At 50.3% G+C, this 55556-nt stretch carries 67 protein-coding genes and 1 pseudogene (1 of these 68 running past the window's edge); 19 read left to right on the top strand and 49 right to left on the bottom strand.

Going from position 1 to position 55556, the window contains the following annotated elements; all coding sequences use genetic code 11:
- The 41 genes from BZK42_RS09790 to BZK42_RS09990 all read right to left on the bottom strand — a co-directional run.
- Positions 1-557 (bottom strand): phage tail protein (locus BZK42_RS09790; RefSeq protein WP_249025135.1); only part of this gene is annotated, 557 nt, incomplete at its 3' end.
- The gene (locus BZK42_RS09795; protein WP_080859067.1) at positions 557-1237 is read right to left on the bottom strand and encodes a baseplate wedge 1 family protein; all 681 of its coding nucleotides are present in this window, start codon (positions 1235-1237) and stop codon (positions 557-559) included. The genes BZK42_RS09795 and BZK42_RS09790, both read right to left, overlap by 1 nt.
- On the bottom strand, positions 1234-2433 hold the full coding sequence (locus tag BZK42_RS09800) for a baseplate J/gp47 family protein (RefSeq protein ID WP_080859068.1): 1200 nt from the start codon (positions 2431-2433) through the stop codon (positions 1234-1236). The genes BZK42_RS09795 and BZK42_RS09800 overlap by 4 nt, the downstream gene beginning before the upstream one ends.
- On the bottom strand, positions 2434-2787 hold the full coding sequence (locus tag BZK42_RS09805; RefSeq protein ID WP_003826334.1) for a contractile injection system sheath initiator: 354 nt from the start codon (positions 2785-2787) through the stop codon (positions 2434-2436).
- Entirely contained in the window at positions 2787-3539 is a 753-nt protein-coding gene (locus BZK42_RS09810; RefSeq protein WP_080859069.1) for a Gp138 family membrane-puncturing spike protein, read from the bottom strand. The genes BZK42_RS09805 and BZK42_RS09810 overlap by 1 nt, the downstream gene beginning before the upstream one ends.
- Positions 3540-3603: 64 nt before the next feature.
- Positions 3604-4032, bottom strand: coding sequence for a hypothetical protein (locus tag BZK42_RS09815; protein ID WP_080859070.1), 429 nt, complete (start codon positions 4030-4032; stop codon positions 3604-3606).
- On the bottom strand, positions 4032-4763 hold the full coding sequence (locus BZK42_RS09820) for a hypothetical protein (protein WP_049043293.1): 732 nt from the start codon (positions 4761-4763) through the stop codon (positions 4032-4034). The genes BZK42_RS09815 and BZK42_RS09820 overlap by 1 nt, the downstream gene beginning before the upstream one ends.
- Positions 4764-4912: 149 nt before the next feature.
- Positions 4913-5245, bottom strand: coding sequence for a hypothetical protein (locus BZK42_RS09825; RefSeq protein WP_049043292.1), 333 nt, complete (start codon positions 5243-5245; stop codon positions 4913-4915).
- Complete coding sequence (locus BZK42_RS09830; protein ID WP_080859071.1) at positions 5245-6309, bottom strand: hypothetical protein; 1065 nt, start codon at positions 6307-6309, stop codon at positions 5245-5247. Before BZK42_RS09830 ends, BZK42_RS09825 begins: the two co-directional genes overlap by 1 nt.
- Before the next feature lie 2 nt (positions 6310-6311).
- The gene (locus BZK42_RS09835) at positions 6312-6614 is read right to left on the bottom strand and encodes a phage baseplate plug family protein (RefSeq protein ID WP_049043290.1); all 303 of its coding nucleotides are present in this window, start codon (positions 6612-6614) and stop codon (positions 6312-6314) included.
- Positions 6614-7201 carry a phage baseplate protein gene (locus tag BZK42_RS09840; RefSeq protein WP_049043289.1) on the bottom strand — a complete coding sequence of 196 codons (588 nt, stop codon included), beginning with the start codon at positions 7199-7201 and terminating at the stop codon, positions 6614-6616. The genes BZK42_RS09835 and BZK42_RS09840 overlap by 1 nt, the downstream gene beginning before the upstream one ends.
- Positions 7201-9183 carry a lytic transglycosylase gene (locus BZK42_RS09845; protein WP_080859072.1) on the bottom strand — a complete coding sequence of 661 codons (1983 nt, stop codon included), beginning with the start codon at positions 9181-9183 and terminating at the stop codon, positions 7201-7203. Before BZK42_RS09845 ends, BZK42_RS09840 begins: the two co-directional genes overlap by 1 nt.
- A complete protein-coding gene (locus BZK42_RS29250; RefSeq protein ID WP_023229521.1) occupies positions 9173-9337 on the bottom strand; it encodes a DUF6889 family protein in 165 nt (54 codons plus the stop codon). Before BZK42_RS29250 ends, BZK42_RS09845 begins: the two co-directional genes overlap by 11 nt.
- Positions 9338-9360: 23 nt before the next feature.
- Positions 9361-9813: a phage tail assembly chaperone gene (locus tag BZK42_RS09855; protein WP_080859073.1), complete on the bottom strand. Its 453-nt coding sequence runs from the start codon at positions 9811-9813 to the stop codon at positions 9361-9363.
- Between the two features lie 3 nt (positions 9814-9816).
- Complete coding sequence (locus BZK42_RS09860) at positions 9817-10257, bottom strand: DUF3277 family protein (protein ID WP_080859074.1); 441 nt, start codon at positions 10255-10257, stop codon at positions 9817-9819.
- 11 nt (positions 10258-10268) lie between these two features.
- Complete coding sequence (locus tag BZK42_RS09865; RefSeq protein ID WP_080859075.1) at positions 10269-11414, bottom strand: DUF3383 family protein; 1146 nt, start codon at positions 11412-11414, stop codon at positions 10269-10271.
- 3 nt (positions 11415-11417) lie between these two features.
- The gene (locus tag BZK42_RS09870; protein ID WP_080859076.1) at positions 11418-11963 is read right to left on the bottom strand and encodes a phage neck terminator protein; all 546 of its coding nucleotides are present in this window, start codon (positions 11961-11963) and stop codon (positions 11418-11420) included.
- The gene (locus tag BZK42_RS09875) at positions 11956-12360 is read right to left on the bottom strand and encodes a hypothetical protein (protein WP_048236532.1); all 405 of its coding nucleotides are present in this window, start codon (positions 12358-12360) and stop codon (positions 11956-11958) included. The genes BZK42_RS09870 and BZK42_RS09875 overlap by 8 nt, the downstream gene beginning before the upstream one ends.
- Positions 12360-12866: a hypothetical protein gene (locus BZK42_RS09880; protein ID WP_080859077.1), complete on the bottom strand. Its 507-nt coding sequence runs from the start codon at positions 12864-12866 to the stop codon at positions 12360-12362. The genes BZK42_RS09875 and BZK42_RS09880 overlap by 1 nt, the downstream gene beginning before the upstream one ends.
- Positions 12863-13273, bottom strand: coding sequence for a DUF4054 domain-containing protein (locus BZK42_RS09885; protein WP_044702729.1), 411 nt, complete (start codon positions 13271-13273; stop codon positions 12863-12865). The genes BZK42_RS09880 and BZK42_RS09885 overlap by 4 nt, the downstream gene beginning before the upstream one ends.
- On the bottom strand, positions 13245-13652 hold the full coding sequence (locus BZK42_RS09890) for an STY1053 family phage-associated protein (protein ID WP_044702727.1): 408 nt from the start codon (positions 13650-13652) through the stop codon (positions 13245-13247). Before BZK42_RS09890 ends, BZK42_RS09885 begins: the two co-directional genes overlap by 29 nt.
- Positions 13653-13696: 44 nt before the next feature.
- Positions 13697-14644 carry a DUF2184 domain-containing protein gene (locus tag BZK42_RS09895; protein WP_080859078.1) on the bottom strand — a complete coding sequence of 316 codons (948 nt, stop codon included), beginning with the start codon at positions 14642-14644 and terminating at the stop codon, positions 13697-13699.
- A gap of 11 nt (positions 14645-14655) precedes the next feature.
- On the bottom strand, positions 14656-15159 hold the full coding sequence (locus BZK42_RS09900; protein WP_080859079.1) for a structural cement protein Gp24: 504 nt from the start codon (positions 15157-15159) through the stop codon (positions 14656-14658).
- Between the two features lie 11 nt (positions 15160-15170).
- The gene (locus tag BZK42_RS09905; RefSeq protein WP_080859080.1) at positions 15171-16436 is read right to left on the bottom strand and encodes a DUF2213 domain-containing protein; all 1266 of its coding nucleotides are present in this window, start codon (positions 16434-16436) and stop codon (positions 15171-15173) included.
- A gap of 261 nt (positions 16437-16697) precedes the next feature.
- A complete protein-coding gene (locus tag BZK42_RS09910; RefSeq protein WP_080859081.1) occupies positions 16698-17231 on the bottom strand; it encodes a phage head morphogenesis protein in 534 nt (177 codons plus the stop codon).
- Positions 17232-17301: 70 nt separating this feature from the next.
- The gene (locus tag BZK42_RS09915; RefSeq protein ID WP_080859082.1) at positions 17302-18771 is read right to left on the bottom strand and encodes a DUF1073 domain-containing protein; all 1470 of its coding nucleotides are present in this window, start codon (positions 18769-18771) and stop codon (positions 17302-17304) included.
- A 1-nt stretch (position 18772) separates the two neighbouring features.
- Positions 18773-20389 (bottom strand): terminase large subunit, encoded by a 1617-nt coding sequence (locus BZK42_RS09920; RefSeq protein WP_080859083.1) that lies wholly within the window; start codon positions 20387-20389, stop codon positions 18773-18775.
- Between the two features lie 198 nt (positions 20390-20587).
- Positions 20588-21190, bottom strand: a complete 603-nt coding sequence (locus BZK42_RS09925; RefSeq protein WP_080859084.1) for a hypothetical protein — start codon at positions 21188-21190, stop codon at positions 20588-20590.
- Positions 21191-21436: 246 nt separating this feature from the next.
- Positions 21437-22441, bottom strand: a complete 1005-nt coding sequence (locus BZK42_RS09930) for a tyrosine-type recombinase/integrase (protein WP_080859085.1) — start codon at positions 22439-22441, stop codon at positions 21437-21439.
- 99 nt (positions 22442-22540) lie between these two features.
- Complete coding sequence (locus BZK42_RS09935) at positions 22541-22723, bottom strand: hypothetical protein (RefSeq protein WP_080859086.1); 183 nt, start codon at positions 22721-22723, stop codon at positions 22541-22543.
- Between the two features lie 123 nt (positions 22724-22846).
- Positions 22847-23383 carry a hypothetical protein gene (locus tag BZK42_RS09940; RefSeq protein WP_143329699.1) on the bottom strand — a complete coding sequence of 179 codons (537 nt, stop codon included), beginning with the start codon at positions 23381-23383 and terminating at the stop codon, positions 22847-22849.
- Complete coding sequence (locus BZK42_RS09945) at positions 23383-23832, bottom strand: lysozyme (RefSeq protein ID WP_080859087.1); 450 nt, start codon at positions 23830-23832, stop codon at positions 23383-23385. The genes BZK42_RS09940 and BZK42_RS09945 overlap by 1 nt, the downstream gene beginning before the upstream one ends.
- On the bottom strand, positions 23816-24139 hold the full coding sequence (locus tag BZK42_RS09950; RefSeq protein ID WP_080859088.1) for a phage holin, lambda family: 324 nt from the start codon (positions 24137-24139) through the stop codon (positions 23816-23818). The genes BZK42_RS09945 and BZK42_RS09950 overlap by 17 nt, the downstream gene beginning before the upstream one ends.
- Before the next feature lie 84 nt (positions 24140-24223).
- A complete protein-coding gene (locus tag BZK42_RS09955) occupies positions 24224-24772 on the bottom strand; it encodes a hypothetical protein (protein ID WP_080859089.1) in 549 nt (182 codons plus the stop codon).
- 234 nt (positions 24773-25006) lie between these two features.
- Positions 25007-25519 carry a hypothetical protein gene (locus BZK42_RS09960; protein WP_080859090.1) on the bottom strand — a complete coding sequence of 171 codons (513 nt, stop codon included), beginning with the start codon at positions 25517-25519 and terminating at the stop codon, positions 25007-25009.
- Positions 25520-25719: 200 nt separating this feature from the next.
- Positions 25720-26523, bottom strand: coding sequence for an antitermination protein (locus BZK42_RS09965; RefSeq protein ID WP_080859091.1), 804 nt, complete (start codon positions 26521-26523; stop codon positions 25720-25722).
- The gene (locus BZK42_RS09970; protein ID WP_080859092.1) at positions 26520-27380 is read right to left on the bottom strand and encodes a helix-turn-helix domain containing protein; all 861 of its coding nucleotides are present in this window, start codon (positions 27378-27380) and stop codon (positions 26520-26522) included. The genes BZK42_RS09965 and BZK42_RS09970 overlap by 4 nt, the downstream gene beginning before the upstream one ends.
- On the bottom strand, positions 27380-28348 hold the full coding sequence (locus BZK42_RS09975; protein ID WP_080859093.1) for a toprim domain-containing protein: 969 nt from the start codon (positions 28346-28348) through the stop codon (positions 27380-27382). Before BZK42_RS09975 ends, BZK42_RS09970 begins: the two co-directional genes overlap by 1 nt.
- Positions 28345-29961, bottom strand: coding sequence for a DEAD/DEAH box helicase (locus tag BZK42_RS09980; RefSeq protein ID WP_080859094.1), 1617 nt, complete (start codon positions 29959-29961; stop codon positions 28345-28347). Before BZK42_RS09980 ends, BZK42_RS09975 begins: the two co-directional genes overlap by 4 nt.
- Positions 29962-30388: 427 nt before the next feature.
- Positions 30389-30691, bottom strand: a complete 303-nt coding sequence (locus tag BZK42_RS09985) for a hypothetical protein (RefSeq protein ID WP_080859095.1) — start codon at positions 30689-30691, stop codon at positions 30389-30391.
- Positions 30663-30887 carry a helix-turn-helix transcriptional regulator gene (locus tag BZK42_RS09990; RefSeq protein WP_080859096.1) on the bottom strand — a complete coding sequence of 75 codons (225 nt, stop codon included), beginning with the start codon at positions 30885-30887 and terminating at the stop codon, positions 30663-30665. Before BZK42_RS09990 ends, BZK42_RS09985 begins: the two co-directional genes overlap by 29 nt.
- Before the next feature lie 98 nt (positions 30888-30985).
- Between BZK42_RS09990 and BZK42_RS09995 the strand changes: the two genes are divergently transcribed.
- The 17 genes and pseudogenes from BZK42_RS09995 (at position 30986) to BZK42_RS10080 (ending at position 42800) form a co-directional block, all read left to right on the top strand.
- Entirely contained in the window at positions 30986-31654 is a 669-nt protein-coding gene (locus BZK42_RS09995; protein ID WP_048214552.1) for a LexA family protein, read from the top strand.
- 170 nt (positions 31655-31824) lie between these two features.
- Complete coding sequence (locus BZK42_RS10000; RefSeq protein ID WP_080859097.1) at positions 31825-32040, top strand: hypothetical protein; 216 nt, start codon at positions 31825-31827, stop codon at positions 32038-32040.
- On the top strand, positions 32037-32255 hold the full coding sequence (locus BZK42_RS10005; protein ID WP_048214553.1) for a hypothetical protein: 219 nt from the start codon (positions 32037-32039) through the stop codon (positions 32253-32255). Before BZK42_RS10000 ends, BZK42_RS10005 begins: the two co-directional genes overlap by 4 nt.
- 60 nt (positions 32256-32315) lie before the next feature.
- Entirely contained in the window at positions 32316-32702 is a 387-nt protein-coding gene (locus tag BZK42_RS10010; protein WP_080859098.1) for a S24 family peptidase, read from the top strand.
- A 291-nt stretch (positions 32703-32993) separates the two neighbouring features.
- Complete coding sequence (locus BZK42_RS10020) at positions 32994-33356, top strand: hypothetical protein (RefSeq protein ID WP_080859100.1); 363 nt, start codon at positions 32994-32996, stop codon at positions 33354-33356.
- A complete protein-coding gene (locus BZK42_RS10025) occupies positions 33349-33561 on the top strand; it encodes a hypothetical protein (protein WP_080859101.1) in 213 nt (70 codons plus the stop codon). Before BZK42_RS10020 ends, BZK42_RS10025 begins: the two co-directional genes overlap by 8 nt.
- Positions 33533-33754 carry a ParE family toxin-like protein gene (locus BZK42_RS29660; RefSeq protein ID WP_080859102.1) on the top strand — a complete coding sequence of 74 codons (222 nt, stop codon included), beginning with the start codon at positions 33533-33535 and terminating at the stop codon, positions 33752-33754. The genes BZK42_RS10025 and BZK42_RS29660 overlap by 29 nt, the downstream gene beginning before the upstream one ends.
- Positions 33751-33975 carry a hypothetical protein gene (locus BZK42_RS10035; protein WP_080859103.1) on the top strand — a complete coding sequence of 75 codons (225 nt, stop codon included), beginning with the start codon at positions 33751-33753 and terminating at the stop codon, positions 33973-33975. Before BZK42_RS29660 ends, BZK42_RS10035 begins: the two co-directional genes overlap by 4 nt.
- A 103-nt stretch (positions 33976-34078) precedes the next feature.
- Complete coding sequence (locus tag BZK42_RS10040) at positions 34079-34501, top strand: hypothetical protein (RefSeq protein WP_143329694.1); 423 nt, start codon at positions 34079-34081, stop codon at positions 34499-34501.
- Positions 34498-34806, top strand: coding sequence for a hypothetical protein (locus tag BZK42_RS10045; RefSeq protein WP_080859233.1), 309 nt, complete (start codon positions 34498-34500; stop codon positions 34804-34806). The genes BZK42_RS10040 and BZK42_RS10045 overlap by 4 nt, the downstream gene beginning before the upstream one ends.
- The gene (locus BZK42_RS29260; RefSeq protein WP_000050710.1) at positions 34796-35005 is read left to right on the top strand and encodes a hypothetical protein; all 210 of its coding nucleotides are present in this window, start codon (positions 34796-34798) and stop codon (positions 35003-35005) included. Before BZK42_RS10045 ends, BZK42_RS29260 begins: the two co-directional genes overlap by 11 nt.
- The gene (locus BZK42_RS10055; RefSeq protein WP_080859105.1) at positions 34960-36132 is read left to right on the top strand and encodes an Arm DNA-binding domain-containing protein; all 1173 of its coding nucleotides are present in this window, start codon (positions 34960-34962) and stop codon (positions 36130-36132) included. Before BZK42_RS29260 ends, BZK42_RS10055 begins: the two co-directional genes overlap by 46 nt.
- Before the next feature lie 360 nt (positions 36133-36492).
- Positions 36493-36680: pseudogene (locus tag BZK42_RS10060) on the top strand (transposase); the annotation flags it as partial.
- A 301-nt stretch (positions 36681-36981) separates the two neighbouring features.
- Positions 36982-37338 (top strand): hypothetical protein, encoded by a 357-nt coding sequence (locus BZK42_RS10065; RefSeq protein ID WP_080859106.1) that lies wholly within the window; start codon positions 36982-36984, stop codon positions 37336-37338.
- 314 nt (positions 37339-37652) lie between these two features.
- The gene (locus BZK42_RS10070; protein ID WP_080859107.1) at positions 37653-38219 is read left to right on the top strand and encodes a Slp family lipoprotein; all 567 of its coding nucleotides are present in this window, start codon (positions 37653-37655) and stop codon (positions 38217-38219) included.
- A gap of 278 nt (positions 38220-38497) precedes the next feature.
- Complete coding sequence (locus BZK42_RS10075) at positions 38498-39655, top strand: efflux RND transporter periplasmic adaptor subunit (RefSeq protein WP_080859108.1); 1158 nt, start codon at positions 38498-38500, stop codon at positions 39653-39655.
- Positions 39656-39683: 28 nt separating this feature from the next.
- Positions 39684-42800, top strand: coding sequence for an efflux RND transporter permease subunit (locus BZK42_RS10080; protein ID WP_049040330.1), 3117 nt, complete (start codon positions 39684-39686; stop codon positions 42798-42800).
- Positions 42801-43161: 361 nt separating this feature from the next.
- On the opposite strand, the gene BZK42_RS10085 is transcribed toward BZK42_RS10080, so the two are convergent.
- Positions 43162-43509 carry an HdeA/HdeB family chaperone gene (locus BZK42_RS10085; protein ID WP_016157253.1) on the bottom strand — a complete coding sequence of 116 codons (348 nt, stop codon included), beginning with the start codon at positions 43507-43509 and terminating at the stop codon, positions 43162-43164.
- Positions 43509-44105: a DUF308 domain-containing protein gene (locus BZK42_RS10090; protein ID WP_047358942.1), complete on the bottom strand. Its 597-nt coding sequence runs from the start codon at positions 44103-44105 to the stop codon at positions 43509-43511. The genes BZK42_RS10085 and BZK42_RS10090 overlap by 1 nt, the downstream gene beginning before the upstream one ends.
- 280 nt (positions 44106-44385) lie before the next feature.
- Between BZK42_RS10090 and BZK42_RS10095 the strand changes: the two genes are divergently transcribed.
- Positions 44386-45012, top strand: coding sequence for a YfdX family protein (locus BZK42_RS10095; protein WP_016154099.1), 627 nt, complete (start codon positions 44386-44388; stop codon positions 45010-45012).
- A gap of 74 nt (positions 45013-45086) precedes the next feature.
- Here BZK42_RS10095 and BZK42_RS10100 read toward each other — a convergent pair whose 3' ends face one another.
- The 6 genes from BZK42_RS10100 to dpaL all read right to left on the bottom strand — a co-directional run bounded on the left by BZK42_RS10100 (position 45087) and on the right by dpaL (position 54878).
- Complete coding sequence (locus BZK42_RS10100) at positions 45087-48329, bottom strand: ATP-binding protein (protein ID WP_080859109.1); 3243 nt, start codon at positions 48327-48329, stop codon at positions 45087-45089.
- 4 nt (positions 48330-48333) lie between these two features.
- On the bottom strand, positions 48334-48948 hold the full coding sequence (gene evgA, locus BZK42_RS10105; RefSeq protein WP_016157256.1) for an acid-sensing system DNA-binding response regulator EvgA: 615 nt from the start codon (positions 48946-48948) through the stop codon (positions 48334-48336).
- A 469-nt stretch (positions 48949-49417) separates the two neighbouring features.
- Entirely contained in the window at positions 49418-50704 is a 1287-nt protein-coding gene (locus BZK42_RS10110) for an MFS transporter (RefSeq protein ID WP_047358943.1), read from the bottom strand.
- A 78-nt stretch (positions 50705-50782) separates the two neighbouring features.
- The gene (locus BZK42_RS10115; RefSeq protein WP_080859110.1) at positions 50783-52375 is read right to left on the bottom strand and encodes an N-acyl-D-amino-acid deacylase family protein; all 1593 of its coding nucleotides are present in this window, start codon (positions 52373-52375) and stop codon (positions 50783-50785) included.
- Positions 52376-52442: 67 nt separating this feature from the next.
- Positions 52443-53627, bottom strand: a complete 1185-nt coding sequence (locus BZK42_RS10120; protein WP_047499508.1) for a YgeY family selenium metabolism-linked hydrolase — start codon at positions 53625-53627, stop codon at positions 52443-52445.
- A 36-nt stretch (positions 53628-53663) separates the two neighbouring features.
- On the bottom strand, positions 53664-54878 hold the full coding sequence (dpaL, locus tag BZK42_RS10125) for a diaminopropionate ammonia-lyase (protein WP_428839380.1): 1215 nt from the start codon (positions 54876-54878) through the stop codon (positions 53664-53666).
- A gap of 376 nt (positions 54879-55254) precedes the next feature.
- On the opposite strand from dpaL, the gene BZK42_RS10130 reads away from it, so the two are divergent.
- On the top strand, positions 55255-55556 hold the start of the coding sequence (locus BZK42_RS10130) for a sigma-54 interaction domain-containing protein (protein WP_080859111.1). 1447 nt of this gene lie beyond the right edge of the window; only the first 302 of its 1749 coding nucleotides appear in the window; it begins with the start codon at positions 55255-55257; the stop codon falls past the right edge of the window.

The following is a 55556-nucleotide window of genomic DNA, read 5'->3' on the forward strand; positions in this document are numbered from 1 at the left end:
ACACTGATACCCCACTGGATTATCAGGCTTCGCTTAGTACCATCAATAATTATGGGCAGAGTTGCATACCCGTTAGATCCAAGTCTTCCACTGCCAACCCCTGCTTTTGCTATTTCTCCCAGACCAAGGTATGTGAGAATGTCAGCGATAGTGCTTTTCCCGATAATATCCCGGCCGACAGAAGTTAAATCAGTCTGTGATGCTGTATCAGTTCCAGTGAAATACGGGAGTTTATTTGCACCGGTTGCGAGCCCAGCCAATGCCGTCAGCGTGGCGTCAAGCGCCTGGAAATCCTTCCCAAAAGCGGTCCCCATTTTGGAGATAAACCCGTTCAGGTCACCATCATCAAGCACGTCCAGCCCGCTTTTGTTAGCGGTGTACTGCGCCAACGCTGCCGCTATAAAGCTGGCCTGTCGAATGGCTTTGTTTACCTGCGCTGATTTTGCTGGCCCGCTAATAAAGCCGGACAAAAGCGCCGGTAGTGCTTCCCAGTCAGCCTGAGACATCACGTTAGCATTCGCTGCTGTCGCGAACGGTTTAAAGTTGTTTGTTGCCATTAGAGTATTGTCCCCCATGCTCCAACATCGAACCCGCCGATGTATTCGTTATCCATATCAAACCCAAAGAATTTAGAGCCCTCGGATGGTGCTTCTACCGAAGGCGTTTCAACATCACCGGCCCATACGCCAGCTGCTTTAACAGTGAGATAGCCCTGTTTAATAGCGGCAATCAGTTCGAGTGACACATCAGAAATATCAGTCTCGGGGAATACCCAGACCGATATCGTCATGTCCTGGTTGTCGACGATCTGCATCTTCAGGCCAGAGCCTGCGGTAGCAGCGTCAAGGATGGGAGGCAGAGAGTCGTTCCGACCATCCCATTTGTTGATAGCGATTTTCGCTTTCAGAATGATGCGGTACGTCTCATCACTCAGCGTCGTATAGCCAGAATCAGGATCATATGGCCCTTGCCAGATGCCCTGATCATATCCAAGCCCGTCAGTGTCCCAGCTGAAATAAACGCCGCTAATTGGCTGGCTTACTATGCGACTGCGTCCGATCCACAGACCGAGAATATCGAGCTGGACGCCGACAGCGGTATCAATATCGAAAGCGCTCACCAGTCCCCTGGTGGCCGCAGTGATATCAATCAGTGGCCGTGTACTCAGATCAACGTGATCAAAGAACCTAGGCTTAGTGGCGTGATAGTTGGTGATTAAGTCCGTGTACTTGCTCATGACGTCACCGTTAGAACAATATTTTCAGGCTTACAGGATGCTGACTCGTTGTATGCAATGTTGATATTTGCCGCCGCTACAGTTCCGGCTGATTTGCCAATTAGCAGTTCCTGAATGTCGTAATAACGAGCACTGCCACCACTGACCACGCCCAGGTTTGCCGGAGAGTAAATGCGACTCAGCAGAACCGAATCACCGATCGTCAGCCCATTGATGTAATCCGCTACTGCCTGTTGAATCTGCACACCGATTTGCGACGTGTAACCGGCAAAGGCTTTCAACGTGATATGTCCGTAAATCGGGACATCAGTCGACCGCGAAAAACTGATCACATGAGGATTGCCGTAAGTGTCCGGTACCGTGACAGAGGTCGTCCCGTAAGTCGCAGTTCCCTGCCCCTTATTCCCCCGGATTGTCTGGGCAATTTCTGTCACATCGCCACCGTCAACAATCGCGGAAATAGAGTGCGGGGGCAGCCCGTTACTATCAGTTGCACCAGTATCGTTCTCGTAGAGCTTGTGACGTGTCACACCAGCGACGTTGGCGATCGCTCCGTCGACGCCTTCAAACGGTGTGATGGACGGCAGCGCGACGCTCTGCCCCTGCCTGATGCGCAGCTCTGCGTCGGTTTCTGCCGGTGCGCCTACAGTGGCCGCTGCTGGGTTTGTTACCGATGTCCAGCCGCGAGTCGGCGAATTGATGGTCGTGATGGTCCCCGTCAGCGCGGCTACCGCTCCACTGTTTGAACAGGTTGCAGTTACCGTCACCATACCGTCGACACCAATCACCACCGAGGCAGGAAGACGCCAGATCACGTTATTGGTGTCTTTCACGGTACCGTTCGTAATGGTTGCCCCTGCGGTACCGGTGAGCAGAAGATCCACGGTGGAGTTCGTCGCCCCTTTACGCGCGATACCGTTAATTTTCACGTTACTGGTCAGCCCTGCGCCGTAACCCGTAGCAGGTGAGAAACAGTTGTAAACGGAAATGGCCGTGTTATTGGCATCGTGAATAGCCAGCGCCACCAGCGCCACCATCTGGCCGTCTTTGCTGTCCGGCTCCAGATAAGCGTCACTGCCATAAATCTGCTGGAAATAGCTCGTCAGGGTATCGAGTATCGTCTGGTAATCAGGCGCACTGATCCCCTCAGCGGTTACCGTTGCCGATAAGCCGAGTGTGTCCAAATTGAGGGCCATTTATGCCTCGCTGGTTACTGTCGTTGTTCCGTAGAGAGTGTCGATTTCAGCGAAGAACTGGACGCGGCGCGTCGTAGTGTTCACTGTCGTATTGAAAGAAAGGATGGATTTAACGCCCCGCGTTTCGAGGATGCGCTTACGGATCGCCAGGTTGTAGGTTTCCGGTTTTTGCTTACCGAGTACGGACTGAATCCACGGTGTCCCCTCTGTGGTGTCGAGGAACCATTGTCCGTACCATAATTCGAATCGCGTTTTCACGGCCTGCGCCACTGCCTCCGGAGAGTTAATCAGCCAGGTATCATCGCCGCTGCCAAAGGTGTAATCACCGTCGGCGTCTTCACGCCTGTATCGCATCAGTTCACCCCGTCTGTGTTGCTGGTGCCGTGCTGTACACCACCGTGAGTGTGTTTATCGTCGATAGATTTACCGTTTGCTTTGACGGTACCGATAAACTCGACCGCGCCAGTAATTTTGGATGCGACGCCTGAGACAACAGAGCCCACCATGCCGCCCATCCATGACAGGAGCCCGTGAATAGTGACTTTCTCCGAGAAGTCAGCCAGCGGGGTAACCACCTCCACGCCCCCCGGCGCCACAATTTTAATTTTCTGCGTATCCGGATTAAGATCGATGTACGTACTTCCATCAACACTTCGAAGCTGCGCCGACGTGGTGCTGACATTCTTAATTTTGTTGGGCTGAGATATTTGACCCACTGAGCAGGTGGCGTCGGACAGGTCATGTATGCGGTCGTCGACAGGTTCCTGCACTCCGCCGTTTTGCCAGAAGAAATCAATACAGCGGTCCTGAAACTTAAGTTCGCACTCATCGCCGGGGCTCACCGGCAACGTTAAAGTAACTCCCCCGGCCGTTGGGAATACCACGGGAACATCCACCAGCAGCGGGTAAGGTTTTGTCACCCGGTTACCATCGTTATCGATTTCAACGTAACGGATAGCAGGCTGCACAACCGCCGTCACCGCGTCAGGGTCGAACGACTGAATAATGCCAGGCAAAGCGACGCGGATTTGGTTCTTTGTGGTCTCTCGCTCAGATTTGAATGTTTCGGCAAGGTCGCCGCTGCGGGTCTGATCAGAAACTGCCATTTGATTGGCTCCAGAAAGCAAAAAACCCGCCGGGTGGCGGGTTTGATTTATGAGGAATTGCAGCTTAAGCGGTTAACGAATCGTCGCCAACCTTCAAAAGTTGATTAACGATTGTATCTACTTCTTCTGCATCCTGAATCGCGCTTATCGCTGTAATTCGATTAACCTTTCGTTCAAGCTTGTAATCAGAATTAACACGTTGGGCATGCGTCATTTTCAGTTTAACGCCGATTTTTTTTACTGCGTTAACATCAACGTCGTTCAGTGCTGCTGCCTCACCGCTACAAAAGACGGTATAGACTCGCATGTGAACTCCACCTTTTAATTTTTCACCATCTTCTGTAGCATTCGGTACAAGATTATTGGTGATCCTTAAGGCGGAATGGTACATGCCATAATATGCTCGGCTAATAGCGTTTCTTGTCCACATTTCACCGTTTAGAGTCAGGGAATGCTTCGCCAGTTCAAGGAAACAAGTATGCTCAACCGACATTAAAGTTCCCCCGCCTCAAAACATCCGACACATTCAGAATCCGCAAGACCAGCAATAATAATCTCATCAGCCAAGGCATTATTCATCTGCGAAAGAAGCGTTGGATCGTCTGTTTTGACTTCAACGAACAGCGTATCAAGTTCTGACATTACGTAAAAAGCATGAGCACCAGCAAGACGAACACGGTACTTTTCTGCAACATTCATCATGAGCTGCCCAATAGTTTTGAGATCTTGAGCATGATCTTTGTGGGTATGCAGATAATTGAGTGTGTCATACCATTTGCCCATATCTTCAGGGCGCGGTATTTCCATTGCAGTTAGCATCGGCATCACCTTTTCTAGCAAATCGATATCAGCCCAGTATGCAGAAATTGTAGCAACTTCAGCCAATATCGTTGGGTTAAGTGAGTTGGCCGCATTCTGAATCATCGCGTACTGGCGAGCGTGCAAACCCAAGTTACGCAGCGCTATCGTATAGTTACAGAAAGAAACTGGATCGTTAGGCACAATTCTCAAACCCTGCTCACAGAGTGAACATCCCTCTTCTATTTCACCAAGAACAAGCTTAGCTAAGCCCTCAATTGATAGCCCCTGATAACGTTCAGGGATTTTCTTCGCTTCACGAATGATTCGATGGACTTCAAACTCACTCAGAAGGTTTTCACCCTTAGTTAATGAAGGAGTCAGAAGATCTAACAGTTCTCCTGATTTTGGCTGCGCTAAGCTCATGTTTTAGTTATTCCTGGCTTTTATGGGGGAGCATATCGATGGCAATTCACCATCAAAAAGTTAGAGCAGTGTAATCGCTAGTCTCAAAAAACGACAGTTTTTAGAGCACGTTTTGTTGTTTTTCAGATGAGACAGCTTTCAGGCTACCTTCACCCATCAACCTTTTTACACGGGAAAGATCCGATGATTTTCGGCGCGTCCATGCTGTTCTGCAGTAGCTGAACGTTCAGGAAAGCTTTTCCGTTACGCTTCACAAACTCAAAGCCGTAATTGTTGCCATCGCGGGAAGGCATCAGGCCCATGTCCATTTTCATGTTTGAGTAGTCACCATCTTTTCCCAGAAATTTGATTTTCTGAGATGTGACAGTTTCACCGTTAATAACAGTCATTCCGTCACCGGTCATTGTGTAATTACCGCACTGAATTGCAGCCATCGCCGGAGCAGTAACCATTATTGCGAACGCCAAACAGAACCGTTTCATTAAAGCCCTCTTTCCCTCGCTGATGAGGAAACAAGATCCGCCGCGCCACGCGCTTCGCACATCATATCCATGTACCACGCCTGGCCCCTTGTATCGCCAGTGTACATAATCCCGCGCACAATATAAACGCCATCCGTTGCGATGCTGGCAGGTTGCGCCGTGGTGCCGCTGAGCGTGATATTACCGTCCGTGTTCTGGTCGGTGATCTGCCCACCAGCCATCGCGATATCGTTGTTCGACAGTGCGGTGCGGTACACGGAAGCCTGATCCAGTTGAATAAGCCCGTTAACCCGGATATTCGGGTTAATCAGCGCACGGACGTTTACGCCGTTGCCGATAGTCTGCTGCGGCATGCCGATAAGCCCGGTGGCGCTGTTGAGCACAATAGCGTCGTGAACATACTCGTTATTCGCCACTATCTGGCGTTGACCGTCCACGAACTGCCATGTTGCGCCACATTGTCCGGCCACGTTATCCATAAGATGCCGTGTCATGCCGAACAACACCCGGCCCCGGGGGAATACGGTAGCAGGCATTTCAGGCGTCAGGCCTTCGGTCGCGCCTTTTGCCTCGAAGTCTTTCATCAGCGCGCGGTTCACGTCTGCGACCGTGTAACCGGCAGCCAGCGTCTGCGATGTTATGCTGGTGGCAAAAGCCAGATCCGTATCGGCTGCCTGAATCAGTACGTAGGAATCAATAGGACTGTCTTTACCGGTGACCGAGTAGCGAATTTCACCGCTGAAAATCAGTCCGTAGTTGCGGCCATCACTCTGGCCCACATCCGCCGCGTCGACTTCCCGTACCTTTCCAACATCGCTTGCCGATACCTCTGGCGCAATACCGTCGTAACCAGCAATCAGCCGCACCTTAGAAAACTCCTGTCCGGTGATGCGATTGACCGTATCAGCTGACAGGTTATAGATTTTGAACGTTCCCACGCGTGACGCGCTGCTGATGTTGAACCAGTCGATCGTAAAGGTCACTTTAAAATCACTGAGCTCAATACCCTGCCCGTTCTCGTCCACGAGCTGCAGCTCGAAATGTCTCATCCAGTTCTGTGACATGCTTACTCCGTTGATACCAGTAAATGACTGCGGCCGCCCAGGTCGGTTTTCGTTGGATAATTCTGTGTGCTGTCATCGCAGACCACCACCAGCTTAAAACCAAGCCCCATATAGGCGTACTGCGCCAGCAGGTCAGCACCCGTGACGAGAGGAATACCGGAGATTACCGACTCCCCTCTGTCGTTCTGCAGATCCATAATCCAGTACAGATCGCGCCAGGTGATGTTAATCCGCCAGGTAGAGCCAGCCAGGATGATGCTGAATTGTTGATTATCCGCTGTCAGCGGGATTTCCTGAATTGCCATTAGCCGAGCCCCAGTAAAGACACCGCGTTACTCGATATGCTTTGCAGCAGTGAGGTATTTGGCGGCTTAGTAGTTTTGGTGCCAGTATTGAGTACCGCCGACGTGCTGGCGCCGTCCTTCATGTTGGTTTTATCCGCAACGGTGATTTGCTGCGTCTGCGAGATAAGAACCTCCCTCAGGGTGAGGACAGCGGAAAGGACGTTTTCGGTTGTCTTGTCTGTCGTCACTTCCAGCGCGCGGATCAGCATGTTGCTGTACAGCCGTTTGCCGGTCACCACATCGAAAGGAATACGGCTAGCCTGCAGGTCGAGTATCTCCTGATACGTTTGCTGCGGGCTGAGTCCGAGTAAGCTGGTTGCTGTAAGGTTACTGGCAAAATCCAGCAACGAACCGCCACCAGCGAAACCGACCTCCATTACCACTTCAGACGGCTTTTTATAGGCATGGTCTGCGATGGCCGCCCCAACCTCGACCGGGTGCTCTGTTATCTCCAGCGTGTCGCTGTGCTTCTCAGAAACAACCACGCTGGGGACAATCACTCCTATTTTCCGGCTCTGCTGCTGAAAGAGCGTAGAGAGAATATCCATTAGCCCACCTTCGTTTGATTGCCGCGCATAACCTGGGCATTCGCTGACTGCTGCCGGCGCTCGACCTCAGTACCGACAGAACGCGGATCACCTCCACCGTAGATGTGATAAGTGTTCTTCTGGCTAACCTGAGCACCGCCAATTCCTGCGACGGCAGCCTTCCCGATTAATTCCCTCGAATAGATGTTTCGCCCATTTTCATGATGAATAATGCTGCTCATTAATGCAGACATGGTTTGTGGATCTTTCATATTCAGGGCAACGCGAGGATCTACCCCCAGCCGCTGAGAAACAGCCTGAATATAGGCAGCGGTATTGTTGTTATCTGATGCGGGAGCCCATGTAGAGATAATTTTCTCCACACTGTTAATTCCTCGTCCGGCATATAACATCAACTGACGCGAAAGCGCCCGTAAACCGTCAAAGGAGGTTTCGAATCTGGCAAACCGCCCGCCAGGGCTTTCAAGTGAAGCTCCCGCCTGACCTGCAAAATTCAGATTTCCGGGATTATTATTCCGTTCACCACGTTTAACGGCCTGTGCATGTTGTTCTGGTCCATCATCGCCAAACCAGCCGCGCACCGTTCGGCCCACGCTGCGAGGATCGAAGCCCCAGTGCTCTTTAATCCAGTCGGCGGTACCGTTGGCGCTGTCGGTCACCATTGGCATTGCTGACGGCTTATCACTTCCCTGATTAAGCAACTGTTTGCCGATGCTGGCGGCATCAGCCCAGCGACCATCTTTGATGGCATTAAGCAGGTCGGCGATCATGTTCAACATCTTGCTGAACTCGCCCATCTGATCGATGAAGTTGCTGAAATCCCACTTCAGGGACCATGATTTCGGGTCGATATTGAGTAGCTTTGCCAGCGCTTTAGCCAGGTCGTTAACGGTCGCTTTCAGGTCACGAACCATCTTCAGCGCGGCGTCGACCTCCGGTTTCCACTTCTCCCAGTCAATCAGGCTCTGACCGCCTTCCTTCCAGGTCTTGTAATCCTCCCACAGGAGAGCAATACCCGCAGCCAGCGCGGTAATCAGGCCAATCGGTGACATCCAGAACGTACTGTTCAGGATGCGTAGCGCTATCGTCAGTGCGCCGAACAGCGAGATCAGCTCCCGCGTCTGCTTGTCCAGCGATTGCCACCAGGTGATAAGGTCTGATGTACCTTCGATAAGCCGGAAGAACAGCCGCCCGATAATATCCCCGAGCGCCAGAATGCCTTTTATGGCTTTCGTCAGCGTTTGCTCAATGCGCGGGAAGTTATCCAGGATGTGACGGCGCAGGGTGTCCAGCGACCCCGCCAGACCACCAGCAAGGTTAGAGCCTATTTTGTCGCGGGCCATGCCCGCCATCGCGCCGAACTCGCGCAGGGAGGTCATGAATTTGTTGGAGCTTCTGGCCGCCTCGTCAGCATTGAAGCCGACAGCCTTCGCCATCGCGCTGTATTGTCCGGAGAAACCACCCACACCACGGCGCATCGCCATGAGGGTATTTTCATCAATACCCAGCATCTGCGCATACTGGTTAGCCCGGTAATACGGCATGCTGCTGAGCTTCTGACCGACACCCGTAAAAATGGCGGCCATATCGCGCATGTTCCCGCTGGCGTCTCTCGTCTGTACGCCCAGACGGTTCAGAAAACCTTCAGCACCGGGATTGTTACGTACAAACCGTGAGAGGCTTTCCAGTGAGCCGCGTGCCGCGTCCACGCTGCCGCCCATTTGAGAAACTGCGTAACCAATCGACTGAATTCCCTGAACGGTCGCACCAGTACGTTGTGACGCCCAGTAGAGGTTATCCAGACCGGAGGCAATTTTCGCCGTGTAGGCCACCACCGAAAGCGCGGCCCCCTCAACGGCCAGCCCCATTTTGATGGCGTTTGCGGTCGTACCAGCAAGGACTGAATCAAATTTAGCCGCGCCTGCCTCGTCGATATCGAAGCCGAGCGAGACGAGGAAATCTTTAATAGTCTCAGCGTTCATTATCCTCTCTCCATTTCTCAATACGGCGCTGGTTGTCAGCCTTAACGGCCAGATGGTCATTCATCAGCGCGATATCGCACAGATCGACTGATCCATCCTTCAGCGCGTAATAAGGGATTAACCCGGCATCAACCGGGTCAAGGAGATAAGACAGCCCGTCAGGCAGGCTGTTGAGGGTTAGCCCTGAGGCTGGTCCGGCGTCGCGCTGGTAGGGTTCACGGGCAAAAAATTTCCCAGCGAATCGGCGACCACCCGCGCCACCAGCTGGAGCATGGTCAACAGGTCGATATCGTCGAACATCAACTGCCCGCTGTTAAATACTGGCGTCCATCCGTCCATATGCTTACGTGAAACCACAGACAGACACGGATGAATAATCGCGTTGGTATCTTCTTCGCTCAGGGAAGACAGTACATCAGCGATGCGCGGTAGCAGGGTTTCAAACACCGGCTTAAGCGCATCAAACTTAGCGCTGTCGATTTTGCCATCAGCAGGCAGAAGGGCGCGAATGCTCCCGAAATCTGCCATCATGCCCGCCAGTACCGGCAGCAGCTTACGGGTCACTTTCAGCTGGTCAAAGACACTGAGTTTTGCCACGCGGTAATCGTGGCCTTTGATTGAACATTCCATCTGTTAAAATTCTCCGAGTACCTGGTCGATTTTGCCGCAGTCAAATACCCAGGGCATCGTATTACCGGCTTTAGCGTTGGCGTTATCCGGCTGTTTCTGGAACGCCACGCTGCGCGCTGTGATGATGTCTCCGCTCACCTTGTTTCGGATCACAATGACGTTGTTCCCCCAGGTACCTGAAGACTGACTCTGCGCGTTGTACGCCAGCGACAGCTTTTTGTTAGTCGGAGAGGTCTTCAACAGATTGACGGTTACCGTGCCGCTTTTGTCTGCGTGCAGGCTGTGCATCACTTCGCCGTCAGCACCAATTGTCATGGTGTTTTTAGGACCACCCATCGCAACGGTGATCCCTTCCTCTGAACTGGCAGAACCGTAGCCCAGATCAATCTCTCCGGTCGGGCCAGAGAGGGACGCCGTAACGGCCATAAAAGAATAAGTAGCCATTCATGTTCTCCTTAGCGAACGACGTTGATCTGCACATCAGCGAAATGAACCGCCCCCGCCAGCTTACAGGCAACCTGAATAACCGGTGCCTTACGTGCTTCACGGTCTGCCTGCGCCTGCTCGGAAATCGGCTGCGCGTAGACGTAATAGCCTTTTGTCAGCGTGTCGCCGGAATCCAGCTGCCCAATCGGGCCACCGTTCCATACGCCAGCAGCCACCAGCCCGTTCGTGACGGACTGATCCATCGACTGTTCAACATTGGAAAGCAGGCGCGTAACGCCAGCATCGGTCTGTGGGACTTTGGTTGTGCTGGTATAGAGCAGGTTATACAGGTTGGTCTGAACGTAGTTCTGCAGCCAGTCGAGCCCGTGGCGTTCGTCGAAGAAATCACCGCTGGACATGACGCCCTGCTGTAGGATTGCCGTATCGTTCTGGTAGTACACAAACACGTTGCAGTTCTTGGCATCCAGCGCCGCCGCCTGATTGGTGGTCAGGGTTTCATAGGTGATCCCCGGCTCCTGCTTGAATTTCAGGGTGATGGTGGTGTTGCTGCCGTTGAAATTCACCGTGAACGCGCGACCAAATGCAGACAGTGCGGCGTACTTGCTGCTGGTGGAATACTGCACAAACGTACGACTGTATTTTGCCGCCTTCAGCTTAGAAGCCAGATCGGTAGTGGAGGTCGCGTTTACCGTCTCTGGCTCTGCTGTGGTAATTGCCAGAATTCGGCTGAGACTGGAGGCCTCGATCGCGGCGGCCACGCTCAGCCAGTCGGCATCGTCGATATCTTCATCGTCAGCCACGGCCAGACCGTACCAGTTCGTGTAATTCAGAACGGCGTTCACCGCCTGCAGCAACGTTTCCGCCGAACCACTTTCAGCCGATACCAGCGTTTTAGCCCAGCGACCGACATACACCTGCTGAGGTTTCGGTGACTGCGAGAAATACACCGTAGCAGCTTCATATTCCGGGCTATCAACGCCGAAATCAGTTCCGATATCTTCCGGGGATGAGTAGAGGCGAATACGCTCAGAAACCGGGATAACCGTTGAACTCCCGAGAATGAGCAGTGAACCAAAGTTTCGACCAGTAGCCGCACGCGGCCCAATGATCACGTCGACATTAACGACGTTAGATACAGGTAATCCCTGCGGCATAATTTAGTCTCCGAAAAATGAGACGGGCGCATCTTGCAGCGTCCGGACGTTGTAGGTACGAATGTTTTTGCGGGACAGCGTGATGGTGAGGTCATAGCGCCTCACCCACTGGTTGTTAATGAGCTCTGGCAGGTTGTAAATAGTCCCGGCCTCCACCAGCGAAAGCCCCGAGCGGTTCAGCTCGGCGTTGTTCTGCTCGACGAATATCCCCGCGCGGAAAGTTGATGCAGTACTGGCCCCCTGAGGACCATAGAAGCAGCAAATCACTGTGACCTGCTCCCATATCCATTGCTCGGACTGTTCTTCCGATACCTGAACATCGGACTGGCTTAACGGCTGCGGAACGGTAGTGATACCGAAACCGCACCACGTCACCCCGTTGTTGGGGAGCTGCGGCTGCGGGTCGGTCCATCGGGGAAAAACCAGAGAGGCCGGCAGGCCAGAAACACCACGAATCCACCGGCTAAGTTCTCGCTCCAGCGCCTCGTCATACTGTGGGCTATCCCCGACAGGCGTCAGATACCCGCGCACAGTGCTGTCGTTACTCAACTGGCGTCCCTCCGTTAAAATCCACCAGCTCACAATGTGCCTGGACGAATCCGGCGCCGTAACTGGTGTACGGGTCGACGAACGTCACGCGATAGTCGCGTCCGTTATAGGTCACGATATCGGCATCAAGTCGCGGGGTGCTGTCTGTACCGGGCTGGCCCTGAGTTAATCTGAACTGCGTCACGATGAGGATCGCACCGCTGATGTTCTGGCCTGCCTCCATTCGCCTGGCTTCCAGAGAACGGTCAACCGTCACCACGCCAGAGAATGGGATATCCTGAGCTGTGTTTTTCGCGAAATTGTCCTCATCCACCGTCTGAACCTGCCGGTGACACACCAGACTGGTGTCCATGAAGTCGGGATCGAGAAGAACATCGCTCACATCGAGAAGAGGCATTATTTTTTCCTCACGACGTAGTTAATTGAGCGCAACAGGTAACCGTGGGCATAAAGCGGCTTGTCGCCGGGAATGCCCTCGGCCCGTCTGCGTTCCAAGGTTTTCTCAGAAAGAGGGTGCAGTCGGTCACCAGCACCGATAACAGCTTTTGCAGCATCACGGGCAATCTGTCCGGCGCTCTCCAGTTCACGCATTGCGGCTTCAGTCTGTCCCTCCAGCGCGGCGGTTGCCGCTGCTTTGAGGTGCGCAGTTGTTCGGGGTTTTGAGTCCTCGATCCCCATATCCAGAAAAGGACGCGGGGGAAGCGTGACTGTCGTACCGTCGATTTCCACTGTTGCGCCCGTTGAGTGGAGGTAGCCCAGTTCCGCGTTATTAATCGGTGAGCCATCCTCACGCCCTGCCTTATCCTCAGGTATTCCCACCAGCACATCCATTCCGGATAACTGTCTGAGGGATTCCAGAACAGACACGGCATTATCAGCACGAACAGTTAACCCGCTTTTCATAGCAGTTGCCTGCCACCAGCGCCGAACGCAGACCACCACCAGTAGAACTCGCGCCCGTAGGCGGTGCTATTCCAGAAACCGGCATCCGGATTGATTACCCCGGACACGTCATAGCTCACTGAAACCTTATCTACTGATTTAGAGGACACGACACCTGCCGCGCCGTTGCTGTTCACTCCACCTGCGGCAGCGGCGGCCAGCGTACGGCCGCGCAGCTCCGTATAGTGAGCGGTGAATAGTTCGGCCAGGTAGACGAACTGATCGCCCTGTACGTCCTGATTCAGGAGTGAATCAGCCTGCCCCAGATAGAAATTCACTGAGGGGTCAGGGTAGCGGGTGGTATCGGCGAACTCGGGAAAGTCGGTGCGGAACTGCTCGTTAGTTGGAAGCCTGCTGTTTTTTGGCATTTTTCGCGTCCCCACCGGTGGTATCGGCTTTGTCCGTGGCATCAGCATTACCGGCAGATGCCGCCTGAGCGGCCGCCAGTTGCGCTTTCAGATCCGTAATTTCATTACCCTGATCGGTGATGGTCTTTTCATGCGCCGCCAGTTGCGCTTTTAGGGTGTTATTTTCTTCTGCCAGGAGAACAAGGCTCGCGGTCAGGTCTTCAGTGCTCTGCTCGTTCGCCAGGTCGGACTCATCAATCGGGCGCGCATAGGCTTTAAAGGCCCAGTGGTCTTTGACTTCTTTCGGGAAAGATGAACTGTCGTGGATGCCCTGAGACAACTCGAATTTAGAACCGTCAGCAAAGCTGAGAGTAGCGCCACCGGAAACAACGTATTTCATGTTTATGCTCCACAAAAAAGGCGGGTTTCCCCGCCTGTTTCAGGTTAAGACGCCGGAACGTCCAGGTAAGAGATCGTATTGGAATACGGGGTTTCCACTTGGCCCAGCTTGCCGTAGTAAGTGGTCAACTGCTGCAGGCCGCGATACTCCAGCGGAGTGTTCAGCAGAGGAACCATCGGGAAGCGAACGTATTTTTCGTCCTGGGTGTAAGCAACGATACGATGCCCGCCACCAGCGCCACGCTTGGAGGCCCACTTCATGGAGACGATTTCCAGTGGTGTCCCATTTTCCTGGAACGCGATGGTGTTAATCTTCACGTATTCCAGTACAGAGATATTCCCCGCAGAGGAAACCTTTTTGCTCGCCAGCAAGCCGAACAACTCCGGCGCCAGACCGATTTTCGCCGGGCAGACCGCATAACCAGAACGAACCCAGCCATCAGACAGCACAAGGTTGATATCCTGAACAATGACATCAGGATCGGTGGTGGCGGTCCACGCTGCAGCTGCAGCAACCGGGGTAACATCCGGCAGGTTCAGCAGGCCACGAACGCCCAGTTCGGTATCACCGATGTAAACCTGTTCGTCGGTATCCATTGCCCACTTCAGCTTCATGCCTTCGTATTTCTGGACATCAACAGGACGGCCCAGTTTTTGCGCGGAGGCCAGCTCCAGCACCGTCCATCCGATTTCCTGTCCCCAAGGGGTAAGGTTGTTACGGGTCGGCTGAATATCGAGTTCAATACCAGGAACGGCGGTGGATTTCTTACCAATCCAGTTTTTACCGTTAGGGTTAGGACCACCAACGCCGACGAAATCGGTGTTCGTGAAAGATGACACTTCATCAGCGATAGAAATATCACTACGCAGTGGCATGTCGCGGGACCACTTAACGGAGGTCAGCGGCATGTTCAGCGTCTGATCCATGCGCTCCAGCTCTCCGACGAGAAACGCGCCGGTGGAGTCGATGGTCGCTCTGTCAACTGTAAACATTAATTATTCCCTCAGATGTTATAAGCGATTTCAATACGGCCGTCGGCTTCACCCGGCCCCATGACCTCTGCATTTGTCAGCTGAGGTGTATTTGATGCGGTGGAGTCCGGAGACAAAACAAAAGAGCCAACCGGGCTTTGAGTGGTGCCACCAGCCACGCGAACGTATACCGGATCGCCTTTCTTCGCGGTCGTCGCGTTGCCTGCAGTAGCAGTTACGCAGATGTAACCGCGTTTAAGGTTGTCGCCCACCTGATTAGCAGTCACGCCGATGTAAGCCAGATCAAGCGCAGAGGTGATCGGGAACGGACGGACAAGAATCCCTTTCACTTTGCCGATAGTGTCGCCGGACTCCAGGGGAACGAATTTATTGTTCACGTATTTACCTACCAATCCGTAGGACGCGAACTGCTTCGAATGGTCCAGGGTGACCGGCTCAATGGTGAGATCACGAGGACGGGTAACGCCCCCGGCAATGCCCAGAGGCATCCGCGTTAAATATGCAGTACCTGCCATGATGATTTACCTTATTTATTTTTTGCCCAGAAATCGGCGTTGAGCTTGTTCAGTTCTGCCGGGGAAAGGTGCTTTGTGCTGGTTGCTCGGTCGGTGGTGTGAGTACCACTATTTAGCGGTGAAAGGTGGTTCTTCGCCTTATGCAGCGCTACAGCGGCAGTAAACACCGCGTCGACCGTAGCCTTTGGCGCTTTGTAGAAATCATCCACTCCGAACGATTTCAGGCTGTCACCAGTGCGCATTGCGTGATTCAGCACCTGGCGTTTCAGGCTCTTATCGCCAGCAGGCTGGAAGCCAGGACAGATAATTTCTGCATCGGCGATCAGATTGCGCTTAAAGGCTGCGTCACCCGTCACTTTGCGGTTTTCTTCTTCGTCTTCGTCGGTGGTCATGTTGCCCGGGTCTGGATCGCCATCGGTGGTTTTACCCTCCAGCTTTTCCAGACGAACCAGCAATGCTTTCGCCCAGGCTGGAATTTCTTCACCGCCTGTTTTCTCTTTATTCGGATCGCCTTCGTCCGTAGTGGAGCGATTCGCCTCAGGAAGTGCGGTAGACTGCGCTGGAGCATTCATGTTGATAGTTACACCGGGGATTGAAGCCATGCCATCAGACGGCATATCCGGCGCTTCATCGATGAGTTTTGCCAGTGCATCCTCATCTTTCGTCTTAATGGCCTGAGCCAGTTTTTTAAGCCATGACATTACAGGCTTCTCCTTTGTTGTTGATGGGATGGAATCCCCGATTGCACAGCGGCCACCAGCACGCCCCCGGTCAATACCGACAGCGAGGTGGTTACCTGTGATTTGGTATTGCTTGCCCTTGCCGGGTGCCAGTTGCTTGTACTGCGCGTCATAGCCGCAACTGACATCGGTCAGGCCAGAATTCACCGCGTCGATTGCTTCCTGCCGTTTAATCAGCACGTCAGCAATGAGCAGATCCGATTTATCGCCGGTGCCGCGTCGGACGTTCTGAATGTGTCCGTGCGCCAGCTCAGCAAAGTTAGATGGGTTAATGAATACGATGTTGCCCAGACTATCCTCTGGATGCCCCAGCGTGACGGCTACGCCCTCAAAGCTCGCCATCGTTTCCGGGGAAAACACCTCATCTTCCGTTCGCCAGACCGTCACTGTGCCGCTGGCGTCAGGCTCGAGGTCGATTTCTTCGGGTAAGTAGACCTGCGTTCCTGTACGCGCGATCGGTACGTCTTTACACAGCAGTGAGCCGTCCGCCTGCAGATAACGCGTTTCTCCCAGGCGTGTAGTGAAGAAATATTTCATGGGTTACCTGCTCGATTACGGGCAACAAAAAGGCCGCTCAGTGGCGACCTTGTGAGATGGGAAAAATGTTCAAAATAACGGGCTATTTAACATAAGAGTTCTTACCCGCACCGACGAAAATGGACTCGATTAAAATGTCCTCTTAAAGCCGTAAAAGTAGCGATTAACTGGGCTGAAAATCGGTCTTTCCGAATACAACATTTTCACAACATTTCGCGGGTATTGCAGTTCGCATGAAATGAATGCTCAAAGCCGTATTTTTCATTTTCTTGGTGCAGGAATCTGTACTTCAGGCCAGCATTTGCAGTTCGGCAAACATCCTGCGTGTCCGGTCATACCGTCCAGCGTCGGCGGGTTATCCCAGCGTACAAATTTATCTTTCATCTTGCGGTGAGAATCGCGCGTTCCGGCCCCCTCAATTCGCCACCAGTAGCCCTCTGAGCCAACCGAAAGAGCTCTGGCCTGCGTTAGTGCGCCGGTAGCTCGTCCAATCTCTGTACGGGCAATCAGCTGCGCCCTGCTGGCGGCCACGTCACCGGAGGCCATGATCATCTCGTAGAGCTGATCCGGACGTTCACCAGCGATAACCGCCTGCATTGCGCGCTGTTGTATGTCCATCACGCGATCGGCTGCTTCCAGCGGCAGGGACTTCATCAGCTGAATCTGGCGGTAAACTATATCCTGCGCCACCTGCCCGACGGGGGTATTACCCACCACATCGCGCAGGCCAGCGCCGATTTCCTCTGATACCGATTTCCACTGATTCCATTCCTCCTGCTCGACCTGGGCAAACATCCTTCGCCCGACCTGCTCTGCCCAGTCGCTGATTACCTCGGAATAGTCCACCAGCGTTTTCGAAATGCTGTCAGCGCTGGCCTGTGAACCATCGTAGGTACCATCGACGATCTGCCCTATCTGGTTTGCTATCGCCAACAGGCTTTTTCGATACTGGATCTCCGAACGGCGGCGGAGGGATGGTTTCAGGTTCATCCTCCTCCCACTGGGCCTTCGCATCTTCTATGTCCTCGTCAGTGATAGAACCACCGATGCCAATCACATCAGAAATGTTCCTGAGGTCGTTAAGCGCTGCTGCAGGTGGCATCCCAAGGTCACGAACGGCGGTACCAAGTGCAGTAACCACATTGTTCGCCATCGTTGCACGGTCCACGTCTGACATCTCCCAGAGCTTGTTAAACTCGAAAGTAAAATCGTCAGGCAGTGGTTCACCGAACAGGGAGCGCCAGGAGATATCGAGCAGCCAGCGGATATGTCGGCGTAAGCGTCTCTCCTGCAGCGAGTTAACCCGGCTGTAGTAGTTTTCCAGATCGCCGTCGCCGGTGTTAAAACCTGCAGGTGACTGCCCGAACAGACGAACGAGAGGAATTCCCGTCGCGCCGGAAACCTGCTCAGCAAAGCGCAGAAGGACATCCGCGATACCCGCGAACGTGTAACTGTGCGTTTCGAACTTGTCCGCAGCATCCATGATGGTCATACCTTCGATGGTCTGAAACTGTCGGATCATGTCCATGTGCTTCATCAGCGCTTTTTCGAGGTCGCCGCCAGCTGCAAGAATTTTACGAAGTTCAGCAATGCTGTATGTCCGCAGATGGGCTTTGTGGATCAACTGTGTGGTGCCGACCGTCGCGGTATCAAATGCCTCGATACGCTCGAAAATACGCTCCACAACAGACATCCCCCAGCCGTTTTCCGTCTGGGCCTGCTGGAAAGGAAGCGTATCGCCCTCCATGCGGATAACGCGGCTATGGTGGATCTTCCAGGGGGGAATCCCCTGCTGGTTCGTGATTACCTTGTAATATTTCGGTTTCCCAAAATCGGGACCGTAGTCGGTAACGAGATCGTAATAACTCGGGTTAACCATCCAGCGGTCAAGGCTCATCACGCCCTTAAACTGCCCCTCTTTGATGCGATCCAGTTTCAACGGGGTGGACATATCCTGCCCTTCAAGCAGGACCACCAGCACCGCGCCACCGTACAATCGTGACCATTTGAGGTTATCGTTAAGACCATCCCATATAGCGAGCTCATCCCAGAAGGTTTCGAGCTTACCCTTTTGTCCGGGTTTCAGCTTTGAGCTGATGTTAATCCCCTTGCGGGTCATATCATCGGCCATCGCGTCCACACCGGCACCAACGAGGAACGATGAACGATACGCAAACTCCAGCATCACCCTGTTACGGCTGATGTACCCGGGCATATACATTCCGCCCGTCTGTATGTTTCTGGTGTCGCTGCCAAGTTTGGCCGTGAAATTGTTGTACCCGTCAGCTGTCGCAACGGGCTTTTGTGCGCCGTTCTGGCGTTTCTTACGGGACATGTCACGCTCCGGCCAGTTTGGCCCAGTTATCAAGAGAGGAATCCATCGGCGCGTAGTTAATCATTACGGCGTCTGCGAGGTTCGGTGATTTAGTGCCTTCCGGCTGTTTATCCACGAGGATTTTACCAACGGCGTTTTTCGACCACGTAGGCTGTGAAAGCTCCATCAGCAGGCGGTCAATATTTTCTATCTCGCTGCTTATCGAAATGATTTCATCGGGGTTGTAGTCCATCCCGTTCAGCGCACGGAAGGTGTTACGAAACAGCTTGCGGAGATGCCACCAGCTCTGTGCTTTCGCGTTCGCGAAGAAGTCTTTATTCAGGCGCGCTGGTTTACCGTTATCACCAGGTACGGCTTCGTCTTCCGGATCGAATACACTACCGCTACCACGGAAAGGCGTAGCTGTGATTGTTCCCCGGCCTTCAGCCTGCCTGAGCTCGTTTATCACGCGAGCATCGCCACGCGCACCGGCCCCCAGACCGTCCTCATCGAAACGGAACTCATCCAGACCGTAATCGTCACAGTACCCAAACGATTTAACGACAGAGGCGTAGATGTCGCTGCCAATGCCAGACCATTCGTGAACGTTCTGCAGAAGGAAGCCATAGCGGCAAGAAAAACCGTTTTTGTCTTTCCCTTCGTCTGCAATATCCATGGCGCCGAGGCGCTGGCCGCTGGGTTGAATACCCAGTTTGATATGTGCGTCGACGGCAGCCTGCACCCATTCAGAAGGAATGAGAATCCCCTCTGTAGATGCGCTGTAGTTCAGGTCCAGCTCCTGAGCAACGATAATCGGATCATCAATTTTCAGACATTCGTTGCGGTACCACTCATCATCTTTACGCGGGTCGCTGCGCCAGTGGAACGTAAACACCGGGATATTCCCGCTGTGGCGCTTACGGGCAAACGGGTTATTCATGCCCTTGACGGATGAGAGGTCAATACGGCAGCGGGTTGTCTGAGAAAGCGCAGCATCGATGATTAATGGCCGTTTCAGGAATGCCGACTCATCCACGAAATAAAGCGTGGTACGGTCACCACGGCCAATGTTATCGCCTGCCTCTCCCTTAATGACCGCGCCCGTTTCCGGAAACTCAACGCGCATGTAAGGAGCATGTTTTTTGTCATTCCATGAACCGCGAAATTCTACCGGCAGCAGCTCGACAAACTTACGTGCTTTCCAGAACAGTGCTTTCGGGTCGCCGGTACTGTCGACATATTCCTCTTTACGGGAACCGAACCCGATCACCATTTCTTTATTGAACAGGCAAAGCGAACAGGCCAGACCGATAGAGGTCCAGCTAAGCCCCATTTCGCGGCTTTTTTCTGTCAGTCCATGCTCAAGATTGGCGCGCCTGTCCATGATCCAATGAATCCATTCCTCCTGGCGGGGGAACAGCAAAAACGGGATGGTGGCAGGCAGACCATAATCGAGGTTACGCGGGTCCGTCGTCATGCCCCAGTCGATGATGAACTGGGCCGGGTTAGTACGGTAAAACTCACGGAGCGCCGGAAGCATTTCAGGCGCTTTCCTGATCCGCTCCAGCCTCTCCATTCTCCACTCAAACACGGCGGTATAGTCCGGTTTGCGGAAGTCAAAGGGGAACGGGATCGGCACAGAAAAATTCCTCAAAAACGCCCCGATTTAACATAATGGTCGTTACCCGCACTGGCGCAACAGCACCCATCACGCAAACGGCGTGAAGCCTCTGTTTTGAACAGAAAAGTGGTCAAATCAGGATGAATAAAACGTGCATAAAACGGGTCAAAAAGTGCATAGCGTTTTTTTAGTTCGAAACGCCTGTTTTTGCATTTTTCAGCCCATGTATTTTTTGTAGATATCTGCCGCTTCCTGCGGGGTCAGGTTCGCCGCTTCGGCTTTGGCTGCCTCGTCCATATTGGTGAACGATTCGAAAATTTTCGGTGCTCCCAGCTCCATAAGCAGAGTGGGCGGAACCTTAATCCCCTCAGCCTCAAGTAGCTGCGCCGCCTGCAGCGCGGAGTATTTACCGTCGACCTTGTGTTTCATCACTTCACGAAGAACATCACGCTGACGGTCTTCTTCCCCATAAACGCTACGACCGAGGCCAAGGGCTTTGGCAAACACCGCAACATCATTGTGTGTTGGCAAGACATCCTCGACCGTTGTTTTCAGGCCATCGGGGGATTTAGTGACAGTCTTCCGCTTACGAACGTCCAGGTTTTTACCTGCAACATTGTTAATCCTTTCCATCAGAACTTCGCGAGCCTCGGTAAAGGCGCGGTTAAAGTCGGCATGTTCCTTACGCCAATTGCGGATAGTCGCCTCGTCAATTTCCAGCCGCTGGGCAACCATGCGGTTTGAGATCTTGTTACGGGCTAAGGCCATGTCAAGAACGATACCGACGTAGGCCTTCTTAAAGCTATTTTTTCGGGCCATACGCTTACCTGAAATCGGGTGCTGTTTATATTTTGTTCAAAATCATTTTTCCGCATTTTGCGTGCGGAATAATTCTGAGAAAAAATCCACTCCGGGGCTGCAAGCCTGCTGGGTTTGAGTGCGGAATTAAAATGTCGAAAAAATGCGGAGTTATCTATTTTTCGCCAAAACTGCGATTTAATGCCCGGAGGCCGCGCAGAATGGGGAGATAGTGGATCGCCCTAATATTTCCACTATGTGGATAACTCAGTCTAAATCCATCTCCACCACTTCCCCGAACAGGTGGCCGTAAACGTCCATCGTAGTTTTGATGTTCGAATGCCCAATGAGGCGAGAAACCTTCAGAATATCGACGCCTTTATTTGCCAGGCGAGATACAGCAAAGTGACGAAGATGATGGAATCGCTTAATGCCATAGTCGTTCAGGGTTCTGACGAGAACCCCCTGAGTGCCATAGCTGGTAGCGAGGCATGCGCCGGTAAACTGATTACAGATAAGAGGCTCAGAGGAACCAAGCTTACTTTTATCCAGCAACGTGAAAAGCTCACGCGGCATCCGTACCCGGCGCTCCACACCTCTTTTCAGCCCCTCATGTATCACACCGTCAACTACATGCCCCCGGATGTCGATCCATTCGGCTGACACGTCGTTATAAGTAACCGCCAGAGCCTCACCGATACGAAGGCCACAAATCCCGAGCCAGCACGCGATGCGCTCACGAACTGGTGCGTTATTCAGTAGCTCTCTGACCGATGATGATGGCGGTATGGTGATGGGTCGACGCTTTCGGCGCGCGGGACGGTCAACAGGGTTAAAAGTGATGAGCCGCTTTTCCACCAGCAGGAAGAAAGCCGAACGAATCCAGCGATGGCAGCCAGGGCGAACCGAATCAACGATATCCCGATGGCTGATATGAAGAATATTTTTTTCCAGTATCGGCCCGTCTACTGCGAGAAGATCGTGACGGCATTTCGTATATGACGACAGCCGTATGATATTTTTTTCCAGCTTGCCGGCCTGATACCCCAGATAAAACAGAATTAACTTTCGGAAAGTCCAAGAATGGTCTATTCCGGTCCAGCTGGCAGTTCGACAATCCAGCTCGATATTCTGTTTTTGCCAGAAAAGATGTGCGGCATCATCAATATTCTTAAAAATGCGGCGGCGCCCATGACCGGATTTTTCATCCTTCCAGTGGACGTAATATTTTGATTGTCCATTGGCATCAGTGGATTCTTTTATCGAAGCCATACTGAACAATCCTCACTCAAAAAACATTACAAAAGCCACTCAGTGAATGCCTTTTGCAATGCACGTAAAAAAGGCCGCGAAAGCGACCTTTTGAATTTATTAATCAGTGTTGCCAACAGTGTAAATAATGGTGCTACGAATAGCTCCCTCATCATCACGCCATTGGGATTCTGATACTTTCAGCAGAACCCATCCCTGAGCGAGCAGCCTGTTGACTTTCGCGCTATCCTCGATCTGATTGACTTCTTTTACTTTAGTGATATCAAATTGTTGGTCGGACATGAAACCTCCTTGCTGAGTGAGGCTTCATGATAAACGAATGAAGATAGAAATACTTCACTGTACTTTTCTATCAATAACCCCATAAAGGGATACGTATTCATTTATCCGTATCGGGGGATAGTGTTATTGTCGGTCCTGCTCGATTTGACGGATGCCCGCCAGCTGGTTATTCGCTTTTTCGATAGCGGCCAGCAGCGGCTTGATCCAGAGAACAGCCTGGCAATACGTCAGCGAGCTGGTGGTAATGGTGCCATCACCGGCTGCGTCAGCGTTCCCGGAATCGGTGTGCATTGCGCTGGCACGTAAATCGTTCGCGTAGCTGAACAGCCCACCAGCGACATCAGCAGGAACAGGCAGATCGCAGGTTTTTTCACGGTGGAGGATCTCCCGGTATTCGATAACAGTTTTATCGGATCTGGCATCAATAAGTGAGTTAAGTCGGCTGGCGTTTTCGGCTACCTGGTTAAACCGGTTGAAGTTGAAAGCCTGTGCAGCGATGATCTCTCCCTGCAGGTTGTTGTCGCTGCGCAGAACGTCATTATCACTCTTCAGCGTAGCGACGTCAGATCGGCTATTTGCCAGCAGAACACACAGCACGGCAACAACGATAACTATCGCCATCAGTGTCAGCGGCTTCCAGTATCTTTCAAGAATGCCCATCATGACAGGAACACATCACGCTCAGCCTTGCGGCGATTCGTGAGCCCCGGCATAACCTTCCCGCCTGCCTTGTTCCATCGTAGGAACTCATCAGCAGCCCCTTTGATATCGCCAGCATTAAGCTTTTTAAGGAGAGTTGAAGTTGAAAGAGCGCGCGAGCCAACGTTGTAAGCGAACGATACCAGCGCATCAAACTGGCCTTGCGTCAGTTTCACCCTAACTAACTTCAGCACGTCGTTTTCATAACTCACCAGCCCTATTTTTAGCAGACGATCAGCAGTGGCCTGGTCAATCGTCATTCCCGGCCTTACGGGCTTGCCGTCTACCGGATGAGTCCAGCCATAGCCAATCGTCCACGGCGCACCACCTGTCCCTGGGTCTGGATAGGCAGTCAATCGACAACCTTCGAATTTTTTTATCAGTGCAATGCCTTCAGGACTGGTTTGCATCGTTAACCCCCACCTTTTTGGCTGCGAATTTTTTAATCAGATTGCCGATCGAATCGGTGCCGATGTATCCAATAAAGACGCTGGCTATGTAAGCGAGGTTGCTGCTAAGTCCGATAAAGTCCAGAAGGTCGCGAACGAACCAGGCAATCATCGCACACATCAGTGCGTCAATTAGCGTTTTTGTTACCGCACCGCCGTTATAGCGACCGCGCAGGTACGCCATGATGAAAGCCAGCATTGCGCCAATACCCTGCTCCTTGGCGGCAAGTAGCGCAGCGATGAAATCTTGTTTATATGGCATTTTCATAGGCCTCACCTCCGATAGTTCGGATGGCGCTGTGTGTGATGGAATGGGAAATTTAATTCAGAGGAAATAGTCGATGTAAGGAGTTCACATCAAATCGCGTAAAGCCTCATTGAGGTCGATACGCCGAAAACACTTAAGCGCTGTCTGGCGGCTACTGTTGATGATATTAACCTTACCGGTCAGTGCCCTGGCGGTATTGGCAAACTCCCCGCGCCATCGCGTAACACTCTCTGCTGTTGGGTTATCCAGCCCGACGTGATCACCATGCCAGTGACTGCCACCGGTAATGGAGCAGTCAAAACCTAAAAGAATGATGTTTTTCGCACCCTGGCTGGCCGCAAACAGAATAGAGCGCTGTCCGGAGTTGAAAGCCCACCTAGTATCTGTATCAAACAGATTTAGCCCATAGCGTTTATGAGCCCGGTAATTGCAGGTCCAGCAAGAAACGGAGGACGGCAGAACGTCGATATTTGCATCCCACCAGCGAAGATCACCCGCGTAAACGTATTCACAATTAGGTACGGCTCGCCAAGTGGAGTTAACAGCAATAACCGGCAACCCCGATCCTGAGATCAGTTCGCAATCTGATTTATTGAGAGACGGGCCGGATGCACAAATGATGAATGTATTCATTCGTGTTGACCTGGTTCGGGAGTAATTGGTTACGGTTGCCGATGCTTATCTTCGGCTTGTCTCTGAGGACTGCAATTAACCGTAACGGAGAGAGCACTAAACCTACTGTGACGGGTTATCGTCACTCTTTCCCCCGAAGGGTGGCCCTCGACGCAAAACGCCCATAAGCCCAATGCTCTTTCCTGTTACGAAAAAAGCCCGCTTAAGCGAGCTTTTAGAATACATTCCCTATGGTTAGTCCCATAGTTTTACTGATTCATCTGCTTTCGTTTTTTTGCCAAGAGGCTCATTTTCAATCTTTAAAACAATTGACTGTTTTACCATCTCACTGAAAGCATTTAAATCATCAGAGCTATCAATAGTTACAGAGACGTTATTATTCTGATTGTCTGCCAACAGGACATAGACTAATTTACCATCCATTACATGCACGTTAATTCGCGTAGCCATTGGCCGAGGTATCGGAGGTTCATCATCAATCACTGTATACAATTCAAAGGTCGCGCCATTGACTTTATCGATGGTGAGCTCATCAAATGAATTGGCCCAATGACCGTTGCCATCTAATACATATACATAAGGATGATGTGTATAGCCCTCTGTTTGGAACGACTCAGCGGGTAATTCCAATGAATTAATATAAACTTCTATAAAGTTATTTATAGATGTACGTATTAATTCATTATACTGATGCCTGTTATCTTTTAGCTCTGCCCTTTTATTTTTAAAATCTTTAAACGTAATCATACTATTTCTCTTTTCAAATTTCCTCGATAACAGTATGCCACGATAAATCGTCACGAAAAGGTTGGCAGCTTTATTATGTGCAGTGCAACCAACAAAAAACCCGCTCGAAGGCGGGTTTGATTTCGTGCAGGCGCAATAACCTACGATTTGAAGCATACACGACAACTTCGGACAAAATCAAGCTTAAAGTATCTAATATGCTAAATTTTGTTCACATCATCACAAAAACTCGTTGCATCCTGAAACGCTGAATCTGCTTTTTGTTCTTCCCTGTGGCAGACATCAACAAGCACCTCCAGAAACGGTTTCCAGTTGCGAGTCCATGTTCTGACGTGTAGCTCCGGAACACGCTTCAGTATTGTTTTATAGGCTGCAGTAGACGGCACCCCAGAAAATCCATTTCCGCTGCAGCGCTCGCAGGTTTTAAACACCGGCGCGCCACGCTCGCCTGTGGCTTTGCGGTCGAGCACCTCACCTTTGCCGCCGCAACGGCATCGGGCCAGCAGCTCCCCCTTACCGTTACATGCCGCGCATCTACGCTTGACCAGTTCGTGCTTGATTTTCGGCGGTACGATTTCCATTCCGTCAGAGTTGAAGACTCCAGGATGTTTGATCACATCCTCATACTGAGAGGTTAATCCGCTGCCGCTGCAGCTGTGGCACGTCACGCTGGTTTCCGCTGAACGGGAGTATTCGGCAAAGGCGAATTGTGCGAGCACCAGCATACACCAGCCAAACTCGCCTGCAGCTGCTTTACGTACATTCCTGGGCGCCGACTCCATCGCATGACGCGCCAACGCCTGAACTGCGAGCTGCTCGTCGCTTTTGCTGATCCCAGTCTTACCAAAGAAGGCAGCCAGACCAAACCGCGCGCGGCTGCTGGTGGTACCAATGGCCGCCATAACATCAGTGCTGGTGATACGATCCGGAGAGGTTCCTTTCACGTCGTCGCTGATATGCATTCCCTGAGGGCTGAAGTGTTTTAGCGATGCCTCAAGCTTCATTGTTCGCACTCCCCAACCAGATTAAGAATGACCGCAGCGCCGTTGTCTTCCATGTATTCGCCCTTTCCACTTGCCAGAAACCAGCTGCAAACCTCTACAGCTTCAGCACGTGTCACAGGTTTGATGGTCGCCAGCAATTTTTCCAGGTATCGCTCACGGTCGTACACAGATTCATGGTGCTCGGAATAACCAAATTCGTAACCGAGTTCCTGACCTGAAGTGTGGCGAACGCTGTAGAGCCAGTCCCAGTAAACAAACTCACGAACAACATCTGACAGTGTATGAGGCTCTGGCAGAACGTCACGATAGCCATCAACATATGCGCGACGCTGATCATCAATTTCATTCATACGACTGCCGTCAATGCTTCCATCTCTTTTTTCGTCTACTGTCCATCCCCACTGGTAATCATCAGTAAATTTTGGGGAAGACCTGATCACTCGCTCGGCCTCTACGTCCTCCATCGCTGCTTCATAGCTGCCGAACGTAGCGCGCACATCAGCAGCTTTCTTGATGTTTTCCCGTGCATTCTGAATAGCACGCACCGGGTTATCCATGCCGATGGTACCGAAAGCTACCTGGAAAGGATCGCCGCCATTCGCCAGAAGATAACGGGAATACCGTTCCTCGGCCTCTTTTGGAGAGATTTTAATTTTCTTCAGCGCGGCTTCTGCTGCGTCCAGATGTGCCGGTTCATTCAGGCGGATAACCTCCAGTACCCACAGATAGGCATCAGTCTGTTTATGCCCGGTGATTCTCCGTTGCTCAGGTAGAGGTTTGATGTTTGCCAGGGCTGAGCTGTGCGCTGCCGTCGGGATGGTGAATAGTGCTTTATGTTCGTTGTTATCTGTACGCATTACGCAGCCGCCTTTTTCTTTTGGAAAACCAGCTCACGAACCTGATCGCCGTTCATGAGCATATTGTTGAAATCATCGTGATCGGGCCAGTACACGCTCACTCGCTGTAGGTCATTCTTTGCCAGCAGATTGGCATGAGCGCATTCATAGGCCGCAGCCAACCCGGTAGCGCTGTTCTCGTCACGGTCAGCAAAAATAATGAGGTGCTTAACGCCAGCCGGAACGCGGAATTTCTTCATGAAGTTGGCCGTCATGGTTGCCCAGGTATTTACGTTATAAATCTGGTGCGCAGACAGAGCCGTTTCGATGCCTTCGGCGATACCAAGTGTGCTGGCCACCGGGAACATCCTGATCGCCACTGAACGGGCGTGATCAAGATAGTTATCTTCCTGCAGGGATTTTTGTCGCTTTGCACTGGTGCCGATATCTGCCTTTTTTGCGCCATCGAGTAATGTCTGGTGCAGATAGCACAGTTCTCCTTTATCGTCGGTGGCGAGGGAATAAAGCGACTGATACACCCTCCCTGCATGGCGCTGCTTATCGTTGAAGCGGATCGCTTCAAGCGGCAGACTGAAAATGCCGCGCGCGTTGAGATACGCAGCACCAGAAGTGCCACGCAACGGCTGCAGCTTCGCGAACTTATTCAGAACCTTTGTACGCAGGCTGGTAGCACTGCTGCTGACCGGGATTTTTACACGCTGAAAATCATTACCGATCAGGTGGTCTATTTCCCTGCAAACCTCATTAAATGGCTTCCCCTGTGTCAGTGTGACAAGCTTCATACCGTCACCGCTGCCGCAGGTACAAATCCACGTCCCCCGACCGTCGCGGTCGTCAATACGTAGCTTGCCGCGCGCTCCACATACCGGACATTCGCCTTTAAAGTGGTTTTTACCAGTGATCGGCGGAAGGCCGAAGTGCTCAAAGATGGTAGGCCAATGCCCAATTGCTGCTTCTGCCGTCTTCATGCTCGTTTTCCTAACTGCTGTTTGATATCGCTAATCACTTTCTGTGCTTGCCGAATGGAGGATGGCGCAGGTGCACCAGATGCCGCCTGCATACGTTTGGCCTTCTCCTGACCTTTCGCATAAGCGATCAATTTGTGCCGGATGAAATTCGAAACAGTCGGTGTGATCTCCATCGGGAAATCGCTCAGCCCGTTAGGCCACTCGTCAAAACGATCGCGAAAAGTGTTTGCGCACCAGCCATCACTAACGGGCTTTTTCCCCTGCGATACGCGCTGGCGCTGATAGAATTTGATCTGACTCCACCAGGCCTGTTTCTCTGCCTTCGTGGGCTGATGCTGGTCTTTACCCAGCTTTTTGAGTTTGCGTCCGGTGTCAGTATCGACGTCCTCACCGCCCAACGGCTTATGTCCGCATTTCGGGCATACGTACACACCAGCGGGTTTCATGTAGTGGCATTGAGAACATTCATGGGGGAGTTTTTCGGCCCGTTCCTCAGCTGCGCGGCGCGCGCTTTCCTCCATGCCGTCAGACTTCCCTGGAAGATCGTCATACTCGATAGAATCCGGATAACCAAGGCGGTGCACGGTACCGCTGTGATCGAATATGAGGCAGGACTCTTTACCCGGTGCGGTGCGCAGGCCACGCCCGAGCGCCTGCAGCCAGCGAATTTCGCTTTTTGTTGGTCTGGCGTAGATGATGCAGCGAACGTCACTATCGAAGCCGGCCACCAGAACGCCCACACTAACGATGATTTTCGTTGCGCCGGTTTCAAAGCGGTGAATGATGGTCTGGCGCTCATCCACTGGAGTGTCGGCGGTCATGACCTCAGCGTTAACACCCGCCTGGTTAAACTGGATTGTCAGGAAATTGGCGTGGGCTACGTTGACGCAGAAAGCGATGGTAGGCAGATCCCGGCCATTCTCCAGCCAGTTCTGTACGATGTCGCCCACCAGCGTAGAGCCACACATAATTTCAGCCAGCTGCGTTTCGTTGTAATCGTTGCCGTATTCAAGCGAAGACTTGGTTTTTACGCCTTTCAGATCCGGCTTTGTTGGTGCGTAAAATTCGTATTTACTCAGATCGCCACGCTGGATTAACTCGCCAATGGTGGTCGGCTTAATCAGTCGGTCATAGTATTTGCCTAGGAACGGAGAGAACGGCGTACCCGACAGGCCAATCACCTTTACGCCTTTGCCGCGCAGCCGCTCGATATCCTTCAGGATGCGTTTTTTACGCAGGTGTGCTTCGTCGATAATCAGCAGATCAATATTTTCAGGAAAAACACGACGAATAAGCGTGTCGGCGCTGGCAATCTGAATTTTACGGGCTGGATCGTAGTTCGGGTGATCCGCCCAGATATAACCGATTTCATCCCCCGGTAACCCGTACTCCACAAAGCGATTGGCCGTTTGACCAATCAGGATGGTGTACGGTGCACAAAACAGAACGCGCATACCACGGCTGACGAACCCGGCAACGATGAAAGCGGCAAGACCAGTTTTACCGCTACCAGTTGGTGAGTACACCATGAAGGTGTCGTTTTCCTTCCAGTCTCGGCGCAACATGTTTAGCGCTCGTTCCTGTGCAAAATTCGGCGTGATCGTCAGCTCCATTGTGCTGCCCCCGTGCTGATGAGATAATAATTTTGTGATGTGGTTTTCATGGATTCCCCCTCACATGGCTGGTGGCCTCCCCAAAGGCTGCCAGCCTCCCTTCTGATTCAGCTCCTCTGAAAAATCACTCTTCCAGGAAGAACCCTTTTCGTTTCTCAGCGCCTGAACGCCTTGTACTATCTTGCTGATACGGGCGTTTTTTTAATTGCGCCCTTAAGACTGGGATCTACTTAACCAATGGATCTCTCCTGTTGGAAAAGACCCTATTCCTACCCCTGCACCCAATCCCCCCTTACCCCCCTTTCCCTCTTCCCCATAAAAACGTACTACTTCCCTAGTACACATGAGGAGTTGGGTCAGTTGGTTGCCAACCTGAACAGGCACCTTTAAGCCTGCTTCTGTTCGGGTACCTTTAAACCCGAAACAATCAGGAGCGCTGTCGCGTTCCAGCCAGGGGAGGTTCGGCGGTATACCCCTGTAAAGCTCTGCCCTGATTTCTCACAAACAGGCGAAGCCTTGTGTTTGCTTCATGCCTTGCCCGGTTCTCCTTGCGGTACGAAACGGGTTCAGCCTCGAACGTCTCCTGATACACAGCTGCATAACGCTGGAGCGCCTTTTGTCGTGCAGTGGGTGTCAGGCTGAATAACTGCTGCTTAATCCACTCGGCATCCGCTTGTGAGTAGGTTTCCGGCAGTATTGAGTTATCGAAGTTGCTCTCCGGTATGTTCATCGGAAAAAACCTCATCCAGACTGGTTTCATATCCGAGCTGCTTAAAAGCGCTCACGATTCGTTTACCCACCTCAATGTCAGGGATTCGACGACCAGTTTCGTAATGGCTAACTGCCCCCTGAGAACTGGCAATCAATGTGGCCAATTCTCCCTGCGTAACCTTTGCTTTCAGCCTTAGGCTCTTGATTCCGCTCATTCGGATAGTTCCTATCTAAATAATACATAACGTACTATACACACTTCAAACAATAATACAAAATGGAACTTGTTCAAAAAATACGGATTGTAATAATCATGAACATGAAACAGAGATGGCAGGACCTGGCTAAATCCAGGATGAAAGAAGTCGGAATGACTCAAGAACAACTAGCTGAAGCTCTAGGAATAACCCAGGGTGGGCTAGGTCATTGGTTGAACGGTAGACGCGAACCCAACCTGGAGGTCATAGCAAAGATTTTTAACATACTTAAAATGCCAGGTTTCGTGGTGAATGCTGATGGAACGGTCAGTGACTCCAGAGCCGATCACAATGTGACATTCATCGGAATTAACGAGTCGAAAGGAAGCTACCCTGTAATTAGCTGGGTAAGTGCAGGGGATTGGATGGAAGCTGTAGAGCCATATCATAAGCGGGCTATAGACCGTTGGTACGATACAACTGTGGAATGTTCAGAGGATTCATTTTGGTTGGACGTGCGAGGTGATTCAATGACATCACCAGTCGGCCTAAGCATTCCGGAAGGTATGGTTATACTGGTCGATCCTCAAGTGGAGCCTATCAACGGGAAATTAGTTGTAGCAAAGCTTGATGGAGACAACGAAGCCACTTTCAAAAAACTGGTTATCGATGCTGGCCAACGATTCCTCAAGCCGTTGAACCCTCAATATCCGATCATTCCCATAAACGGTAATTGCCGTATTATCGGCGTCGTGGTCGATGCAAAAATAACCAACCTGCCATAGTGCACAAGCCGCGAAAGCGGCTTTTTTATTCCCTCCGTCACGAATCAAACAAAAAAAACCTTAACAAACATAGAGATAAAAATTAATACATCAGATTAATCCGTTTTGTATTGACGATAATTAATACGTTATGTATTGTTTAATCATCAACAAGCAAACGGAGCAAGAAGATGAGCACTCAACAATTGGTGTCTGAAAATGGTCCCATCCACAAGCTAGCTATGGATATTGATCGCGTGGTAAACGTGCTTGAATATGCCGAATCTGATCCAGATACTGGCTATAAGCCAGCAGCCCTCATTCAAATTTGCATTAACCAATTAAAGAAAAATCTTTCAGTTATAAATCACGAAATCGGGCATGACTGGCCGGAGAACAAACAATGATGACTGATACTGTAGTTCTCAATAAAGATGAAACAAGTTCGATGCTCATGAGTTGGGCTCACGATATAACTTGTTGTTCATCTTCATTATGGCTACTTCTTGAAAGAATGACCTCTGAGGAAGAAATAAGAGAACACGCGTTAATTACTTTGGTTGTAAAAACACTAGAAGAAGTAAACGAACAAATAAATAACTTCGAAATTAAACAACTATAAACACCAACAATTAATAAAACACCTTAAATGGTGTGACCAAACTCACCTTGAGGAAATGAAATGCAAACTTCACTTTCTTTTAACAAGCCAATTAACGCGCCTCAAATGTTATTTGGCTCTGACAATATTAATGATTTTGGAAACAGAGTTAAGAGCTGCAGGATGGAAGGTGATTCAATGCAGCAGACTATCGAACCCTGTGAGGTAGTGGCTTTTGTTGATTGTGGAGGCCGCGTTCTTACACCCGGTATATATGTTTTTACTTGCGATGTTTTCGGCCGTAGTTGCCTGTTCATTAAGCGAATAGAGCCATTGCCGAACGGCGCATTAAAGATTATTTCTGACAATCTCCATTACCAAACTTTCACGCTTAATGCTGGTGAGCAAAAAGACATGCGTATCCACGGAAGGGTCGTCGCTTCTTTGGCTGTGAGGCACTTCATATGACTTTCATTATAGATAAATCGGCATATAGAACAGCATGCCTTTATGCGTCCTGCGGTTACGAGGTAATCGCGCGGCTTTACCTAAAAAAAGCATATGGGAGATAGAAAATGTGGAACCCAAAGACGGCTGGGATAGATGAAATTCTTTTAGAGGCAGAGAACCTCAACACCATTCTGGAAATAGTAATAAGCAATAACGAGTTAAACACAAATCAAAAGAATTCTTTGCTAGGTATGGCTCTTAATGCTTCGGCGAATTTATTGTACTGGTGTGAAGCGGAGGAAAAGCGACGTGGATAACTTAATCAATACGTATCGCCACAGAATTCTTAAATCTGCGTTATTACGCCATCAGCGAAAAACAGGAAGCACCTGCATCATCTTTAATATGCCTAAGGGTGGAATTAACACTATCGAATTAACAGAGATACTAATTGACGGCCTGTTGAGGCGATTCGAAAAAATGATCCTCAGTGAGTACGGAAATATTGAAGGTGTAAAAGCCATCCGAGGAATTTACAGCAACGCCGTAGATGTGAATGGCAGCGGTGAATTCCTGACAGAAAGCGGAAAGGCATTAATCGACGAGCTCATTTCTGAGCTGGTTGAGTTTGCCAAGAAAAAATCAGTCACAGCGGAGACAAGCCATGAGTGATCAGACACCAATTATCACGCACGAACCAGTAAATATCGTGCTGACGATCGAGAACGGAAAGGTTATCCACGCGCGCCCAGTTCAGAACGGCGAGGTTACAGCATCACTAGAGACATTTTTATGGATGGCAGAACAAGCCGGTTACACGGTAACCCCACCAGCAGGAGGCAATGACAATGACCCTGACAGCGATACGAATTCCTGAGTGGGTACACCTGCAGGCGGTCCATGTACTCCGCCAGTTCAGAGCCAGGCGGATTCATCCCTGCCGTATGCACGGCTCCGGGAACCTAAGCCTGCGGGTTAATCGCCGCTGGCGGCTGCTGTCCCGAGACGGCGGCCAGAACTGGGAAGTGATGAGCCATGAACGATACAGCAAACGGAAGGACAGAAAATGAAAATCCAATACCAGGACTATGGCGCCGTAGCGAACATCGTTATCACCAGTACGGTGTTTGAGTTCCGTAAACATAACCGGGTGGTCGATGCCACGCTTCTTTGTACGCCCAGCATCATTGCAGCCCGCAGTGGCGTGTTCTTCATGAAATCAGTTTTGTCCGGTAAATCTCGCGACATGCTGCGTGCTTACAGAACAGTATTTCGGGAGGCGACACGATGAAATCTTTCCTCCTGTCTATGCTGTTTGGCCTGTTATTGGTGGCCGTCGTGTTCGGCGCGCTGATTGAGTACAAATTTTTAATGAACTTCTAATGGTGTTCGGGATGGCAAAAGATTTATTCGATGTGGCTAGAGTTCCAGCAGATCGTGTTGCAGCCAGGGTTATCGGTAAGGGCATTGATTGGCAGCCAAACAAAAAACGCGAGCAGGGTGATAGCGAAACACCACTCCCTACTCTTGAAATATGTCAAATGGATCGAGCGCAGCGGGAACAATTTTATTTATTCCGAGGGAGGGTTTTCGGGCGAATGACCGTAATTGGGATCGCCGCTATCAAACAAGGAGACAGTATGCGCTACGTGGTTCGTTGCGCCTGCGGTACGTACACATATCGGAGAGCAAAGGCGATTAAAAATCCGAAGAACAACATGGATTGCTGTGATTACTGTAGACATCTGCTGCATTTGAAAAGGGATGAAATCCATCGCCGAACAGGTAAAAACCTCAAATGGGAGGATTTGCCGTGAGTAAACACCAAGACATTATTAATCGCTGGACCCGTTTAGCATCGGAGGCCAAAGAGCTGGGACTCACCACCATACCGATCGACCCAGAAAACATGTTGATGGTACTGGGAGAACTTCCAGCCAGTTCGGCTGAAAAGTCAGCCGATTATCAGAATGACTATCAGGCAGCGATCGACATCTTGCGCGACAGAGCTGCTCGCGAACTCAATGGTGGTTTTCGAGCACATCACAACGCCCTGATTTATGCAGCTAATGAACTGGAAAATGCCCAGGCTTTCGGGCAGGAGGTCAGCCATGAGTCTTGACTGTGTACCCCTTTCTACATACTGCAGGGACGCAGGGGAAACGGTAGAAGCCGTTAACAAACGGATACAAAGGGGGTTATGGAAGGAGGGTGTACATGTATTAAAAGTCGATGGCGTTAAAGAACGCTGGATTGACTTAACGGAGGTTTCAAAGTGGGCAAGAAAGAACAAGGATCATTATCTCTCCCAAGAGGAGTAACCATCCGCCAGCATAAAACTGGCGATACTCTGGTTATCACTTTCACATACAAAGGGGTTCTGTGCCGGGAGCCCCTCTCCAAAATGGAAGCGAACGCGCGCGGTGTGAAGTACGCCGAGCGCCTGCTCGGGGAGATACAAAACCAGATCGTCAGCGGCACCTTTGAATATGCTAAATATTTCCCTAACTCAAAAAAGTTGGAACTGTTCGGGGTAGTGAAGAAGACCAAAAATATAAAGTCTTACCTGGACGAGTACCTGAAAATCTGCCAGAACCGCAACCTGTCTCCGTCGACCATCAACGGTTATGAAAAATGCCTGTCGGCGCTGTCAGCTCTGCATAAACTCCACGTCTCAGAACTGACACCAGCTGTCCTTAAAAACTGGATAGCCAGCCGGAAAACGAAGCTGAAAACGACCAGGAATAACCTCTCGTTTCTGCGCAGCGCCATCGATGAAGCGGTGACGGATGGCTTGCTGACTATTAACCCGGTAACCCTTGTCAGCGCCAGCCGGTACCATGTGATCGACAGCAGCCCGAGCGCCGACGATTACGAGGTTGACCCGTTCACGCCAGCGGAGACCCTCGCCATTTACCAGAGCTGCAGGTACCCGGAATGGGAAAACCTGTTCCGCTTTGCTTTCAATACCGGTCTGCGGAGCTCCGAACTGTGCGCGCTGCGCTGGCCTGATCTCGACACCATCGCGAACACAGCCCACGTTCAGGCGGCCAGTGTCGTAGGGGTACTTAAAGGCACCAAGACAAAAGCCGGTACCCGTAAGGTGGAGCTGAACAGTGAGGCGCTGACGGCCCTGCAGGCGCAGAAGCAATACACCTTTATGAAAAGCGAGTTCATATTCAGCGATCCGAAAACGGGAGAACCCTGGGCGAACGCCGACGCTATCCGTAAAAAAGCATGGGTGCCGACCCTTAAAAAAGCTGGCGTGCGCTATCGTAACCCGTACCAGACGCGGCACACATTCGCCACCAAGCATATTAGCCAGGGCGTTAACCTCTTCTGGCTTGCCGGACAGATGGGCCACAAAGGGCCGGAAATGATATTCCGCAACTACGGTAAATACCTGGCTGAATATGACGGTAAAACCGCGATTTCAGCCGCGCTGTAGCGGGGGAAATATTTCAAAATGTTGGACAGAATCAGGACGTTAGACAGACCTCAATATGCACGTAAAATGCACTTGATGCCTGTTACAGTGACAGAATTGTTTATTTTCAATGAGTTAAATGCCTTTCGGACGCGAGTTCAACTCCCGCCAGCCCACCAAAATTCTCCATCGGTGATTACCAGAGTCATCCGATGAAGTCCTAAGAGCCCGCACGGCGCAAGCCCTGCGGGCTTTTTTGTGCCCTCAATTTGTCCCGCGAAGTCTGATGCCAACTAATTAAATCCGATCCTTTTAGGCACCTTGTTAGGCACCTAATAAAGCATTATTGTTTTTGAGGTGCCTAAAACTATGGAAACCCGACAACGTGGCTCAAATGAAAATACGAACAGATTGCTCAGACAATATTTTCCAAAAGGAACTGACTTATCGGTTCAGAGCCAGCAAAGACTTAACAGTGTTGCCAGACAACTCAACGAGAGGCTGAGAAAAACGCTAGACTTGAATCACCCGCAGAGCGGTTCAATAAGTGTGTTGCGTCCATCGGTTGAACTCACAGCCAGAAGCGGAAGTTGGAGTGCAAGAGACTCTCTAAAAGTTGATGGTTCGTTTTGCAGGGAGACTTACATATACTTAATATATCCATGCTTAATAACGACAATTAATTATTATTTAACCTAACACTGAATGCGGCTTTTTGACCCACCACAAAATTACCATATTGATCGCTCACAGCTGCACAAAATGGATAAATACCGTCATCAGCACTTACAGTTTTTTCCTAAAGCCAGCGCTTCGTTCGTGTGCCATGCTTAATCACGCTAATAACTTATAACGCTAAGCGAGGATATTATGAAAAAGACAATTATCGCATTATCTGCAATTCTGCTGGCTTCTCCCGTTATTGCCGCGACGACACACGCAACTGATAATGATGTAGCTGCCGCACACGAAAATGCTAATACCGCAAAAGAAAAACTGCATCAGGCGCAGAATCAGGGCGAAGAGCAACAGTTAAAAGCAAAACATGCTGCTGAAGGTAAACAAGATGACCTGAGCAGTAAAGTGAGTGAAAGCTCACAAAAAGCCTGGAATACAACCAAAGAAGGTACTGAAAAAGGTTGGAATGCAACAAAAGAAGGTACCGAGAAAGGCTGGAATAAGACCAAAGAAGGTGCTGCCTCCGTTGAGAAAAAAGTCAGCGAGTAATCTTCCAGCCATTCAATAAAAAAAAGCCGCTTTCGCGGTTTTTTTTATAAGTAATGAGCCGTAATCCAGGATTGCCTACCCGCCTGGCTAAACCAGGGCACGGTAACGCATTGGACCTGACTCCACGTGTGGCGACAGTAAATCGCTTTCCCTGTCGCCACACACTTTCGCCCTATCCAGCGACCAGATAAAATACAGCCTGTTATTACCATAAGCTACAATAATATTAATTTTAGATAATCAACGGCACGTTTGCTGACAATAATGAGCAAAGGGTTACTATAGGCCTGTCTTTTTTTTAGCAGGAAAGTAAAATGAAAAAAACAAAAGGGTTGATAATTGTTGCCCTTGCTTTCACCCTGGCGTCATGTGCTTCAATTCCTGAGAATATCAAAGGTAATAATCAACCAGATATACAAAAAAACTTTATCTCCGTGCATAACCAACCGGGATTATATACCGGTCAGCAGGCCCGCTTTGGGGGTAAAGTCATCAATGTGATTAACACCAAAACGGATACATTACTGGAAATCGCCGTTCTGCCACTGAACAACTATGCTAAACCGCAAATAGACGCGAGCTATCAGGGGCGTATTCTTGCCCAGCAGAAAGGTTTTCTCGATCCGGTAAACTACAGAAACCATTTCGTTACTATTTTGGGGACAATTCAAGGAGATGAACCAGGATTCATCAACAAAATCCCGTACAACTTTGTTAAAGTTGATTTACAAGGTATTCAGGTTTGGCATTTAACGGAGTCAGTCAACACCACCTATAATATGTGGGATTACGGCTATGGCGCGTTCTGGCCTGAACCCATGTGGGGAGCCCCCTATTACGCTAATACAGTAACTCAGGTAACTCCGGAGCTAGTGAAATAATCTCTGTAGTAAGATGGCGCGAATATATTCCGGAGTTGGGTACTGACAAACGCCCACCACATCACCCCGCGTTGACCTTATTTCGCCATCCTGCTTTATGAGATCCTTCGCTTAGCACGCATTCTTCCTGTTACATATAATTTTACCCGCTAACACTTGAGCGAAAAAATGGGCTTTAGCCATCTCATGCCTGAGCATCTTTTGTTATTTACCGATAACTCTCCCACCCTGCCTGTAATAAAAGAACATTGGTGTTTACGATTTATTCAGGGATTACTATGAACAGAAAATGCTTACTGTTGATACCATTATTTTTTAGTAGCGTCATCATCACCGCCTGCGATAATAAACCTGCAGTAAAAACCGCCGCGATGGAGCCCGAGGTCGGCGTTGTTACCTTAGCGCCCTCTTCAGTGAATATTAAAAGTGAACTTCCAGGTCGCGCGGTTTCATTCGAGATCGCCGAAATCCGCCCTCAGGTTGGTGGGATCATCATAAAACGCAACTTTATTGAAGGTGATAAAGTCAGCAAAGGAGAGTCACTGTATCAAATAGATCCTGCCCCGCTGCAGGCACGACTGGATTCAGCCAAAGGCGCGCTGGCAAAGGCACTGGCGACGGCCAATAATGTGCGTCTGACATTAAATCGGCAGTCAGCGTTAATAAAATCCAATTACGTCAGCCGCCAGGACTACGACACGACACGCTCACAGCTTAATGAAGCAGAAGCCAATGTCGCCGTCGCCAAAGCGGATCTTGAGCAGGCCACCATCAACCTTCGTTACGCTAATGTCACCTCACCGATTGATGGCATCAGCGGTAAATCCTCCGTAACCGTGGGTGCCCTGGTCACCGCAAATCAGGAAAACGCGCTGGTCACCGTTCAGCGGCTGGATCCGATTTATGTTGATTTAACACAGTCAGTACAAGATTTCTTACGCCTGAAAGAAGAGAAAGCCAACGGCAAAATTGCCCAGCAACAAGGCAAAATTCCTGTTGAGCTGATGCTGGAAAACGGCAAACCCTATCGCCATACCGGTACGCTTGAGTTTTCCGATCCCGCCGTCGATGAGACCACCGGATCGGTGACTTTGCGCGCCGTGTTCCCCAATCCTGAAGGTGAAATTTTACCCGGCATGTATGTCACGGCGTTGCTGGACGAAGGCAGCCAGCAGAACGTTTTGATGGTCCCCCAACAAGGGATTACGCATAACGAACAAGGAAAAGCCACCGCACTGATCCTTGACCAGCAAAACGTGGTGCAACTGCGCGAAATAAACGCCGTGAAGGCTGTTGGCAATCAATGGCTGGTGACCGCAGGATTACGCCCCGGCGATCGGGTCATTGTGTCCGGATTACAAAGAATTCGTCCGGGAATCAAAGCCCGGGTCCTCCCTTCAAAACTGACCACTCCTGACGCGGGAACTGAACAGTAATATTTCAGGTATTAAGGACACTTTCTTCATGGCCAACTTTTTTATTGAGCGCCCGGTTTTCGCCTGGGTGCTCGCCATTATCATGATGTTTACGGGCGGTATCGCGATAATGAACCTGCCGATCGCCCAATATCCACAAATCGCTCCCCCAACCATTACCATCAGCGCTGCCTACCCAGGGGCAGACGCAAAGACCGTTGAAGACTCCGTGACTCAGGTGATTGAACAGAATATGAATGGTCTTGATGGCCTGATGTATATGTCATCCACCAGCGATGCGGCAGGTAATGCGTCGATTATCCTGACTTTCAAAACGGGCACGTCACCCGATATTGCGCAGGTTCAGGTACAGAATAAACTGCAGCTGGCGATGCCTTCTTTACCGCAGGAAGTACAGCAGCAAGGGATCAGTGTTGATAAATCCAGCAGCAATATTTTGATGGTCGCCGGCTTTATCTCTGATAATAACAGCCTGAGCCAATATGATATTGCCGACTATGTGGCTTCAAACATCAAAGACCCAATAAGCCGCACTGCCGGGGTGGGGAGCGTACAGTTATTCGGTTCGCAATACGCCATGCGTATCTGGCTGGATCCGCAAAAGCTCGACAAGTATAACCTCACACCTCAGGACGTCATTACCCAGCTCAAAGTTCAGAACAACCAGATATCAGGCGGGCAGTTGGGAGGCATGCCTCAGTCAGCCGATCAGCAGCTAAATGCGTCGATAATCGTCCAGACGCGCCTGCAAACTACCGATGAATTTGGCAAGATCTTCCTAAAAGTTCAGCAAGATGGTTCCCAGGTTCTGCTGCGCGATGTCGCGCGAATTGAGCTGGGTGCGGAAAATTATGCAACGGTTGCACGTTACAACGGCAAACCCGCCGCCGGGATTGCAATTAAACTTGCCGCTGGCGCGAATGCCCTGGAAACATCCCAGGCAGTCAAACAAGAGCTGAACAGATTATCGGCCTGGTTTCCGGCCAGCATGAAAACCGTTTATCCCTATGACACCACTCCGTTTATCGAGATTTCGATTCAGGGGGTTTTTCATACTTTGATCGAGGCAATCATTCTGGTATTCCTCGTCATGTATCTGTTTTTGCAAAGTTTCCGCGCAACGCTTATTCCCACAATCGCCGTTCCGGTAGTGATCCTTGGCACCTTTGCGATACTCGACATCGCGGGTTTTTCGATTAATACGCTCACGATGTTTGGCATGGTGCTGGCGATAGGGTTGTTAGTCGATGATGCCATCGTGGTGGTTGAGAACGTAGAACGCATTATTGCCGAAGAACACTTGTCACCAAAAGCGGCGACCCACAAAGCGATGGGCCAGTTGCAGAGAGCGCTGGTCGGTATTGCCGTTGTGTTATCCGCCGTATTTATGCCGATGGCATTTATGAGCGGAGCAACCGGTGAAATTTTCCGTCAGTTTTCTATCACTTTAATCTCCTCCATGCTGCTGTCGGTGTTTGTGGCGATGAGCCTGACGCCAGCACTCTGCGCCATGCTGTTGAAATCCCACGAGGGAGAAAAAGCAAACACACATTTTCTGTTTACCCGTTTCAATCACTTCATGGAGAAATGTACTCAGCACTACACGGACAGCACCCGTAAACTGCTACGTTGCACAGGCCGTTATATGGTCGTGTACTTAGTGATTGGCGCGGGCATGATTGTGCTGTTTCTACGTACCCCGACCTCCTTTTTGCCTGAAGAAGACCAGGGGGTATTCATGACCACCGCGCAATTGCCTTCGGGCTCAACGATGGTGAACACCAGCAAAGTGCTCGGGGAAATAACGGATTACTACCTGACGAAAGAACAGAAAAATGTCGCTTCGGTTTTCACCGTAGGCGGATTTGGTTTTAGCGGCCAGGGGCAAAACAACGGTCTGGCGTTTATCAGCCTGAAACCGTGGTCAGAACGCGTTGGTGAAGAAAACTCAGTTACCGCCATTATTCGACGGGCGATGATGGCCTTAAGCACCATCAATAATGCCGTCGTTTATCCGTTTAATTTACCCGCTGTTGCAGAACTGGGAACGGCTTCAGGTTTTGACATGGAGCTGCTGGATAACGGTAACCTTGGGCATGAAAAAATGATGCAGGCCCGAAACGAGCTTCTGGCGCTGGCCAACCAGTCGTCCGGTGAGGTCGACGGGGTGCGCCCGAATGGTCTGGAAGATACACCGATGTTCCGCATTCATGTCAACGCCACGAAGGCAGAAGCCATGGGCGTTGCATTATCGGATATCAATCAGACCATCTCCACGGCGTTCGGTAGTCGCTATGTCAATGATTTCCTGAATCAGGGACGCGTTAAAAAAGTGTATGTCCAGGCCGATACGCCGTTCCGTATGTTGCCGGATAATATTAATCACTGGTACGTACGTAATGCCTCCGGCGCTATGACGCCGCTTTCGGCCTACTCATCCACCGAATGGACCTACGGTTCTCCCCGCCTTGAACGCTACAACGGTCAGCCTGCAATGGAAATTCTGGGCCAGCCGGTCGAAGGGAAAAGCAGCGGCGATGCGATGAAATTTATGGCATCGCTGATAAATAAACTGCCTGCGGGCGTCGGCTATGCCTGGACCGGTCTGTCTTATCAGGAGGCGCTGTCCACAAACCAGGCACCAATGCTGTACGGCATTTCGCTGATCGTCGTGTTTCTGGCACTGGCGGCACTGTATGAAAGCTGGTCGATACCGTTCTCGGTAATGCTGGTTGTGCCAATCGGGGTGGTCGGCGCTTTGCTGGCGACCGACTTGCGCGGCCTGAGCAATGATGTTTACTTCCAGGTAGGCCTGCTCACCACCATGGGGCTCTCGGCTAAAAACGCCATTCTGATCGTCGAGTTCGCCGTCGAGATCATGCAAAAGGAAGGAAAAACGCCGCTTGAAGCCGCAGTAGAGGCCGCGCAAATGCGCTTACGCCCTATTTTGATGACGTCACTGGCCTTTATCTTAGGGGTTATCCCTCTGGCAATAAGCAACGGCGCGGGCTCTGGTGCGCAAAATGCCGTCGGTACGGGTGTTATTGGTGGGATGCTGGCCGCGACAGTGCTGGCGATCTACTTTGTTCCGCTGTTCTTTGTTCTCGTAGAAAACATGCTGGCGCGATTCAAAACACGGCGCTGATACCCTGCCCTCGTACGTGATTATCCCTGGGATAAGTTTATTAAATCCCAGGGATTCTCAATGCTCTCTCAGAGAAAGGGTTCCGTTCACCTTAAGTTCTTCATTTCATTACAGCGACGATACTGTGACTACGTTAAGAGTGGCATTCTCCACCACACTTGAGTCCCTCTGCTCTGCGGGTAATCAATACCCGGTGGCGCTTCGCTTATCAGGTCTACGGTTGTTAGCGGGCCCTGTTATCCAGCGAATTTCTCGTGGATAGCAGGGTAAACATTACGTGGATTTTTTCTTGTAGGGTAACAACTAAGGTAGGTACAGAGGTTGTCAATTCTGACTCATGCCAGGCTATCAAAACGGGTAATCAATAGTGCAGACCGGAACCCTTCAGATTTACGGCCAGCTCGCCCAATTTAGTATCAGGGTGTCGATGACACATTTTAATCATCTTGGGTACAGCGACAGTTTCCACCTCATGCAGGGGAACATAATCATCGCCTTTAAAATCCGAATTTTTATTAACAATCACAAAGGCAATTGCTGTCATGTATTGCCGACTCATATCAACGAATTCTTTACAGGTCATATCTTGTGGCGCCGCTTCCGTTGCCTGTGTAGCAAAAGCACGGCTCATCGGCGCCATAACAGAGGCCATAAGAATAGCTGTAGAGACAATCAATTTAATATTCACAATGCGCTCCAGAAGTAGCATTAATTTTTATCGGCGAGTTTTTCAGTTTGTACCAACGACGCATTTCTGCGCAGACTGATAAAAGCCAAAGAGCTAAAAATCATCTCAACGCCTATAAAGATGGAGGTAAACACATAAGAACGGTCGGGATCCATATTCAGCCATACGGCTGCAATAAGCAGGTCAAAAATACCGATAAAAATATTCCATCCATAGCCCGGACTGCGGAACATTTTGACGCCGGAAGCAACACGAAAAATCCCGCCAAGAATAAACAGGCAGCAAAAAACCATTGCCAATGAATTCATACCTATCACAGGATTTTCGAGGAAACAGTATCCCAGCAGCAACCATGCGATAGCAAAAAAGGCATAGGTAAATTTGGCTTTCAACTGCTTTTTACCCGAGGAAAACAGGCTGTAAATAGAATAGAAGCCGCACACCAGGAACATAAAACCTGTTGCATAGCTCAAGTAAACACCTGCAGCGATTGGATAGATTAAGCAGCAGATGCCACAAACCAACAACAGCACGGCCATGATTGTGGCGTGTCTTTTATAATGAAATAGTGTTTTTTCATTAAATGCTTTCAGGCTACGCTGATTAAAAACAAACATACATCCTCCGTTACATAGAAACGCAATGTAACCTACTAATAAAAGAGTAATATTCACTTAATACATATCACTTACAATGGGATGATAAGACTTTCACTCCGAATTCGTATATAAGAATAAAGGAATGTCATTATCCGTATAATCCTACACGCGTCAGACGTCTGACACCTGTAAGATTAAACGCTCATTATTCTATCCTGGCTCTGATTCCACTCTTCGAAGTTATTTAATATGCTTATTTCGTTTGGTGAGATATACCAAATTTATTCAGGAGAAAGTAATGAAAAAGATTATTCTTGCAGGTCTGCTTGCAACCATGATGGGCTCAGCCCCGGTACTGGCTGCTACCACTACCACGCCGGCACAAACTGCTACCGCCAATGTACAAAAAGAAGCTGCCGATATTATGCAGGTCGCAGTACAAGGTGCAAACGCGATGCGTGATATTCAGCTTGCCCGTCTGGCCCTGTTTCATGGACAGCCTGACAGTGCTAAAAAATTAACCGATGACGCCGCTTCCCTGCTTGCAGGTGACAGCCACGACTGGGCGAAATTTGTAAAAGCTGCGCCTAAAGCCAAGATGATTGACGATCAGTACGTGATTATTAACGCTACGATTGCGCTGTCAGAAGACTATATTGCCACCCCAGCTAAAGAATCTGCTATCAATACAGCGAATGGCAAAATGGCTAAAGGCGACTGGAAAGGTGCTGTGGATACCTTGCAACTGGCGGGTATCAGCGTGCTTCAGACCCAATACCTGATGCCCCTGAATCAGACGCGTAAAGCCGTTGCCAGCGCTCAAAAACTGCTGTCTTCAGGTAAATACTATGAAGCAAACCTTGTGTTAAAGGGTGCTGAAGAAGGCATTGTGATCGATAGCGAGATGCTGGGCGCAGGCCAGTAATACTCAGCACTACGTAGTGTTGAACCAGGACTTTCTCTCCTGATCGGGTTGCTACGGCAACCCGATCAGGGGGGTTAATGGCTAATCAGACTGTTAATCTCAATCTCAATTTCCCGCATGACGGCAACAATCTTCTGTAATGCTTCCTGGCGTACTGCCAGAGGAAGATCGTCATGTCGCATCGATTCAAAAGGTTCGCATAGCGTCTGAAGAGCAGTAATGCCCAGAATTTGCGCCGAACCATGCAACCGGTGAAGGGCTCGCAAAAACAGCTGGGGTTCGTCTTGCTCAACGGCTTTCTCGGCCGCCTGTAAATCGCTAAACGTTGCCTCGCGGAATGTTTCGAGTATCTCGTTCATTAATGCGCGATCGCCGCCGGTATTTTCCGTCAAGACATTGAATTTCAAATGCCGGATTGCACAAGGAGACGAATAACCGGTTTCGATTTTGCTTAATTCATGCGTCAGTGTCTGAATCGACACAGGCTTAAACAGACACAAATTCATGCCGTTTTGCAGACACCTGTCGCGTGACTGTGGGAGCGCGCTGGCCGTCAGTCCCCATATTTGTAAATGAGGCTGCTGACGACGTAACGAAGCCGCAAGATCAAACCCGTCCTTCTTCGGCATATTCACATCGGTTATCAACAGGTCGTATGATTTTTTAGCCAGTTTGGCTTCGGCTTCCTCACCATCACACGCTTCATCCACGCTGTAACCAATGGCGTTCAACTGTCGCTTAAGCAGCAGGCGATTGGTCGGGTTGTCATCTGCTATCAAAATAGACAGACACGGCAGCGGCAACAGCGCCCCCGGCGTGTTGCTATCCGGTACAATTGACTGGCGAGCTGTCTCAACCGGCAGCGTTATGGTAAACGTGGTTCCTTGCGCCGGGACGCTCATCAACTCCAGCGTACCGCCCATCAGCGTCACCAGTTCTTTGCAGATAAATAATCCCAGACCAGACCCCGTTTGTTGACGCCCACAGCGCCCCTGAGCGTAGCGACGAAACAGCCCGGCCTGCTCCTCTTCGCTAATCCCGCAACCGGTATCGCTAATGGCGATGGTCAGGGTACCGTGATTCTCCCCGTCAGGTGTTAAACGGGCCGTCACATGAATGCTACCCTGCTCGGTAAACTTCAGCGCATTGCCCACCAGGTTGGTGAGAATTTGCCGCAAAGCTTGTTGATCGACAAACACCCGCTCGTTTGCCGGCAACTGGCTTACGCAAGCAAGCGTAACGCCTTTCTGTCTGGCTAAGGCATCAAAAGAGTGACACTGCAATTCAATGAGCTGCGAGAGATCCGTCCATTGAGGAACAACCTGATATTTACCAGACTCAATCTTATCAACATCCAGAATCTTACCGATCAGCCCAAGCAGTGACTGGGCTGTCGCTGCGGTAAGAGCAATCGCCTCTTTTCGTTGTGCCGGGCTGAGTTCTGAGCTCGACAGTAATTCCAGAAAGCCCACAATCGAGCTGACAGGGGTACGTAATTCATGGCTCATGCTCGCAAGAAAGCGACTTTTGGCCTTGGTTGCTTCAATCGCTTTATTTTTTTCGGTTTCCAGTTCTTGAGACAATGCCTCTTTGAGATGAAGCTGCTCTTCCAACTGCCTCTGTGATTGTTTTCTTTTATTTACCTCACGGGAGAGTGAGATCCCCCAGATCAGGCTAATTGCTATCAGCAACAGCGCAAACACCACCAGTTGATAGAACTGTTTGCTATACCGACTCCAGAGATCGACCTGCGTATTAGAAATTTTCGACCACTTCTCCGTCATCTGCAAAATCTCACGCGGCGGTATCGCCTGCAGCGCTTTATCCATGACGGACTTCAACATGGGCTCGTGGGGAGAAACCGCAAAGCTCACCGACGCGCCAGGCATATCTGGTAGCCTAAAAAAGTGCATGTTTTTCTGGTAGTCATGATCGACCATGAACCTTGCCGACAATTCGGTAGCAATTGCCGCGTCAACCTTGCCATCCCTGAGCATAGTCATCGCGACGCTGCCAGTATCAGCATCCACCCAGGTGGCCTGCGGGTAGCGTTGTTTCAGGTCACTTTCCAAAACATGTCCGGCGGGCAACGCAATACGGATCGGTGTATTCAGTAACGAGTCGGCCGTTTCATCGCGGGAAGTGATAATCACAAACGCCACATTCATCAGCGGATCGCTAAAGGTCGAATTGTGCTGATTTTGATTTGTCAGGGTAATAGTGGGATACATATCCCATCGTTCGCCGCTTATTTGTTTGGTCTGTTCACTTTTGGTGTTGGCCAAAACCGGCTCAAAATCAATCCCCGTTTGCAGATGAATAATATTCAGCAAATCGCCAAGAATTCCACGTAACTCACCGCTGCGATCGACAAGCGTGTAAGGCGGATAATCTGGATTGATAAGAATGCGAATAGTATGTTTCTTCTTCAGCCACGCTTTTTCCTGATCGGTAAAAGGAATAGGCGCATTCAGAAAAGCAAGGTTACCGCGGTTCAGCCAGTTCTGCATGACCTGCATATGAATTTCATTACTGATTGACGTAATGAAACCATCAAGAATATTTCTTAATACTGGCTGGTCGCCCTTCACCACAAAATAATTATATTGCTCTTGTTTATCAAAGTAGTGCGTAATAACCAGTGATTGCGAAAAATATCGGGAGACACAATGACTGCTGGTGATATTGTTCCCAATATAATATTGGTTATCACCGTTCACTACCGATGCCATGGCCTGATACTCGTCGTCGTAAAATGAGACTTTAGCTTCAGGAAAAGCATCCTGGATAACATCAAGAAAAGGACAATCTCGCACACACGCGACGCTAACCGGATGCTCCGAGGTCAGCGGCAGCATGGTGTTTTTTAGCGAGGTCACAAGCGTCGGCCACGTAGTCAGTAATGCCGAAGTGCGCAATAAATGGCCGCCAACATCTTGTCGCCGGGACAGCTGAGTTATCAATGTATCTACATCGTTACTGGTAAGTGCGGTCAGCGCTTCTTGCTCATTATCATACTGCTTTATAACAATTTTTATATTGAGATTCTTTTGCATTAGCGCAAGATAATCCGCGTTGACGCCCCGATAATATTCACCGCTATTTTGATAAACAATGGGGGAGACTTCCGGTAACCAGGTGCCAACAACCAAGGTTTTTTTATGCGCTAACCAGTTTGTTTCTTCCCTGTTCAAGCCGATATGTTGTACTGAGGTATTATAGTTACTTTTTAGCTCAACTTGCCGGGCTGAGCTTACCCCCGTAGAAAACCCGATGGTAAATATGACCATCAAAAAAATAAACAAGCGTTCCAGCATTACTCTATCCTATTTTATTTCTTTGCGCATAATCATAAATTTCCATTAATGACGAGCAATCTAATTTCTCCATCAAACGGCTTTTATAGGTGCTTACCGTTTTATTACTGATGTTCATTTTGCTGGCAATAGTGCTGTAATCCATACCGTTAAGAATATAACGCAACACTCTCATTTCCTGGGTCGACAACGTATCAAGCTTATCCTGTTCGCTGACAGATGAGCCAGTAAAATGCTCAAGGGAAAAGGGAAAATAGCTATACCCATTTTTTGCAGCTTCGATTGCGGCAAGAATATTATTCATACCCTCTTTTTTACTCACAAATCCGTTGGCACCGTATTCGGCGCTACGTTTGCCGTAAAAAAATTCATTTTTGGCTGAAATGATAATGATTACACCAGCATAGTGCCGCTTTCGCAGTTGCTCCAGCACTTCGATGCCGCTGATGCCCGGAATATCCACATCAATAATCAGTAGCTCCGGCTTAGTTTTCTCAACGGTTTGGACCACATGCTCTCCGCTGTCGAGCTCGGTGGTTACGGTAATACCATTAGTATCGAGTAAGTTGCGGATGGCTATGCGAGCTAATGGGTGATCATCAACGATTATCGCGTTCATTGCGTATAAGAATCCAGATAAATAAAGAGAGGCGATGGCTATCGAGCAGGCGAGCCTTAAGCATTATAATTTATAAAAATAAGGCGTTATCAGGTAAATCCTAACACATTCACACGTATATTTATTAGTTTTTTATAAAAACGAAGAATAAGGCATAAATGCAACACTGTATTTTACAAATTTTAAACCTTGAGCCTATCTAAATATCAAACCATTAACACAACCAAAAGGAATATTCCTACATGTGTAGGATAAATCCCTCATTTATTATGATTCATTCTTAATGCCCGGGGTCATATAACCAGGGGGAGTTTTCATCACAACGGCAAAGGTGTATATGCAGAATAGCTATCTAAGAATCATTTTTATACCAGGTCAAATCTGGAGAAAAAGATAATAAACCTGCTGATTTGATAGTAAAACGCCCTGTGGCTCAGGAAACAACAGAGCCACAGGAGTCAGTCATGAATCAGGCTTTACTGGGCAACGCCCCAATAGCATGGGAGCTTTTCACGGTCAGCGTAACGACGGCAGAACACAACAGCGCGGCAATCATAAAGATAAAGGCGCTGTTATAACTTCCACCACTGCTTTGAATCAGCCAGCCGATGATAGGTGCAGAAACGACTCCCGCCATCTGACCGCCAAAGTTAACGATCCCGGATGCCCGCCCCATGATGTTGCTGGGAATGGTGTCCATCAGAATGCCCCAAAATGTCGCCATGGCGAAGAACATGAACAGGGCTGAAATACACTGATAAACCACCGCCATATCTGCACTGCTCACGCTGAAGGTCAGGTACAGGAAACCCGCGGCAATAACGGAGGTCACGACATACAACGTTTTACGCTGGGGTTTAAATTTATCTGAGCAATAGCCGCCTAACAACGTTCCGCCTGCGCCAAACAGGAAGGGAATGGCCGCCATAACGCCGGTTTTTGCCAGAGAAAACTCACGAACGGTGATCAGGTAGCTTGGCAGCCAGGTTGAAAAGCCCCAGAAGGTGATATCAAACAAAAACCAGATACTTGCCATTTGCCAGAGCACCGGCATTTTGAGGACGTCTTTAAACGCGATGCCGCTGGTGTTTTGCAGGCTTCCCTGCTCGTCAGCAGCCAGTTCCGCCAGATCCTGCTGCGTAATTGCGGGGTGATCTTTCGGATTGTCACGGGTAAATAAGTAAATCCCCGCCGCGATAAACAGACCCGGAATACCTAGCACGATAAAGACCATGTGCCAGCCAAAGGCCCCGATTATACTTGCGGCTACCACTACCGCCAGCGCCGGGCCTAAGGTGTTTACCGTTGACTGAATCGCCGTGGCGCGGCCACGTTCTTTCGACGGGAAATAGGTTGATATCATCTTCCAGGAAGCCGACGGGAAACAACCTTCACCAACACCAAAGAAGAAGCGAACGGCCAGCATTAGCGGCAGCGTCAACACGGCGCCGGTTAAGCTGGTGAAAACAGACCACCAGGCAATACCGATGGCCATGATTTTGCGCGAACCAAACTTATCCGCCAGTAAACCGCCGGGAATTTGAAACGCGGCATAACCAATAAAAAAGGCGCTAATAATTAACCCTTGTTGGGTCGTATCCAGATTTAAATCTTTGCCGATATAAGGGAGCGAAACGCTCATCACCATTCTGTCGAGAAAAGAGAGCAGCCACGCCAGCCAGATCAATGTCAGGACGGTATACCTTGCTTTCCAGGTCTTTGGTTTACCTGAAGGTAAAGACGTTTGTAGGTTCATTGTGATGTCCTTAGGGTGTAGTGATCTACCGCGGCCATAAATGGTCGCGATAAATCAATGCGTGTTTAGCGTTATTTATTAATATTGTTTTCTAATAACCGTACCGCTACAGGCATAACTTTCAGTGCCATTGATTAAGGCAATGCGCCCATTAACCATGACAATTTCAATCCCTTCCGGATATTGATTGGGTTCAACAAAAGTGCCCTTATCGGCAATGGTGTTAGGATCGAACATCACAATATCCGCCGCATAACCCACTTTCAGCAGCCCACGATCCTGCAGGCCTAATACCTCAGCGGGTTTGCCAGTCATCTTACGGATTGCCGCTTCCCAGCTCAGACATCCCTCTTCACGCACATATTTACCGAGCACACGAGGGAATGCGCCAAACACGCGCGGATGCGGTTTGCCAGCCCCCATTAAACCGTCGGTACAGACGTTTTGCTCAGGACGGCAAAGGAACTTAATCACATGCTCTTCAGTACCGTAAAAGTCGACCATCCCAACGGCGTTTTCTTCTTCAAACAGCAGATCGAAGGTGGCGTTGTACGGATCTTTTCCGCGTAGCTCGCCCAACTGAACGAGGTTCAGACCGACGGCATCCTGGTTTTTTGTCGTTTTCACGCTGGTGACAAAAATCTGGTCCAGCCCGGCAAAATCGATAAAGTTATCCCAGCCAGGAATGCCCTGCTGAATATCGTCGATCATTTTGGCGCGCAGTTCAGGCGAGGCCAGCCGCTCAAGTAATTTGTCAGTGCCACCGGAGTGGACCCACGGCGGCAGGATCACGCCGAGCATCGTGCTGCCCGCCACATACGGATACTGGTCGAAAGAGATACGAATCCCCTCTTCCTGCGCCTGTTCCAACATGCCCAGCATCTGGTCAATCAGCCCCCAGTTTTTCTTACCGCAAACCTTCATGTGTGAAATATGCAGCCAGACACCGGTGGCGGTGGCGATATCAATCAGTTCCTGCGTTGAGTTGATAATATCGTCTGCTTCACTGCGCTGATGCACCACAAAGATCCCGTCATATTTCGCCGTCACTTTGCACAGTTCAATCATTTCGGCGGTATCGCCAAAGGCGCAAGGCATGTAGATGAGCCCAGTGGAAAGACCAAACGCCCCCGCTTGTAACTCCCGCTCAAGGATTTCGCACATCTTCGCCACATCCTCACGAGTAGAGGGGCGCCCATCCAGGCCCATGGCTTCCATGCGTACGTTGCCATGCGGAACTAAATACGCGAGGTTTGTCGCCGGATGACGCGATGCCAGCAGATTGAGGTAGCCGTCTGTGTTTTTATATTTCCAGTCTATTTTGTCGGTATCGCCATCCAGTCCGGCGATATTTTTACGCCAGGCCGGAATATATTCTTCAGGCAACGGCGCCAGGGCGACACCATCCTGCCCTAACAGCTCGGTGGTAATACCCTGACGAATTTTTGCCGACAGCGCGGGGTTAATAATGGCCGACAGGTCAGAGTGCGTATGGGTATCAATAAAACCAGGACAAATAATTTTTCCCGTTGCGTCAATAACCTGCTCATTAACGCCAACGTCAATTTGTCCGATTGCGACAATGCGTCCTTCGTCAACCATCACATCGGCAATTCTGCCTTTGCTGCCCGTCCCATCGATTACATTTCCGTTTTTGAAAATGGTTTTCATCGTTATTCTCCATAGCGGTGTCGCTTCACGACACCACTTGTAAGGTAAGAGGTTGTTATCTTTCTTTTTATTGGCGATAGAGTGTCTGAATGATGCTGTAATAGCCGCTGGCCGAGCCGGTTAACTGATCAATCTCGATATATTCATCGATGGTGTGGGCCAGGTTTTCACGTGAAGGTCCGAAGCCGATAGTTTTAATTCCCGCTTCGCCCGCATAGTGGCTGCCGTTGGTGCAAAATGAGTACTGTGTGATGGTTGGATTAAACCCGGCCTCGCGAACGCCAGCCAGAGCGGCCTGCACGAATTCGTCAGACTCGTCATACACCCAGCCCGGGAAGAAGCGCTCGCCCTCAATCGTGGCACCGGTATAGCAAGACTCCTGACCTACCGCGTAGGAGACACGGGCCTTAAACTGCGGATCCTGTGCGGTAAGTTCCGCAAGCGCATTTTCCAGTGGGGCAATAACACTTTCTTTGGTTTCACCCACCAGCAAACGACGATCGTAGGTTGCGCGACAATAATCCGGCACTACCGAAGCTCCCGGGTATGGCGAAGATTTAATGTCGGTAAGCTCCAGAATGCCAGGCCCCAGTACCGGGTGCGTGGGCGGAGTGATTGTGCGAATTTTGTCGATCAATTGCGCCATTTTGTACACCGCGTTAATGCCTGCCTGCGGGTTGGCGGAATGCGCGGGTTTACCAAACGTTTCGACCACAATTTCAGCGCGGCCACGCTGACCAATTTTCAGGTTTAACTCGGAAGCTTCACCGATGATCACGTAGTCCGGCTTATAGCGCTCGCTGACCAGCCGGGCAGCAATACCTTCAAAGCACTCCTCATGCACGATGCAGGCAACGTAGATTTTGCCGGCAAAATTACGCTGATTGTCCTGGCCGAAAAAACCCACGGCGGAAATCATCGCCGCCACGGCACCTTTCATATCGGTTGTACCGCGACCATAAATTTTGCCATCGTCGATATCGCCGCCGTACGGGTTGCGGCTCCACTTCTCTTCGTTGACCGGCACGGTATCGATATGTCCATCGAGAACCAGCGTTTTCCCCGGCTGATTGCCTACAATGCCGCCCACAATGTTGCCGTACTTATCAACGTGGATGTCATCGAACTGGTAATGCTGCATCATTTTTTTTATGGCATTAACCACTTCCCCTTCCTGACCGGAATAACTTTTTTGTTGGATCAGCGCCTGACAGTTTTTAATAACTTCATCAATACGTTTTGCAGATAACATGGGTTTCTCCGTTATTTCTCTCAATCAGGAAATGTGTTATTTGATGCCCGGGTACTGACCGCCCCAGACAATATCCAGATATTGTTGTGGGTCGGTGTCGCCTTCGGTACTGACCAACAGCACGCGGGAATGCGCATCCAGCCCCAGTTGTTCACGCGTTTGCGCCAGTTCAGGTGAGGTCATCAGCAGCGCCAGCAGACCGGAAGTGACCGCGCCGGACTCACCAGATACGATCTGCGGATCGCCCGCCAACGGATTACCCAGCATGCGCATGCCCAGCGCTGCGACTTCATCAGGGCAGGAGGCAAATGCGTTGGCATAATCACGTAGCAGTTTCCAGCCGATGCTGTTCGCCTCACCGCAGGCGAGACCAGCCATCACGGTTTGCAAATCGCCGCCCACCGCAATTGCATCCCCCTCTTTAGAACGGGCAGAGCGGTAAAGACAATCGGCAATTAACGCTTCAGCGACGATCACTTTCGGGCGGTGTGCACCCCAGGCTGCCGTCACCATTCCCTGCACCATTCCGGCAAACGAGCCAACGCCTGCCTGAACAAAAATATGCGTCGGCGCAACCTGATGCAGTTGGTCTATCGCCTCCAGCATCAGCGTGCCGTAGCCCTGCATAATCCACTGCGGGATTTTTTCATACCCTTCCCAGGCGGTATCCTGCACCACAATCCAGCCATGCTTTTGTGCTTGTTCCGCGGTCATGCGAACCGCATCGTCATAGTTCATATCGACGATTTCAGCGGTAGCGCCTTCATTACGGATGGAGGTCAAACGCTGCTGCGAAGAGCCCTTCGGCATATAAACCACGGCGTTTTGCTTCAGCTGGCGCGCCATCCACGCCACACCGCGACCGTGGTTGCCATCGGTGGTGGTGGCAAACGTGACGGTTTGGAGATCGCGGCGTACCTCTTCGCTGGTCATCACGTTAAACGGCAGTTCACTGATATCCTTGCCGATTAATTCCGCGATATGGCACGCCATCGCATAGGAGCCGCCTAACGCTTTGAAGGCTTTCAGGCCAAAACGCTGAGACTCATCCTTGAGATAGATATTTTTAACACCCAGCTTTTGTGCAAGAGCCGGCAGCGTATATAACGGCGTCGGCGCATAACCCGGAATAGACCGATGAAAATTCAACGCTTTTACCAGCTCCTGGCGACTAAACGGTGCCAGCGGCGCGTTTGGATGTTCAGTAAACGGTGTCTGGTTGATAAAAAATGATAAGTTTTCCTGCATCATAAAACCTCATTGTTCTGGTATTTCACTCCCTGTAATAGACGTATACAGAGATATTTACGCTATCGGTATTGCCAATAGAGCAAAATGCTTACCAGTTTTTTATTAATCGAGTAAAACCTTATAAATATTTTAACAAAGTCTTTATTTTCAAATAATTAAAAAGAAACCGAGATGGGCGCTGAAAAATACCACAGCGTTAGTTTATCGCCTCGCTTGATAAATTCTCACAATTGATAAATAGTGTGATCGCGGAAGATAAAATAAAAAAAACATCCAAAAACAGAGCGGTAGATTGATTCTTCGCAAATCATTTTTGCATTGCTTCGCATATTTATCATCTCCCTTGAGAAATGCCACTCACTGCCGGAGAAGTACCATGATTTCAGTACTCAGCAATATCCAGGATGATATCTGCAATTATGCCGACGCTATTTCTGGCATAACCGGAACGGATGTTGAAATCATCGATGAATCCTTAATGCGCATCGCTGGCACCGGTAAATACCGACATATGCTCAATGAAAACGTGGCAAAAAATGGCTACATCTACCACCACGTTTTGCAGGTCCGAGAAACGGTTCTTATCAAAAACCCCGGCGAACATCCGCTGTGTCAGTTATGTGAAAAACACCACTACTGTTCTGAAATGCTGGATTTGAACGCACCAATTTTTCTCAA

The organism is Citrobacter braakii, assembly GCF_002075345.1.
GTDB classification, from domain to species: domain Bacteria; phylum Pseudomonadota; class Gammaproteobacteria; order Enterobacterales; family Enterobacteriaceae; genus Citrobacter; species Citrobacter braakii.

What these genes read in the sequence shown, in the direction of transcription:
- BZK42_RS09795 (WP_080859067.1), bottom strand. Translation starts at nt 1,237, where the DNA reads ATGAGCAAGTACACGGACTTAATCACCAACTATCACGCCACTAAGCCT.
- BZK42_RS09800 (WP_080859068.1), bottom strand. Translation starts at nt 2,433, where the DNA reads ATGGCCCTCAATTTGGACACACTCGGCTTATCGGCAACGGTAACCGCT.
- BZK42_RS09805 (WP_003826334.1), bottom strand. Translation starts at nt 2,787, where the DNA reads ATGCGATACAGGCGTGAAGACGCCGACGGTGATTACACCTTTGGCAGC.
- BZK42_RS09810 (WP_080859069.1), bottom strand. Translation starts at nt 3,539, where the DNA reads ATGGCAGTTTCTGATCAGACCCGCAGCGGCGACCTTGCCGAAACATTC.
- BZK42_RS09815 (WP_080859070.1), bottom strand. Translation starts at nt 4,032, where the DNA reads ATGTCGGTTGAGCATACTTGTTTCCTTGAACTGGCGAAGCATTCCCTG.
- BZK42_RS09820 (WP_049043293.1), bottom strand. Translation starts at nt 4,763, where the DNA reads ATGAGCTTAGCGCAGCCAAAATCAGGAGAACTGTTAGATCTTCTGACT.
- BZK42_RS09825 (WP_049043292.1), bottom strand. Translation starts at nt 5,245, where the DNA reads ATGAAACGGTTCTGTTTGGCGTTCGCAATAATGGTTACTGCTCCGGCG.
- BZK42_RS09830 (WP_080859071.1), bottom strand. Translation starts at nt 6,309, where the DNA reads ATGTCACAGAACTGGATGAGACATTTCGAGCTGCAGCTCGTGGACGAG.
- BZK42_RS09835 (WP_049043290.1), bottom strand. Translation starts at nt 6,614, where the DNA reads ATGGCAATTCAGGAAATCCCGCTGACAGCGGATAATCAACAATTCAGC.
- BZK42_RS09840 (WP_049043289.1), bottom strand. Translation starts at nt 7,201, where the DNA reads ATGGATATTCTCTCTACGCTCTTTCAGCAGCAGAGCCGGAAAATAGGA.
- BZK42_RS09845 (WP_080859072.1), bottom strand. Translation starts at nt 9,183, where the DNA reads ATGAACGCTGAGACTATTAAAGATTTCCTCGTCTCGCTCGGCTTCGAT.
- BZK42_RS09855 (WP_080859073.1), bottom strand. Translation starts at nt 9,813, where the DNA reads ATGGAATGTTCAATCAAAGGCCACGATTACCGCGTGGCAAAACTCAGT.
- BZK42_RS09860 (WP_080859074.1), bottom strand. Translation starts at nt 10,257, where the DNA reads ATGGCTACTTATTCTTTTATGGCCGTTACGGCGTCCCTCTCTGGCCCG.
- BZK42_RS09865 (WP_080859075.1), bottom strand. Translation starts at nt 11,414, where the DNA reads ATGCCGCAGGGATTACCTGTATCTAACGTCGTTAATGTCGACGTGATC.
- BZK42_RS09875 (WP_048236532.1), bottom strand. Translation starts at nt 12,360, where the DNA reads ATGCCTCTTCTCGATGTGAGCGATGTTCTTCTCGATCCCGACTTCATG.
- BZK42_RS09880 (WP_080859077.1), bottom strand. Translation starts at nt 12,866, where the DNA reads ATGAAAAGCGGGTTAACTGTTCGTGCTGATAATGCCGTGTCTGTTCTG.
- BZK42_RS09885 (WP_044702729.1), bottom strand. Translation starts at nt 13,273, where the DNA reads ATGCCAAAAAACAGCAGGCTTCCAACTAACGAGCAGTTCCGCACCGAC.
- BZK42_RS09890 (WP_044702727.1), bottom strand. Translation starts at nt 13,652, where the DNA reads ATGAAATACGTTGTTTCCGGTGGCGCTACTCTCAGCTTTGCTGACGGT.
- BZK42_RS09895 (WP_080859078.1), bottom strand. Translation starts at nt 14,644, where the DNA reads ATGTTTACAGTTGACAGAGCGACCATCGACTCCACCGGCGCGTTTCTC.
- BZK42_RS09900 (WP_080859079.1), bottom strand. Translation starts at nt 15,159, where the DNA reads ATGGCAGGTACTGCATATTTAACGCGGATGCCTCTGGGCATTGCCGGG.
- BZK42_RS09905 (WP_080859080.1), bottom strand. Translation starts at nt 16,436, where the DNA reads ATGAAATATTTCTTCACTACACGCCTGGGAGAAACGCGTTATCTGCAG.
- BZK42_RS09910 (WP_080859081.1), bottom strand. Translation starts at nt 17,231, where the DNA reads ATGTTTGCCCAGGTCGAGCAGGAGGAATGGAATCAGTGGAAATCGGTA.
- BZK42_RS09915 (WP_080859082.1), bottom strand. Translation starts at nt 18,771, where the DNA reads ATGTCCCGTAAGAAACGCCAGAACGGCGCACAAAAGCCCGTTGCGACA.
- BZK42_RS09925 (WP_080859084.1), bottom strand. Translation starts at nt 21,190, where the DNA reads ATGGCCCGAAAAAATAGCTTTAAGAAGGCCTACGTCGGTATCGTTCTT.
- BZK42_RS09930 (WP_080859085.1), bottom strand. Translation starts at nt 22,441, where the DNA reads ATGGCTTCGATAAAAGAATCCACTGATGCCAATGGACAATCAAAATAT.
- BZK42_RS09935 (WP_080859086.1), bottom strand. Translation starts at nt 22,723, where the DNA reads ATGTCCGACCAACAATTTGATATCACTAAAGTAAAAGAAGTCAATCAG.
- BZK42_RS09940 (WP_143329699.1), bottom strand. Translation starts at nt 23,383, where the DNA reads ATGGGCATTCTTGAAAGATACTGGAAGCCGCTGACACTGATGGCGATA.
- BZK42_RS09945 (WP_080859087.1), bottom strand. Translation starts at nt 23,832, where the DNA reads ATGCAAACCAGTCCTGAAGGCATTGCACTGATAAAAAAATTCGAAGGT.
- BZK42_RS09950 (WP_080859088.1), bottom strand. Translation starts at nt 24,139, where the DNA reads ATGAAAATGCCATATAAACAAGATTTCATCGCTGCGCTACTTGCCGCC.
- BZK42_RS09955 (WP_080859089.1), bottom strand. Translation starts at nt 24,772, where the DNA reads ATGAATACATTCATCATTTGTGCATCCGGCCCGTCTCTCAATAAATCA.
- BZK42_RS09960 (WP_080859090.1), bottom strand. Translation starts at nt 25,519, where the DNA reads ATGATTACGTTTAAAGATTTTAAAAATAAAAGGGCAGAGCTAAAAGAT.
- BZK42_RS09965 (WP_080859091.1), bottom strand. Translation starts at nt 26,523, where the DNA reads ATGAAGCTTGAGGCATCGCTAAAACACTTCAGCCCTCAGGGAATGCAT.
- BZK42_RS09970 (WP_080859092.1), bottom strand. Translation starts at nt 27,380, where the DNA reads ATGCGTACAGATAACAACGAACATAAAGCACTATTCACCATCCCGACG.
- BZK42_RS09975 (WP_080859093.1), bottom strand. Translation starts at nt 28,348, where the DNA reads ATGAAGACGGCAGAAGCAGCAATTGGGCATTGGCCTACCATCTTTGAG.
- BZK42_RS09980 (WP_080859094.1), bottom strand. Translation starts at nt 29,961, where the DNA reads ATGGAGCTGACGATCACGCCGAATTTTGCACAGGAACGAGCGCTAAAC.
- BZK42_RS09985 (WP_080859095.1), bottom strand. Translation starts at nt 30,691, where the DNA reads ATGAACATACCGGAGAGCAACTTCGATAACTCAATACTGCCGGAAACC.
- BZK42_RS09990 (WP_080859096.1), bottom strand. Translation starts at nt 30,887, where the DNA reads ATGAGCGGAATCAAGAGCCTAAGGCTGAAAGCAAAGGTTACGCAGGGA.
- BZK42_RS09995 (WP_048214552.1), top strand. Translation starts at nt 30,986, where the DNA reads ATGAACATGAAACAGAGATGGCAGGACCTGGCTAAATCCAGGATGAAA.
- BZK42_RS10000 (WP_080859097.1), top strand. Translation starts at nt 31,825, where the DNA reads ATGAGCACTCAACAATTGGTGTCTGAAAATGGTCCCATCCACAAGCTA.
- BZK42_RS10005 (WP_048214553.1), top strand. Translation starts at nt 32,037, where the DNA reads ATGATGACTGATACTGTAGTTCTCAATAAAGATGAAACAAGTTCGATG.
- BZK42_RS10010 (WP_080859098.1), top strand. Translation starts at nt 32,316, where the DNA reads ATGCAAACTTCACTTTCTTTTAACAAGCCAATTAACGCGCCTCAAATG.
- BZK42_RS10025 (WP_080859101.1), top strand. Translation starts at nt 33,349, where the DNA reads ATGAGTGATCAGACACCAATTATCACGCACGAACCAGTAAATATCGTG.
- BZK42_RS29660 (WP_080859102.1), top strand. Translation starts at nt 33,533, where the DNA reads ATGACCCTGACAGCGATACGAATTCCTGAGTGGGTACACCTGCAGGCG.
- BZK42_RS10035 (WP_080859103.1), top strand. Translation starts at nt 33,751, where the DNA reads ATGAAAATCCAATACCAGGACTATGGCGCCGTAGCGAACATCGTTATC.
- BZK42_RS10040 (WP_143329694.1), top strand. Translation starts at nt 34,079, where the DNA reads ATGGCAAAAGATTTATTCGATGTGGCTAGAGTTCCAGCAGATCGTGTT.
- BZK42_RS29260 (WP_000050710.1), top strand. Translation starts at nt 34,796, where the DNA reads ATGAGTCTTGACTGTGTACCCCTTTCTACATACTGCAGGGACGCAGGG.
- BZK42_RS10065 (WP_080859106.1), top strand. Translation starts at nt 36,982, where the DNA reads ATGAAAAAGACAATTATCGCATTATCTGCAATTCTGCTGGCTTCTCCC.
- BZK42_RS10070 (WP_080859107.1), top strand. Translation starts at nt 37,653, where the DNA reads ATGAAAAAAACAAAAGGGTTGATAATTGTTGCCCTTGCTTTCACCCTG.
- BZK42_RS10075 (WP_080859108.1), top strand. Translation starts at nt 38,498, where the DNA reads ATGAACAGAAAATGCTTACTGTTGATACCATTATTTTTTAGTAGCGTC.
- BZK42_RS10080 (WP_049040330.1), top strand. Translation starts at nt 39,684, where the DNA reads ATGGCCAACTTTTTTATTGAGCGCCCGGTTTTCGCCTGGGTGCTCGCC.
- BZK42_RS10085 (WP_016157253.1), bottom strand. Translation starts at nt 43,509, where the DNA reads ATGCTACTTCTGGAGCGCATTGTGAATATTAAATTGATTGTCTCTACA.
- BZK42_RS10090 (WP_047358942.1), bottom strand. Translation starts at nt 44,105, where the DNA reads ATGTTTGTTTTTAATCAGCGTAGCCTGAAAGCATTTAATGAAAAAACA.
- BZK42_RS10095 (WP_016154099.1), top strand. Translation starts at nt 44,386, where the DNA reads ATGAAAAAGATTATTCTTGCAGGTCTGCTTGCAACCATGATGGGCTCA.
- BZK42_RS10100 (WP_080859109.1), bottom strand. Translation starts at nt 48,329, where the DNA reads ATGCTGGAACGCTTGTTTATTTTTTTGATGGTCATATTTACCATCGGG.
- evgA (WP_016157256.1), bottom strand. Translation starts at nt 48,948, where the DNA reads ATGAACGCGATAATCGTTGATGATCACCCATTAGCTCGCATAGCCATC.
- BZK42_RS10110 (WP_047358943.1), bottom strand. Translation starts at nt 50,704, where the DNA reads ATGAACCTACAAACGTCTTTACCTTCAGGTAAACCAAAGACCTGGAAA.
- BZK42_RS10115 (WP_080859110.1), bottom strand. Translation starts at nt 52,375, where the DNA reads ATGAAAACCATTTTCAAAAACGGAAATGTAATCGATGGGACGGGCAGC.
- BZK42_RS10120 (WP_047499508.1), bottom strand. Translation starts at nt 53,627, where the DNA reads ATGTTATCTGCAAAACGTATTGATGAAGTTATTAAAAACTGTCAGGCG.
- dpaL (WP_428839380.1), bottom strand. Translation starts at nt 54,878, where the DNA reads ATGATGCAGGAAAACTTATCATTTTTTATCAACCAGACACCGTTTACT.